General features: G+C 68.7%; 54 protein-coding genes and 1 tRNA gene (2 of these 55 running past the window's edge). 20 read left to right on the forward strand and 35 right to left on the reverse strand.

Annotation, left to right across the window (positions count from 1 at the left end; all coding sequences use genetic code 11):
* Window positions 1-281, reverse strand: the start of a protein-coding gene (locus tag CJ301_RS02785; protein ID WP_099273952.1) for a peptidoglycan glycosyltransferase FtsW. 886 nt of this gene lie to the left of the window's left edge; only the first 281 of its 1,167 coding nucleotides appear in the window; it begins with the start codon at window positions 279-281; its stop codon lies off the left edge, out of view.
* 152 nt (window positions 282-433) lie between these two features.
* Between CJ301_RS02785 and CJ301_RS02790 the strand changes: the two genes are divergently transcribed.
* On the forward strand, window positions 434-1,624 hold the full coding sequence (locus CJ301_RS02790; RefSeq protein WP_099274209.1) for an NAD(P)/FAD-dependent oxidoreductase: 1,191 nt from the start codon (window positions 434-436) through the stop codon (window positions 1,622-1,624).
* A 16-nt stretch (window positions 1,625-1,640) separates the two neighbouring features.
* Here CJ301_RS02790 and murD read toward each other — a convergent pair whose 3' ends face one another.
* From murD to CJ301_RS02835, 9 genes are all read right to left on the reverse strand, one after another.
* Complete coding sequence (gene murD, locus CJ301_RS02795) at window positions 1,641-3,038, reverse strand: UDP-N-acetylmuramoyl-L-alanine--D-glutamate ligase (RefSeq protein WP_099273954.1); 1,398 nt, start codon at window positions 3,036-3,038, stop codon at window positions 1,641-1,643.
* 18 nt (window positions 3,039-3,056) lie between these two features.
* Window positions 3,057-4,139, reverse strand: coding sequence for a phospho-N-acetylmuramoyl-pentapeptide-transferase (mraY, locus tag CJ301_RS02800; protein ID WP_099273956.1), 1,083 nt, complete (start codon window positions 4,137-4,139; stop codon window positions 3,057-3,059).
* 5 nt (window positions 4,140-4,144) lie between these two features.
* Entirely contained in the window at window positions 4,145-5,572 is a 1,428-nt protein-coding gene (locus tag CJ301_RS02805; RefSeq protein ID WP_099273958.1) for a UDP-N-acetylmuramoyl-tripeptide--D-alanyl-D-alanine ligase, read from the reverse strand.
* Complete coding sequence (locus CJ301_RS02810) at window positions 5,569-7,071, reverse strand: UDP-N-acetylmuramoyl-L-alanyl-D-glutamate--2,6-diaminopimelate ligase (protein WP_099273960.1); 1,503 nt, start codon at window positions 7,069-7,071, stop codon at window positions 5,569-5,571. Before CJ301_RS02810 ends, CJ301_RS02805 begins: the two co-directional genes overlap by 4 nt.
* Window positions 7,072-7,086: 15 nt before the next feature.
* Window positions 7,087-8,871 (reverse strand): peptidoglycan D,D-transpeptidase FtsI family protein, encoded by a 1,785-nt coding sequence (locus CJ301_RS02815; RefSeq protein ID WP_099273962.1) that lies wholly within the window; start codon window positions 8,869-8,871, stop codon window positions 7,087-7,089.
* Window positions 8,868-9,227, reverse strand: coding sequence for a cell division protein FtsL (ftsL, locus tag CJ301_RS02820; protein WP_099273964.1), 360 nt, complete (start codon window positions 9,225-9,227; stop codon window positions 8,868-8,870). The genes CJ301_RS02815 and ftsL overlap by 4 nt, the downstream gene beginning before the upstream one ends.
* Window positions 9,224-10,198, reverse strand: coding sequence for a 16S rRNA (cytosine(1402)-N(4))-methyltransferase RsmH (gene rsmH, locus CJ301_RS02825; protein WP_099273966.1), 975 nt, complete (start codon window positions 10,196-10,198; stop codon window positions 9,224-9,226). Before rsmH ends, ftsL begins: the two co-directional genes overlap by 4 nt.
* 3 nt (window positions 10,199-10,201) lie before the next feature.
* On the reverse strand, window positions 10,202-10,696 hold the full coding sequence (locus tag CJ301_RS02830) for a division/cell wall cluster transcriptional repressor MraZ (RefSeq protein WP_099273968.1): 495 nt from the start codon (window positions 10,694-10,696) through the stop codon (window positions 10,202-10,204).
* Between the two features lie 688 nt (window positions 10,697-11,384).
* Complete coding sequence (locus CJ301_RS02835; RefSeq protein ID WP_099273970.1) at window positions 11,385-12,491, reverse strand: Mrp/NBP35 family ATP-binding protein; 1,107 nt, start codon at window positions 12,489-12,491, stop codon at window positions 11,385-11,387.
* Between the two features lie 317 nt (window positions 12,492-12,808).
* Between CJ301_RS02835 and CJ301_RS02840 the strand changes: the two genes are divergently transcribed.
* Both CJ301_RS02840 and CJ301_RS02845 read left to right on the forward strand, forming a co-directional pair.
* A complete protein-coding gene (locus CJ301_RS02840) occupies window positions 12,809-13,018 on the forward strand; it encodes a DUF1127 domain-containing protein (protein ID WP_099273972.1) in 210 nt (69 codons plus the stop codon).
* 647 nt (window positions 13,019-13,665) lie between these two features.
* Window positions 13,666-14,271, forward strand: coding sequence for a LysE family translocator (locus CJ301_RS02845; RefSeq protein ID WP_099273974.1), 606 nt, complete (start codon window positions 13,666-13,668; stop codon window positions 14,269-14,271).
* 69 nt (window positions 14,272-14,340) lie between these two features.
* Here CJ301_RS02845 and CJ301_RS02850 read toward each other — a convergent pair whose 3' ends face one another.
* The 5 genes from CJ301_RS02850 to mgtE form a co-directional block, all read right to left on the reverse strand.
* Window positions 14,341-15,090, reverse strand: a complete 750-nt coding sequence (locus CJ301_RS02850) for a YebC/PmpR family DNA-binding transcriptional regulator (protein WP_099273976.1) — start codon at window positions 15,088-15,090, stop codon at window positions 14,341-14,343.
* A 73-nt stretch (window positions 15,091-15,163) separates the two neighbouring features.
* Entirely contained in the window at window positions 15,164-16,942 is a 1,779-nt protein-coding gene (locus tag CJ301_RS02855) for an SLC13 family permease (RefSeq protein ID WP_099273978.1), read from the reverse strand.
* Window positions 16,943-16,985: 43 nt separating this feature from the next.
* Window positions 16,986-17,801 (reverse strand): TIGR00282 family metallophosphoesterase, encoded by an 816-nt coding sequence (locus CJ301_RS02860; RefSeq protein WP_099273980.1) that lies wholly within the window; start codon window positions 17,799-17,801, stop codon window positions 16,986-16,988.
* 135 nt (window positions 17,802-17,936) lie between these two features.
* The gene (locus CJ301_RS02865; RefSeq protein WP_099273982.1) at window positions 17,937-18,503 is read right to left on the reverse strand and encodes a 5-formyltetrahydrofolate cyclo-ligase; all 567 of its coding nucleotides are present in this window, start codon (window positions 18,501-18,503) and stop codon (window positions 17,937-17,939) included.
* On the reverse strand, window positions 18,500-19,888 hold the full coding sequence (gene mgtE, locus CJ301_RS02870; RefSeq protein ID WP_099273984.1) for a magnesium transporter: 1,389 nt from the start codon (window positions 19,886-19,888) through the stop codon (window positions 18,500-18,502). The genes CJ301_RS02865 and mgtE overlap by 4 nt, the downstream gene beginning before the upstream one ends.
* Before the next feature lie 110 nt (window positions 19,889-19,998).
* Here mgtE and guaD point away from each other — a divergent pair, with 110 nt between their 5' ends.
* Window positions 19,999-21,288, forward strand: a complete 1,290-nt coding sequence (gene guaD, locus CJ301_RS02875) for a guanine deaminase (RefSeq protein ID WP_099273986.1) — start codon at window positions 19,999-20,001, stop codon at window positions 21,286-21,288.
* Here guaD and hisN read toward each other — a convergent pair.
* Together hisN and CJ301_RS02885 are read right to left on the reverse strand one after the other, a co-directional pair.
* Window positions 21,285-22,094 carry a histidinol-phosphatase gene (gene hisN / locus CJ301_RS02880; protein WP_099273988.1) on the reverse strand — a complete coding sequence of 270 codons (810 nt, stop codon included), beginning with the start codon at window positions 22,092-22,094 and terminating at the stop codon, window positions 21,285-21,287. The genes guaD and hisN overlap by 4 nt on opposite strands.
* 102 nt (window positions 22,095-22,196) lie before the next feature.
* Window positions 22,197-22,565: a helix-turn-helix domain-containing protein gene (locus CJ301_RS02885; RefSeq protein WP_099273990.1), complete on the reverse strand. Its 369-nt coding sequence runs from the start codon at window positions 22,563-22,565 to the stop codon at window positions 22,197-22,199.
* Between the two features lie 374 nt (window positions 22,566-22,939).
* On the opposite strand from CJ301_RS02885, the gene CJ301_RS02890 reads away from it, so the two are divergent.
* On the forward strand, window positions 22,940-23,716 hold the full coding sequence (locus CJ301_RS02890; protein WP_099273992.1) for a Bax inhibitor-1/YccA family protein: 777 nt from the start codon (window positions 22,940-22,942) through the stop codon (window positions 23,714-23,716).
* An 87-nt stretch (window positions 23,717-23,803) separates the two neighbouring features.
* Here the strand turns inward: CJ301_RS02890 and phaR are convergent, their stop codons facing one another.
* The 3 genes from phaR to phaC form a co-directional block, all read right to left on the reverse strand.
* Window positions 23,804-24,343, reverse strand: coding sequence for a polyhydroxyalkanoate synthesis repressor PhaR (phaR, locus tag CJ301_RS02895; protein WP_099273994.1), 540 nt, complete (start codon window positions 24,341-24,343; stop codon window positions 23,804-23,806).
* A gap of 124 nt (window positions 24,344-24,467) precedes the next feature.
* The gene (locus CJ301_RS02900; RefSeq protein WP_099273996.1) at window positions 24,468-24,923 is read right to left on the reverse strand and encodes a Phasin; all 456 of its coding nucleotides are present in this window, start codon (window positions 24,921-24,923) and stop codon (window positions 24,468-24,470) included.
* A gap of 144 nt (window positions 24,924-25,067) precedes the next feature.
* A complete protein-coding gene (gene phaC, locus CJ301_RS02905) occupies window positions 25,068-26,894 on the reverse strand; it encodes a class I poly(R)-hydroxyalkanoic acid synthase (protein WP_099273998.1) in 1,827 nt (608 codons plus the stop codon).
* 124 nt (window positions 26,895-27,018) lie between these two features.
* Here phaC and phaZ point away from each other — a divergent pair, with 124 nt between their 5' ends.
* Complete coding sequence (phaZ, locus tag CJ301_RS02910) at window positions 27,019-28,413, forward strand: polyhydroxyalkanoate depolymerase (RefSeq protein ID WP_099274000.1); 1,395 nt, start codon at window positions 27,019-27,021, stop codon at window positions 28,411-28,413.
* A 4-nt stretch (window positions 28,414-28,417) separates the two neighbouring features.
* On the opposite strand, the gene CJ301_RS02915 is transcribed toward phaZ, so the two are convergent.
* Both CJ301_RS02915 and CJ301_RS02920 read right to left on the reverse strand, forming a co-directional pair.
* Window positions 28,418-29,599: a pyridoxal-phosphate-dependent aminotransferase family protein gene (locus CJ301_RS02915; protein ID WP_099274002.1), complete on the reverse strand. Its 1,182-nt coding sequence runs from the start codon at window positions 29,597-29,599 to the stop codon at window positions 28,418-28,420.
* Window positions 29,600-29,672: 73 nt separating this feature from the next.
* Complete coding sequence (locus tag CJ301_RS02920) at window positions 29,673-30,287, reverse strand: hypothetical protein (protein ID WP_099274004.1); 615 nt, start codon at window positions 30,285-30,287, stop codon at window positions 29,673-29,675.
* A 180-nt stretch (window positions 30,288-30,467) separates the two neighbouring features.
* On the opposite strand from CJ301_RS02920, the gene CJ301_RS02925 reads away from it, so the two are divergent.
* The 3 genes from CJ301_RS02925 to ygfZ are packed head-to-tail and all read left to right on the forward strand — an operon-like array spanning window position 30,468 to window position 33,713.
* Window positions 30,468-31,142, forward strand: a complete 675-nt coding sequence (locus CJ301_RS02925; protein ID WP_254050042.1) for a phosphatase domain-containing protein — start codon at window positions 30,468-30,470, stop codon at window positions 31,140-31,142.
* Window positions 31,139-32,932, forward strand: a complete 1,794-nt coding sequence (locus tag CJ301_RS02930; protein ID WP_099274008.1) for an ABC transporter ATP-binding protein — start codon at window positions 31,139-31,141, stop codon at window positions 32,930-32,932. Before CJ301_RS02925 ends, CJ301_RS02930 begins: the two co-directional genes overlap by 4 nt.
* Before the next feature lie 31 nt (window positions 32,933-32,963).
* Entirely contained in the window at window positions 32,964-33,713 is a 750-nt protein-coding gene (ygfZ, locus tag CJ301_RS02935; protein WP_099274010.1) for a CAF17-like 4Fe-4S cluster assembly/insertion protein YgfZ, read from the forward strand.
* Here ygfZ and CJ301_RS02940 read toward each other — a convergent pair.
* Window positions 33,698-34,087, reverse strand: coding sequence for a hypothetical protein (locus tag CJ301_RS02940; protein ID WP_099274012.1), 390 nt, complete (start codon window positions 34,085-34,087; stop codon window positions 33,698-33,700). The genes ygfZ and CJ301_RS02940 overlap by 16 nt on opposite strands.
* Window positions 34,033-34,464, reverse strand: coding sequence for a hypothetical protein (locus CJ301_RS18570; protein WP_162620396.1), 432 nt, complete (start codon window positions 34,462-34,464; stop codon window positions 34,033-34,035). Before CJ301_RS18570 ends, CJ301_RS02940 begins: the two co-directional genes overlap by 55 nt.
* Before the next feature lie 31 nt (window positions 34,465-34,495).
* On the opposite strand from CJ301_RS18570, the gene CJ301_RS18575 reads away from it, so the two are divergent.
* Window positions 34,496-34,921 (forward strand): hypothetical protein, encoded by a 426-nt coding sequence (locus tag CJ301_RS18575; protein ID WP_162620397.1) that lies wholly within the window; start codon window positions 34,496-34,498, stop codon window positions 34,919-34,921.
* A gap of 218 nt (window positions 34,922-35,139) precedes the next feature.
* Here the strand turns inward: CJ301_RS18575 and efp are convergent, their stop codons facing one another.
* A complete protein-coding gene (efp, locus tag CJ301_RS02945; protein WP_099274014.1) occupies window positions 35,140-35,703 on the reverse strand; it encodes an elongation factor P in 564 nt (187 codons plus the stop codon).
* 242 nt (window positions 35,704-35,945) lie between these two features.
* On the opposite strand from efp, the gene CJ301_RS02950 reads away from it, so the two are divergent.
* Window positions 35,946-36,269 (forward strand): DUF6280 family protein, encoded by a 324-nt coding sequence (locus CJ301_RS02950; protein WP_026147324.1) that lies wholly within the window; start codon window positions 35,946-35,948, stop codon window positions 36,267-36,269.
* Window positions 36,270-36,328: 59 nt separating this feature from the next.
* Here the strand turns inward: CJ301_RS02950 and CJ301_RS02955 are convergent, their stop codons facing one another.
* Window positions 36,329-36,898, reverse strand: coding sequence for a cobalamin biosynthesis protein CobQ (locus CJ301_RS02955; protein WP_099274016.1), 570 nt, complete (start codon window positions 36,896-36,898; stop codon window positions 36,329-36,331).
* Between the two features lie 71 nt (window positions 36,899-36,969).
* Between CJ301_RS02955 and CJ301_RS02960 the strand changes: the two genes are divergently transcribed.
* Window positions 36,970-38,418 carry a cobyric acid synthase gene (locus tag CJ301_RS02960; RefSeq protein WP_099274211.1) on the forward strand — a complete coding sequence of 483 codons (1,449 nt, stop codon included), beginning with the start codon at window positions 36,970-36,972 and terminating at the stop codon, window positions 38,416-38,418.
* Between the two features lie 4 nt (window positions 38,419-38,422).
* On the opposite strand, the gene CJ301_RS02965 is transcribed toward CJ301_RS02960, so the two are convergent.
* The 3 genes from CJ301_RS02965 to CJ301_RS02975 all read right to left on the reverse strand — a co-directional run bounded on the left by CJ301_RS02965 (window position 38,423) and on the right by CJ301_RS02975 (window position 41,477).
* Entirely contained in the window at window positions 38,423-39,313 is an 891-nt protein-coding gene (locus CJ301_RS02965; protein WP_099274018.1) for a hypothetical protein, read from the reverse strand.
* Between the two features lie 72 nt (window positions 39,314-39,385).
* Window positions 39,386-40,768 carry a TolC family outer membrane protein gene (locus CJ301_RS02970; protein ID WP_254050043.1) on the reverse strand — a complete coding sequence of 461 codons (1,383 nt, stop codon included), beginning with the start codon at window positions 40,766-40,768 and terminating at the stop codon, window positions 39,386-39,388.
* Between the two features lie 55 nt (window positions 40,769-40,823).
* Window positions 40,824-41,477, reverse strand: coding sequence for a protein-L-isoaspartate O-methyltransferase family protein (locus CJ301_RS02975; protein WP_099274022.1), 654 nt, complete (start codon window positions 41,475-41,477; stop codon window positions 40,824-40,826).
* Between the two features lie 198 nt (window positions 41,478-41,675).
* On the opposite strand from CJ301_RS02975, the gene CJ301_RS02980 reads away from it, so the two are divergent.
* A tRNA-Cys gene (locus CJ301_RS02980) sits at window positions 41,676-41,749 on the forward strand.
* Window positions 41,750-41,766: 17 nt separating this feature from the next.
* On the opposite strand, the gene CJ301_RS02985 is transcribed toward CJ301_RS02980, so the two are convergent.
* The gene (locus CJ301_RS02985) at window positions 41,767-43,020 is read right to left on the reverse strand and encodes a cation:proton antiporter (protein ID WP_099274024.1); all 1,254 of its coding nucleotides are present in this window, start codon (window positions 43,018-43,020) and stop codon (window positions 41,767-41,769) included.
* Between the two features lie 198 nt (window positions 43,021-43,218).
* Between CJ301_RS02985 and CJ301_RS02990 the strand changes: the two genes are divergently transcribed.
* Window positions 43,219-44,454, forward strand: coding sequence for a lytic murein transglycosylase (locus CJ301_RS02990; protein ID WP_099274026.1), 1,236 nt, complete (start codon window positions 43,219-43,221; stop codon window positions 44,452-44,454).
* A 61-nt stretch (window positions 44,455-44,515) separates the two neighbouring features.
* Here CJ301_RS02990 and yghU read toward each other — a convergent pair whose 3' ends face one another.
* Entirely contained in the window at window positions 44,516-45,382 is an 867-nt protein-coding gene (gene yghU, locus CJ301_RS02995) for a glutathione-dependent disulfide-bond oxidoreductase (protein WP_099274028.1), read from the reverse strand.
* 226 nt (window positions 45,383-45,608) lie between these two features.
* Between yghU and nhaC the strand changes: the two genes are divergently transcribed.
* Both nhaC and CJ301_RS03005 read left to right on the forward strand, forming a co-directional pair.
* Window positions 45,609-47,144: a Na+/H+ antiporter NhaC gene (nhaC, locus tag CJ301_RS03000; RefSeq protein WP_099274030.1), complete on the forward strand. Its 1,536-nt coding sequence runs from the start codon at window positions 45,609-45,611 to the stop codon at window positions 47,142-47,144.
* Window positions 47,145-47,268: 124 nt separating this feature from the next.
* Window positions 47,269-47,538 (forward strand): DksA/TraR family C4-type zinc finger protein, encoded by a 270-nt coding sequence (locus tag CJ301_RS03005; protein WP_099274032.1) that lies wholly within the window; start codon window positions 47,269-47,271, stop codon window positions 47,536-47,538.
* Between the two features lie 58 nt (window positions 47,539-47,596).
* On the opposite strand, the gene modC is transcribed toward CJ301_RS03005, so the two are convergent.
* The 4 genes from modC to CJ301_RS03025 all read right to left on the reverse strand — a co-directional run bounded on the left by modC (window position 47,597) and on the right by CJ301_RS03025 (window position 51,320).
* Entirely contained in the window at window positions 47,597-48,661 is a 1,065-nt protein-coding gene (gene modC / locus CJ301_RS03010) for a molybdenum ABC transporter ATP-binding protein (RefSeq protein WP_099274213.1), read from the reverse strand.
* Window positions 48,658-49,350, reverse strand: coding sequence for a molybdate ABC transporter permease subunit (gene modB / locus CJ301_RS03015; protein ID WP_099274034.1), 693 nt, complete (start codon window positions 49,348-49,350; stop codon window positions 48,658-48,660). Before modB ends, modC begins: the two co-directional genes overlap by 4 nt.
* On the reverse strand, window positions 49,347-50,132 hold the full coding sequence (modA, locus tag CJ301_RS03020) for a molybdate ABC transporter substrate-binding protein (protein WP_099274215.1): 786 nt from the start codon (window positions 50,130-50,132) through the stop codon (window positions 49,347-49,349). The genes modB and modA overlap by 4 nt, the downstream gene beginning before the upstream one ends.
* Window positions 50,133-50,195: 63 nt before the next feature.
* Complete coding sequence (locus CJ301_RS03025) at window positions 50,196-51,320, reverse strand: acetoin utilization protein AcuC (RefSeq protein WP_099274036.1); 1,125 nt, start codon at window positions 51,318-51,320, stop codon at window positions 50,196-50,198.
* Between the two features lie 123 nt (window positions 51,321-51,443).
* On the opposite strand from CJ301_RS03025, the gene CJ301_RS03030 reads away from it, so the two are divergent.
* From CJ301_RS03030 to CJ301_RS03045, 4 genes are all read left to right on the forward strand, one after another.
* Complete coding sequence (locus CJ301_RS03030) at window positions 51,444-51,944, forward strand: NUDIX hydrolase (protein WP_254050044.1); 501 nt, start codon at window positions 51,444-51,446, stop codon at window positions 51,942-51,944.
* 70 nt (window positions 51,945-52,014) lie between these two features.
* A complete protein-coding gene (locus tag CJ301_RS03035) occupies window positions 52,015-52,437 on the forward strand; it encodes a DUF1178 family protein (RefSeq protein WP_099274038.1) in 423 nt (140 codons plus the stop codon).
* A 96-nt stretch (window positions 52,438-52,533) separates the two neighbouring features.
* Complete coding sequence (locus CJ301_RS03040) at window positions 52,534-53,772, forward strand: aspartate kinase (protein ID WP_099274040.1); 1,239 nt, start codon at window positions 52,534-52,536, stop codon at window positions 53,770-53,772.
* Between the two features lie 42 nt (window positions 53,773-53,814).
* Window positions 53,815-54,896 carry the 5' end (the start) of a phosphoenolpyruvate--protein phosphotransferase gene (locus CJ301_RS03045; protein WP_099274042.1) on the forward strand. 1,174 nt of this gene lie beyond the right edge of the window, so the window shows 1,082 of its 2,256 coding nt (coding positions 1-1,082); the start codon lies at window positions 53,815-53,817; the stop codon falls past the right edge of the window.

Genomic DNA, 54,896 nt, shown 5'->3' on the forward strand with positions numbered 1-54,896 from the left:
AGCACCGCGAGGCGGCGCACCAGCTGCGGCGTCATCATCGAGATGCCGAGCATCACCGCCAGCGAGACCACGCCGAAGAACGCCTGCCGGCTGACATAATAGAACGGGTCGAGCCCGTTGCGCGAGGCCAGCGGCGGCGAGGCCGCGAGACCCAGCAGGATGCCGATCGCAAAGAGCAGCAGGATGCAGGACATGGTCCAGACATCGATGGTGCGCCACCAGCGCGGGAGAATTGGATCGACGGTCCGAACCGGAACCGCCCCATGCACCATTTCGGTCATGAACCTGCTGCCTGATTGCCTCTGCCCTGCCCGCTTTGTGCGGGTCTGCAGGATATACTAGCGCGAAAACGCCGGATTGACCATGAAAATAACGTCCAGTCTCGGCGTCACCAAGGCTTGAGCCCGTGGCAGAAAAGCGGCAGGTCGCATCCATGAACAAGACCCGGCATATCAACACACTGGTTCTCGGCGCAGGCGCGGCGGGGCTTTTCGCGGCCATGCATGCGGGGGGCGATGCGCTGGTGATCGACCACGCGCGCAACCCCGGCGAGAAGATCCGCATCTCCGGCGGCGGGCGCTGCAACTTCACCAACACCCGCACCGGGCCCGAATGCTTCCTCGGCGCGAATCCCCATTTCCACAAATCGGCCCTGGCACGCTACACCCCGTGGGACTTCCTCGACCTCGTGCAAAAGCACGGCATCGCCTGGCATGAAAAGACGCTGGGCCAGCTCTTTTGCGACGGCAAGGCGACGCAGATCGTCGCCATGCTGATGGGGGAGGCGCAGGCCGCCGGGGCCGAGGTGTCGCTGCAGACAACGCTCGTGGAGATCGCCCGCGAGGAGAGCGGCTTTCGCGCCGTGATCGAGCGGCTGGGGAAGCGCGAGACGATCCACGCCGCCCGCCTCGTCGTCGCCACGGGCGGCAAGTCGATCCCCAAGATGGGGGCCACGGGGCTGGCCTACCGCATTGCCGAGCAGTTCGGCCTTTCCGTCACGGAAACGCGGCCCGGCCTCGTGCCGCTGACCTTCCCCGACCGCTTCTCGGGGCTGTCGGGCGTCGCCCTTCCCGTTCGGGCGCAGCCCGATGGCCCCGCCTTCGAGGAGGCGCTCCTGTTCACCCATCGCGGGCTGTCGGGGCCGGCGATCCTGCAAGCCTCGTCCTATTGGCGCGAAGGCGCGGAGATCCGCATCGACCTCGCCCCCGACGGGCGGCTGGCCGAGGCGCTGCGCGCGGCGCGGCGGACCGATGGAAGGAAGGCGCTGAAGACGGTGCTGGCGCAGCATTTGCCCGCGCGGCTGGTCGAGGCCTGGGCCGAGGATCATCCCATGCCGGGCAACATGGCCGACCAGTCCGACCGCGCCATCGACGCGCTCTGCGGGGCCTTGCGCGACTGGCGGCTGGTGCCCGCAGGGACCGAGGGCTACCGCACGGCGGAGGTGACGCTGGGCGGCGTCTCCACCGATGCGCTGTCGTCGAAGACGATGGAGGCCAAATCGGTGCCGGGGCTGCATTTCATCGGCGAATGCGTCGACGTGACGGGCTGGCTCGGCGGCTACAACTTCCAATGGGCCTGGGCCTCGGGCTTTGCCGCCGGGACGGCGATCGCGCAGGGCGGCTGACCGCCCTGCCCGCCCGTCAGAGCCGCTCGCGGAGCTGGGCCACGAAATCCTCGCCGCGCTTCTCGAAGCTGTCATATTGATCGAAGCTCGCCGCCGCGGGCGCCAGCAGCACCGTGTCGCCCGGCTCGGCCTCGGCCATCGCCCGCTCCACCGCGCGGGCCATGGTGCCGCAGACCTCGGCCTCGACGCCCGAGAGCTTCATGGCGAAAGCCTCGGCCTCGCGCCCGATGACATAGGCCTTGGCGACATGGCCCAGCCCCTCGCCCAGGCCCGCGAGCCCGCCTTCCTTTTCCAGCCCGCCGCAGATCCAGCGGATGCGCGGGAAGGCGGCGAGCGCCTTGGCGGCGGCGTCGACATTGGTGGCCTTGCTGTCGTTGACGAAGGCCACGCCGTCCTTCTCGGCCACGCGTTGCGAGCGGTGCGGCAGCCCGCCATAGGAGCGCAGCGCCGCCTCGATGCCGCGCGGGCCAAGGCCCAGGGCGCGCGCCACCGCCCATGCGGCGCAGGCGTTCTGGTGGTTGTGCGCGCCCGGCAGGCCGGGGATGTCGCGCAGATCGACCGAGGCGACCTGCCGCCCCTTGCGATATTCGCTCAGGAATCCCTTGCGCGCGAAGACGTTCCAGCCCGGCCCGGTGAGCTTGCGGCCCGAGGAGATCGCGATCACGCGGTCGTCGGCGGCGGCGGTGGCGAGCTGGTTGGCAAGATAGCGCCCCTCGTTCTCGTCGACGCCGATCACCGCGCGATCCGGCCCGCCCTCGGAAAAAAGCCGCCGCTTGGCCGCGAAATAGCCGCCCGGCCCGGCGTGGCGGTCGAGATGGTCGGGCGAGAGGTTGGTCAGAACCGCGATGTCGGGCGTGAGCCCGCGCGCCAGCTCGGTCTGGTAGCTCGACAGCTCAAGCACCACGACCTCGCCGTCATGCGGCGGCTCAAGATCGAGCACGCCGCGGCCGATATTGCCGGCGAGCTGCGCAGGCCGGCCATTCTCGGTCAGGATATGGTGGATCAGCGCCGAGGTGGTCGACTTGCCGTTCGAGCCGGTCACCGCGACGATGCGCGGCAGCGTGTCGAAGGCCTCGAAGCCCTCGGCGGCGAAGCTGCGGAAAAAGAGGCCGATATCGTTGTCGACCGGCACCCCCGCCTCCCATGCGGCGGCGATGGCGGCATGCGGCGCGGGGTAGAGATGCGGGATGCCCGGCGAGGTGACCAGCAGCGACACGCCCTCATAGCTGCTGGCGCGGGTCAGGTCGCGCAGCGCGATCCCCTCGGCCTCGGCCGCCTCGCGCCCCGAGGGGCCGTCATCCCATGCGACGACATCCGCGCCGCCCGCCTTGAGCGCCGCCGCCGTGGCCCGGCCCGATCGGCCAAGCCCCAGAACGGCAACGGTCTGGCCTTCATGTCCGCGAACGGGAATCATGGCGTCTCTCCGTGAAGCTCAGCGCAGCTTGAGCGTGGCCAGCCCGATCATCGCGAGGATCAGCGAGATGATCCAGAAGCGGATGACGATCTGCGGCTCGGACCAGCCCTTCTTCTCGTAATGATGGTGGATCGGCGCCATCAGGAAGACCCGGCGTCCGGTGCGCTTGAAGTAGAGCACCTGCACGATCACCGAGAGCGCCTCGACCACGAAAAGCCCGCCGACGACCGACAGCACGATCTCGTGCTTGGTGGCGACCGCGATGGCGCCCAGGCCACCGCCCAGCGCGAGGGAGCCGGTGTCGCCCATGAAGACGGCCGCCGGCGGGGCGTTGTACCACAGGAACCCGAGGCCGCCGCCGATCAGCCCCATGGTGAAGATCAGGATCTCGCCGGTATCGGGCACGTAATGCACGCCCAGATATTCGGTGAAGTCGGTCCGCCCCACCGCATAGGCGATCACGCCGAAGGCCCCTGCGGCGATCATCACCGGCATGATGGCGAGCCCGTCGAGACCGTCGGTCAGGTTCACCGCGTTGGCCGCGCCGACGATGACGATCATCGCGAAGGGCACGAAGAGGATGCCCAGATTGAGCAGCATCTCGTTATAGACCGGAAAGGCGAGCTGATGGGTGAGGTTCTCGGGGTGGTACATCGCCGCCCACCAGCCCGCGAGCGCCGCGATGGCGAAGCCGAGCAACAGACGCAGCTTGCCCGAGACGCCCTCGGTGTTCTGCTTGCGGACCTTGGCGTAATCATCGGCAAAGCCGATCAGCGCGAAGCCCAGCGTCACGAAGAGCACCATCAGCACGTAAGGATTGTCGAGCCGCGCCCAGAGCAGGGTCGAGGTCATCACCGCGCCGACGATCAGGAGCCCGCCCATGGTCGGCGTGCCCGCCTTGACGAAATGCCCCTCCGGCCCGTCGGTGCGGATGGGCTGGCCCTTGCCCTGGGTGCGGCGCAGCACGTTGATCAGCGGCGGGCCGAACAGGAAGCCGAACAGCAGCGAGGTGAGAAAGGCCCCGCCCGCGCGGAAGGTGATGTAGCGAAACAGGTTGAAGAAATCACCGCCATCCGAGAGCAGCGTCAGCAGGTAGAGCATGGGCCTCAGGCCTCCTTGTCGGCGGAGGGGATGCGTTGCCCCAGTTTGCGGATGGCGTCAACGAGGCGGCTGACCCGGCTGGCCTTTGAGCCCTTGATCAGCACGACATCGCCTATGCGGGCCAGCTGCGTCACCTCTTCGAGCAGATCCTCGACCCGCTCGGCCCACAGGCCGCGCCGCGCGACCGGCAGCGCCTCGTGCAGGGCGCGCATGCGCGGGCCGACGCAATGCACCGCGTCGAGCGCCGCCATCGCGGGATCATCGGCCATGGCCGCATGCATCTCGCGCTCGTTCGGGCCAAGCTCCAGCATGTCGCCCAGCACGGCGACGCGGCGACCGGGGGGCGGCCCTTCGCCGGGACGGGCCGCCGCGAGCACCGCCAGCGCCGCCGAAAGCGAGGTCGGGTTGGCGTTGAAGGCGTCGTCGATGAGTTCGAGCGTGCCGCCATCGGGGCTGACCGTCACCGTCTCGCGCGTGCCGCGCCCGGCGGGCGGGGCCCATGCGGCGAGACCGGCGATGCTGCGCACGCGGTCGGCCCCCATGGCCTGCGCCACGGCGATCACGCCCAAAGCGTTGCGCATGAAATGCCGCCCCTCGCTCGCGATCCCGAGCGTGACCTCTTCGCCGTCGAGCAGCGCCCGGCCCCGGGTGAAGCCATCCTCGATCCGCGTCTCGCGCAAGCGGCAGGCATTGCCCTCGGCATCGCCGAAATCGACGATTCGCGCCTTTGCCGCCCGTGCCGCGGCGCGCAGGATCGGGCTGATCGGCAGGTCGCCATGGATCACCGCGCAGCCATGGGGCTCCAGCCCCTCGAAGATCGCGGCCTTCTCATGCGCGATGCCCTCGACATTCTCGAAGGCTTCGAGATGCACGGCGGCGACGGTGGTGATCATCGCCACATGCGGCCGGGCCATGCGCGCCAGCGGCGCGATTTCGCCGGGATGGTTCATGCCGATCTCGATCACCGCGTAATCGGCATCGGCAGGCATCCGCGCCAATGTGAGCGGCACGCCCCAATGGTTGTTGTAGCTCGCCTCGGCGGCATGGACCCGGCCCTGCCCTTCGAGCGCCGCGCGCAGCATCTCCTTGGTCGAGGTCTTGCCGACCGAGCCGGTGATCGCGGCGACGCGCGCGCTCGTGCGCGCCCGCCCGGCCCGGCCCAGCCGTTCCAGCGCGGGCAGCACCTCGTCCACGATCAGGAGCGGCGCATCCGGGGCCACGCCTTCGGGGATGCGGCTCACCAGCGCCGCGGCGGCGCCCTTTTCCAGCGCCTGCGCCACGAAATCATGCCCGTCGCGCGCGGCTTGCAGTGCCACGAAGAGATCGCCCCGCCGAAGCGTGCGGGTGTCGATCGACACGCCGGTCGCGTGCCAGTCACGCGTCGCGCGCCCGCCGGTGGCGGCGGCGGCGTCATCTGCGGTCCAGAGCGTCATGCCTGCCCCTCCAGCGCCGAAACCGCGACCGAGGCCTGCTCGGCATCGTCGAAGGGCAGCACGTCATCGCCGACGATCTGCCCGGTCTCGTGGCCCTTGCCGCAAATGAGCAGCGCGTCGCCCGGCCCCAGCGCATCGACGCCGCGCAGGATCGCCTCGGCGCGGTCGCCGGTCTCGGTGACGGTCTCGGCGCCGCCGACCACGCCGCGCGCGCCCTCCATCACGGCGGCGCGGATTGCGGCGGGGTCCTCGCTGCGCGGGTTGTCGTCGGTGACGATCACCGCATCGGCGTGATGCGCCGCCGCCGCGCCCATCAGCGGGCGCTTGGTGCGGTCGCGGTCGCCGCCCGCGCCGATGATGGCGATGATGCGGCCCATCACATGCGGGCGCAGCGCCTTGAGCGCGGTCTCTATCGCGTCGGGCGTATGGGCGTAATCGACGAAGACCGTCGCGCCATTGCCGCGCTGCGCGGCAAGCTGCATCCGCCCGCGCACGGTGGTAAGCTCGGGCAGCGCGCGGAACACCTCCTCGGGGTCCTCGCCCGCGCCGATCACGAGTGCTGCGGCCAGTGCCACGTTCTCGGCCTGAAACCCGCCGACGAGGCCGAGCCGGCACATCCGCGCCGTGCCCTGCCAGGCGAATCGCAGCTCCTGCCCGGTCGCGTCGAAGCGCTGTGCGAGGAGCCGCAGACGCGCCCCCTCGGCCCGGCCGACGCCGATCACCTCCTGCCCGCGCGCGGCGCAGCGCCGCGCGATCTCCGCGCCCTTGGGATCGTCGAGATTGGCGGCGACCACGCCCTCCTCGGGCAGCACCCGGTCGAACAGCGCCAGCTTCGCCTCGAAATAGGCTTCGAAGCTCTCGTGGTAGTCGAGATGGTCCTGGCTGAAATTGGTGAAGCCCGCCGCCGCCGGGATCACCCCGTCGAGCCGGTGCTGGTCGAGCCCGTGGGAGGAAGCCTCCATCGCCACATGGGTCACGCCCTCGCGCGCGGCCTGCGCCAGAGCGCGGTGCAGGGTGACCGGATCGGGCGTGGTGTGCTTCAGGGGGTAGGTCCAGGCCCCCTCGACCCCGGTGGTGCCGAGATTGACGGCGCGGCGGCCCATCGCGGTCCAGATCATGCGCGCGAAGGTCGCCACCGAGGTCTTGCCATTGGTGCCGGTGACGGCGATCACCGTCTCGGGCGCAGGGCCGAACCACAGCGCCGCGGCGCGCGCCAGCGCCTGTCGCGGCTCTTCGGCGATGACCAGCGCGGCAAAAGAGCCGGCCAGAGCGGGGGCGGCGATGCGCGCGCCCTCCGCATCGGTGAGAATCGCCGCGGCCCCCCGCTCCAGCGCCGCCTCGACGAAGCCCGCGCCATGCGCGACGCTGCCTGGCAGCGCCGCGAAGAGATGACCCTCGCGCACCTCGCGGCTGTCGAGCGACAGCCCCGTCAGCCGCGCCTCGCGGCCGCCCTGCGCCGTCAGCCCCAGTTCGGCCAGCGTGGCCTGTTTGCCGTCCATGTCAGCCCCTCGCCGCTAGTTCGCGGCCAGCGATATACCCTCAATGGGCGCGCCTTCAACCTGCGGCCTGAGGCCGAGCAGCGGCGCGGTGCGCCGGATCATCTCGGCCGCGACCGGAACGGCGGTCCAGCCGGCGGTGCGGCGCGGGATCGAACCGGTGGTCTCGACCGGCTCGTCGAAGGTGACGACGAAGACATATTCGGGGTCCGTGGCCGGGAACATGCCCGCGAAGGTCGAGATCACCTTGTCCTTGTAATAGCCGCCGCCGTTTTCCTTGGGCTTGTCGGCGGTGCCGGTCTTGCCGCCGACCTCGTAGCCCTCGACCTCGCCCAGGCTGGCGGTGCCGCGGCTGACCACGGCGCGCAGCATGGCGCGGCTGGCCGCGGCGGTGCGCTCGCTCACCACCCGCTCGCCGGGGCCGCGGCGCGCGCCGTGCAGCAGCGTCGGCGTCACCTTGAGCCCGCCATTGGCCAGCGTCGCGTAGCCCGCCGCCAAGTGCAGCGGCGTGACCGAGAGGCCGTGGCCATAGGAGATCGTCATGGTCGAGATCTCGGACCATTGCGCGGGCAGGAGCGGCTTGCCGGTGGGCGCCTCGATCATCTCGACCTCGGTGGGCTCCAGCATGCCGAGCTGGCCGAGGAACTCGCGCTGCTTCTCGGCGCCATACATCAGCGCGATGCGCGAGGTGCCGATGTTGGAGCTCTCCACGATCACATCCGTCGCGGTGAGCTGCGGGCCGTAATCGTGGAAGTCGCGGATGCGGAAGCGGCCCCAGGTCATCGGGCCCTTGGTGTCGATCATGGTCGAGGGCTCGATCAGCCCCATCTCGAGGCCCTGCGCCACGGCGAAGATCTTGAACACCGAGCCCAGCTCGTAGACGCCCTGCACCATGCGGTTGAACAGCGGGCTGTCGGCGGCCGAGCCCTGGGTCAGCGGGCGGGGGCGGTTGTTGGGGTCGAAATCCGGCAGGCTCGCCATGGCGACGATCTCGCCGGTCTTGGCCTCCATCAGCACCGCCGCCGCGCCGCGCGCGTTGAGCAGGTTCATGCCGCCCGCCAGCACCTCCTCGACCGCCGATTGCACGGTGAGATCGAGCGAAAGCTGCAAGGGCGCGCCCTCATTGGCCGGGTCGCGCAGATAGGCATCGAAGCGCCGCTCGACACCCGCCACGCCGATCACCTCGGCCGAGGAGACGCCCTCGCGCCCGTAGCTCGCCCCGCCGAGGATATGCGCGGCGATCGGGCCATTGGGGTAGATCCGCATCTCGCGCGGACCGAACAGCAGCCCCGGATCGCCGATGTCATGCACCGCCTGGCGCTGCTCGGGGCTGATCTGCTTGCGGATCCACAGGAACTTGCGCGAGCCGGTGAAATCCTCGAGCAGCTCCTGCTCGTCGAGCTCGGGGAAGATCCGCACCAGCTCGGCCGCAGCGCGCGCGGGGTCGATCATCTCCGGCGGCTGGGCATAGAGCGCATAGGTGTCGAGATTGGTGGCGAGGATGCGGCCCTCGCGGTCGGTGATGTCGGCGCGCTGGGCGATGATCGGGTTGCCCGAGGCGGAGGCGCGCGGCTCCTCGGCCGGGGCGCCCGCCATGGAGCCCATCTTGAGCGCGATCGTCCCGAAGGCGAGGGCGAAGAAGCCGCCCATCACCAGCAGCCGCCCCTCGGCCCGGCTGCGGGCGCGGTCGCGGGTTTCCTCGTGACGCAGGCGCAGGTTCTCGCGCTCGATCGCGTCGGGGTTCTCGCCGCGCTCGCGCGCCTTGAGGATGCGCGCCAGAGGGCGCAGCGGGCGTCGGGTCACAACGGCTCCTCGTCGGTGTTCATGAAGGCGGAGGACACCTCGACCGGGTTCATGATCGGCGGCAGCATCTCGGGCGGAAAGCCGACCTGCTCGACCCGGCCGAAGGCCTCGGGGCGCAGCGGCAGAAGGCCGAGCCGGTCGAAGTTCAGATCGGCGAGGTCGCGCAGCCGGTCGGGGCGATTGAGATAGGCCCATTCGGCGTTGAGCATGCCCAGCCGCGCATGGGCGGCACCGATGCGCGCATAAAGCTGGCGCACGTCGCGCAGGGATTGCTGCGTGGCATAGTTTTCCTGATAGGCCCAGAAGCCCAGCCCCACGACGGCCAGCGCCGACAGCACGTAGATCACGCCCCTCATCGAGACTTCTCTCCCTTGTTCAGAACAGGCATTCCCAGCGCGGCCGGATCGGCCCGGCCCGCCGGGGCATCGGTGCGCCGCGCGATCCTGAGCCGCGCCGAGCGGGCGCGCGGATTGGCGGCGAGCTCTTCGTCGTCGGGCGCCACGGCCTTGCGCTTGACGAGCTCGAAGGCCGGCGGCGGCCCTTCGACCTCGGGCGCGAAGCGGTTGGCATTGCCGGTAGCGCCCGCGCGCAGCTGCATGAAGCGCTTGACCATGCGGTCCTCGACCGAGTGGAAGGTCACCACGCCCAAGAGCCCGCCGGGCTTCAGCGCCCGTTCGGCGGCGGCAAGCCCCTCGTAGAGCTCGTCATATTCCTCGTTCACCGCGATGCGCAGCGCCTGGAAGCTGCGGGTGGCGGGGTTCGACTGGCCGGGCTTGGGGCGCGGCAGGCAGCGCGAGACGATCTCCGCGAGCTGCAGCGTCGTGGTCACGGGCCGCGCGGCGACGATGGCGCGGGCGATGCGGCGGCTTTGGCGCTCCTCGCCATAAAGAAACAGGATCCGCGCGAGATGCGCCTCCTCGGCCTCGTTGACGATGTCGGCCGCCGAGGGGCCGGTAGTGCCCATGCGCATGTCGAGCGGGCCGTCCTTCTGGAAGGAAAAGCCGCGCTCGGCCTGGTCGATCTGCATCGAGGAGACGCCCAGATCGAGCACCACCCCGTCGAGCGGCTCGCCCGCGAGCGTGTCGAGCTGCGAAAACCGCCCCTCGCGCATCTGCAGCCGGTCGCCATATTGCCCGGCCCAGGCCTTGGCCATCTCATGGGTCGAGGGGTCGCGGTCCACCGCGAAGACCTTCTGCGCGCCGGCATCGAGCAGCGCCCGCGTGTAGCCTCCTGCCCCGAAGGTGCCATCGAGCCAGACGCCCTCGATCGGGGCCATCTGCGCGATCAGCGGGCGCAGCAGGACAGGAATGTGCGGCGTGTTAGTCATGGATCAGAGCCCTTCCACGAGGCTGAGCGGATCGAAGCCCTCGGGCTGCTCCTCGAGCCAGTCGGTGACCTCCTGGCCCACGGTGGTCTCGAAGGTGTCGGCCTTCCAGATCTCGAAATAATCGCCGACGCCCATGAACAGCACCTCGCCCTGCTCCAGCCCCAGCTTGCGACGCTGGCGGATCGGCATGACGATGCGGCCGTCGCGGTCGATCTCGAGCTTCATCGACTGGCCGAGATAGAGGCGGCTCACCATCTGCTTTTGCTTGGAGCCCGCCGGCATGGCGCGGATCTGGGCGGCGATGCGGTCGAATTCCTCGACCGAGTAGACCCGCAGATTGTCTTTAAGATGGTCGCCGAACTGCAGGTAAAGCCTCGGGTTTAGCCCTTCGGTCCAGTCCGGGTCACCGGCTTCGAGCACCCGGCGGAAATCGGCCGGGATGGACATGCGCCCTTTCCCGTCGATCTTTTGCGGATACTCTCCGGTGAACCCCAGCACGCCTGTCGAGACCCTTGCCCATGCCCACCCAGGTCGCCAGACCTCGTGATACGAAAACGGCGGACCGAGCTGCTGCCACTGCTCGATCCGCCGCATCGTCCCGTTCCCGGGATGTCCGATCGCGCGCGCCACCTGGGGGGATGTCTGCTCGCTCGCGCGCCGGATCTCTTGTTAGAAAACAGCGGGTTGCCTGTATGAACCTGCCAATTTTGCCGATGGGGTCTTTGGTGCCCCTAGTCCGTCTGTCCACCGTTTCCTTGGCCACAGGGATGCCATGGGAATTCATGGGAGGCAACAAATTTCAGGCATGAAACGCCTCATCCCGGAGGCCAATTTGGGACACCATCGAGCCTGAATAAGGAAAACTGTGCGTATTTACGCATCATGTTGAGGTTGGTTTTCTTTCAACCCCAACATATAGGGAGAATTGTCGATAAGCGGAAAAGCCCGGTTGTGCGGCATTGCTGCCACGTCACCCATTGCCGCGCCGCACGGCCACGCTCGCGGAACGCGCGATTCTTCAAAAAGCTCCACAAGTCATGGGGAATGCTGGGGATAAGTCACGAGAGCCGGTCGAATCGCCCAGCACGATTCGACCCTGAACCGGGGCGTTCCACGAATTCCCGGCGTCAGGTTCCAGAAGATCCCGGGCGGGCTTGAAGCGGCCCCGGCAAGGGCCGCTTCAAGCTCAGGCCATGCCGCCGGCGACAAGCCCGCGGGCGATCTTGAGATAGGCCTCGGCCATCGGCCCCTCGCCCGCGGCCACGGGCGTGCCGGCATCGCCGGCAAGCCGCGTTTCAAGGTCGATGGGAAGGCTGCCCAGAAGCGGCGCATCGAGGCGCGCGGCCTCGTCGCGCACGCCGCCATGGCCGAAGATATGCGCCTCGTGGCCGCATTCGGGGCATATGTATAGAGACATGTTCTCGATCAGCCCGAGCACCGGCGTCTTCAGCGTGTGGAACATGTCGATCGCCTTGCGCGCGTCGAGCAGCGCCACGTCCTGCGGGGTCGAGACCACGATGGCGCCGGTCAGATGCGTCCTCTGGCACAGGGTCAGCTGGATATCGCCCGTGCCCGGCGGCAGATCGACGATCAGCACGTCGAGCTCGCCCCAAGCGACCTGGCCGATCAGCTGCTGCAGCGCGCCCATCAGCATCGGCCCGCGCCAGACCACCGCCTTGTCGGGGTCCATCATCAGCCCGATCGACATCATGGTGACGCCATGCGCGCGCAAAGGCTCGATGGTCTTGCCGTCGGGCGAGCCGGGGCGCTTGGTCACGCCCATCATGCGCGGCTGGGAGGGGCCGTAGATATCGGCATCGAGCAGCCCGACCCGCCTCCCCTCGCGCGCCAGCGCCACGGCGAGGTTCGAGGCGACGGTGGATTTGCCGACGCCGCCCTTGCCCGAGCCCACGGCGAGGATCCGGTCGACCCCCGCGACCCGCTGCGGCCCGGTCTGCCCGGCCGGCTGCGGCGTCGGGTGACGGCCGATCTTCAGCGAGGGCGCCTCTGCCGGCTTTTGCCCGGCAGCGGGGCGCGCGGGCGCGGGGCCATGCGCCGTCAGGATCGCGCTGACCGCCTCCACCCCCGGCAGCGCCCCGACCGCCGCCTCGGCCGCCCGGCGCACCGGCTCCAGCGCGCCCGCCGTCTCCGCATCGGGGGCCTCGATCACGAATCTCACCCGGCCCGCATCGACCCCGAGCGCGCGCACCATGTCGCGCGAGACGAGGTCACCCCCGTCGGGAAGCCCGATCCGCCGCAGTTCACCGAGGATTTGGTCGCGCGTCAGGGTCATCTCTGGTCCGTTTCCATCTTTGTCGTCAGGCAGCTGCCCGATCATCGGGCAAGACTCGCGCTTTGCGGCCCAAAGCGCAAGCAGCCACGAAATTGCCACGTTTCCCTTGGGGAAGATTATGATTTCATGAAATTTTTACCATGCGTTTGCTGCATAGCAGCATTGCCCTTGCAAGGGATTGTGCATTCGCAGCACGAGCCTATTTTGATCCTCGAAGACGCAATACGGCGGCTTCGACGACCGGTCCCGCGATCTGGGATCGACCAGAGAGCAGAGACGGCCCAAGCACCGGGCCCCGAACCAAAGAGGTATGCGACATGGCATACACGACCGACACCCGCAGCGCCGGCCTCGGCCAGCGCATCGCCAATCTCCGCGTCACCTTGGCTGACCGGGTCGCGAAGAACAAGATCTATCGCTCGACCTATAACGAGCTGCAGGCGTTGACCGACCGCGACCTCGCCGATCTCGGCATCAGCCGCTCGATGATCAAGCGCATCGCGATCGAGGTCAGCCAGGCCCGATAAGTTTCCCAGTTCCCGACCGGTTTCTCCTCCTCCCTGAACCGGTCGCGAGCCGCGGTTCCGCCCCTCCTCCTCCCTGGGCGGCCCGCATCGAGGCGACGGCATCCTCCTCCTCCCTGATGCCGTCGCCTTGACAGTTTACCGAGATACGGGCCGCCCTCTCCTCCTCCCTGGGGCGCGCACGTAGATCAGACCGGCAGGATCCTCCTCCTCCCTGACCTTGCCGGTCGCACACCACGGGCGCTTCTCCTCCTCCCCTGGAGCGCACGCGGACCATAGAGCGGCGGGGCCTCCTCCTCCCTGCCCCGTCGCTCGCAGGAATTCGAATACGGGCCGTTCCCTCCTCCTCCCTGGAACGGCGCGCATCAGACCGGCGGGGCCTCCTCCTCCCTGCCCCGCCGGTCGCACAGGATACGGATGTCCCTCCTCCCAGACAGGCATCCGTTGCATAGACCGGTCGGGCCCTCCTCCTCCCTGGCCAGATCGGTCGACCGAGACGGTCACGGGTTCTCCTCCTCCTCCCTGAGGGCCCGCGCACCGCAAAAAGAACGGCGGCGCCCCTCCTCCTCCCTGGGCGTCGCCGTTTCTCGTTTTCGGGGCTGTCCATTTCCGCTCTTCCCATTTCCGCCCAAGGGTGCAGATTGGCGCGCATGACCGCGCTTTCGCTCCTCCCCGCCCTGATGGGCTTTGCCCTCGTCACCCTGTTCACGCCGGGGCCCAACAACCTGATGCTGATGGCGTCGGGTGCCAATTTCGGCCTGCGCCGCTCGGTGCCGCACATGGCGGGCGTGGCGCTGGGATTCGCCGGCATGGCCGGGCTGGTCGGGCTGGGGCTGGCACGGGTGTTCGAGATCTGGCCCGCGCTGACCGCGGTGCTGCGGGTGGTTTCGATCCTGTTTTTGCTTTGGCTGGCCTGGAAGATCGCCACCGCGGCGCCCAAGGCCGCCGATGCGCCGGACACCAAGGGCACGCCGCTGACCTTTTTGCAGGCGGCCGCGTTCCAATGGGTGAACCCCAAGGCCTGGGCCATGTCGGTGACGGCGACCAGCGCCTATGTCGGCGATGGCGGGCTGTGGGGCGTGGCGCTGGTGGTGTCGGTCTTCGCCGCCATGGGCACGGTCTCGGCCGGGCTGTGGACGGTGCTGGGCCAGAGCCTGCGGCGGCTCCTGGCCAAGCCGAAGCGGCTCAGGGCGTTCAACATCGCCATGGCGCTGCTGCTCGTCGCGACGCTCTGGCCGATTCTCGCGGCGCTGTGACGCGAAACGCCGGAAACCTGCGAGGGCTTCCGGCGTCGGATCTGCGTATCTGGAGAAAGATGAAGCGGATCAGCTCTCCGAATAGGCCTGCATCACCTCGTCGGAGGCCTCGAAATTGGTGGTGACGTTCTGCACGTCGTCGTCATCCTCGAGCGTCTCCACCAGCTTCATCAGCTTCTGCACGCCCTCGAGATCGAGCGGGGTGCGGGTCTGCGGCTTCCAGATCAGCTTGGTGGTCTCGCTCTCGCCAAGCTCGGCCTCCAGCGCCGTCGCCACCTCGTTGAGATCGGTGTCGGCGCAGGTGATCCAGTGGCCCTCCTCGTCGCTCTCGACATCCTCGGCGCCCGCCTCGATCGCGGCCATCATCACCGTGTCGGCATCGCCCACCGAAGCCGGGTAATAGATCTCGCCCTTGCGGTCGAACATGAAGGAGACCGAGCCTGTCTCGCCGAGATTGCCGCCGCTCTTGCCGAAGGTGGAGCGCACGTTCGACGCGGTGCGGTTGCGGTTGTCGGTCATCGCCTCGACGATGACGGCGACGCCGCCGGGGCCATAGCCCTCGTAGCGGATCTCGTCATAGCTCTCGGCGTCGCCGCCCTGGGATTTCTTGATGGCCCGGTCGATCACGTCCTTGGGGACGGAGACGGCCTTGGCCTCCTTGACGGCCATGCGCAGGCGCGGGTTCTTGTCGGGATCGGGATCGCCCATCTTGGCGGCGACGGTGATCTCCTTGGACAGCTTCGAGAACAGCTTGGAGCGCGCGGCGTCCTGCCGCCCCTTGCGATGCTGGATGTTGGCCCATTTGGAATGGCCTGCCATGGCGGGGCTCCTGTGGTGATGTGCGAAAGTCCGGGTCTCTATAAGCCAGCCACCGCAAAGGGGGCAAGCGGGCTCACAACGGGAAGAACAAGGGGATCACCACCGCCGCGGTCAGCGCGGTCAGCAGGTTGAGCGGCACGCCGATCCTCAGGAAGTCCGAGAATTTGTAGCCGCCCGGCCCGTAGACCAGCGTGTTGGTCTGGTAGCCGATCGGCGTGGCGAAAGCGGCCGAGGCGCCGAACATCACCGCCACGACCAAGGGCCGCGGATCGACGCCCAGCGCCTGTCCGAGCCCGATCGCCACCGGCGTCAGGATCACCGCGACGGCGTTGTTCGAGACGATCTCGGTCAGCACCGAGGCCAGAAGATAGACCACCAGCACCAGCGCCCAGTTCGGCAGATGCATGAGCGTGGGCGTGAGCCAGTCGACCAGCACCGATACCGCGCCCGAATGGTCGAGCCCCGCCCCGACCGCGAGCATGCCGAAGATCAGCGCCAGAAGCCGCCCGTCGATGAAGCCGAAAGCCTCGTCGGCATCGATGCAGCGCGTGAGCAGCACCACCGCCACGCCGAGAAAGCTCATCACCGCGATATTGGCCACGCCGATCGCCGAAAACCCGACGATGGCGAACAGCACCGCGATCACGATCGGCGCATGGCTGCGGCGATAGGCGCGCTCGGTCGGCTGGGCGACATTGACGAGGTTCATGTCGGTGGCGAGGCGCTGGATGTCGGCCGTCGCCCCTTCGAGCAGCAGCGTATCGCCGATCCGCACCACGAGATCGTCGATCTGGCGGCCGATGTTCTTGTCGCGGCGATGCACCGCGAGGGTATAGACGCCGTAGCGGCGGCGCAGGCGCAGATCGCCGAGCTTGCGGCCGACCATGCGGCAATCGGGCGAGATCAGCACCTCGACCGTGGTGGTCTCGACCGCCGAGACCTGATCGACGCGGCGCAGGCTCTTGTTGGCCTGCAACGACAGAAGCTCGGTCATCGCGGTCCTGAGCACCACCCGGTCGCCCACCTCGAGCGTGACGCCCGCGAGGTTGCGCCTGAGCGAGGCGTCGCCGCGCACCACGTCAATGAGCCGCACGCCCTCGCGCTTGAAGAGCTGCACATCCGTGACCTCGCGGCCGATCAGGTTGCTGTCGGGCGGGATCACGGCCTCGGTGAAAAAGCGCATCTTCGACTTGCCCGACAGCAGCCCGGCCATGGAATCGCGGTCGGGCAGCAGCTTGCGCCCGATCAGTCCCAGATAGGCGACCGCGACGCCCGCCAGCAGCAGCCCCGCGCCGCTGATCTCGAAGATGCCGAAGGGCTCCATCCCCGCCGCCTGCACCACGCCGTCGACCAGAAGGTTGGTCGAGGTGCCGATCAGCGTCAGCATGCCGCCGAAGATCGCGAAGTAGCTCAGCGGGATCAGCAGCTTCGAGGGCTGGTGTCCCATCTGCGCCGACAACCGCACGAAGATCGGGATCATCACGACGACAATGGGCGTGTTGTTGATGAAGGCCGACATCGTCAGCACCGTGAAGGTGAGCGTGATCAGCGTCGTCTTGGGCCGCCGCTCCACATGCCGCGCAGCCTGCGCCGAGATCCAGTCGAGCGCGCCGGTGCGCACCAGCGCCCCGACCACCACGAACAGCGCCGCGATGGTCCATGGCGCGGGGTTGGCAAAGATGCCGATGGCGGTGTCCTCGGGCAGGATGCCCAAGACCAGCATCGCCATCGCGCCGGTGATCGCCACCACCTCGACCGGGTAGGCCTCGCGCAGGAAGGCGAGGAACATCGCCAGCACGATCACCATGGCGGTGATCGCCTGGACATCGGGCGACAGGGTGATGCCGAACATCGTCAGATCTCTCCGGAACGGCCGGGGGGCCCGGCCCGCCTCCTCACGCGGGGCCGCATTGCGACAGCCGCCCGCCCTGGCGCACCATCTCGACCCGCGTGGCAAGACCGGTGCGGTCGTCGGTCTCGACATAGAGGCCCGAGAGCGTCACCTCCTCCATCGCCGGGGTGAAGCGCCCGCCCGGCATGCCGGTGATGAAGCGCCGGAGCGGCTCGTCCTTCTGCATGCCGATGACGCTGTCGTAATCGCCGCACATGCCCGCATCCGACTGGAACGCCGTGCCGCGCGGCAGGATGGTCGCGTCCGCCGTCGGCACATGGGTGTGGGTGCCCACCACGATCGAGGCCCGCCCGTCGCAGAAATGCCCGACGCCCATCTTCTCGCTCGTCGCCTCGCAGTGGATGTCGATCAGGCTCGCGGCGACCGTGCCGCCCGGCGGATGCGCCTTGAGCACCGGCTCCAGCGCCGAGAAGGGATCGTCATAGGGGCGGCTCATGAAGACCTGCCCCAGCACCTGCGCCACCAGGACCTTGCGGCCGCGGGTCGCCTCGAACACCCGCGCGCCGATGCCGGGGGCGGATTTGGAGTAGTTGAGCGGGCGGATGATGCGCGGCTCGGTCTCGCAAAAGCGCATCATGTCCTTCTGGTCGAAGGCATGATCGCCCAGCGTGATGACATCGGCGCCCGCCTCCAGGATGCCCTTTGCGTGCTCGGTCGAAAGCCCGCGCCCGCCGGTGGCGTTCTCGCCATTGACCACCACGAAATCGAGCCGCCAGTCGCGGCGCAGGCCGGGAAGCCGCTCCGCCACGGCCTGCCGGCCACCGCGACCCATCACGTCGCCAAGGAACAATATTCTCATTTCATCGGTGTTAGGACGGCGGTTTGCAAAGGGCAAGCGAAGCCTCGCATGGCGTTGCACTCACGTGACGGCGCGAGGCGGAATGCCCGGCCCGCCGGCGCGGCAGGCGCCGGGGCGCCCGTTTCGCCGGCCTTCTCAGGATGGCACCACGATCCCGGATTCGGTGATGATCAGGTCCAGCGGCTGGTCCGTCTCCTCGATGGGAATCTCCTCGGCCTCCTGCGCGGCAAAGGCGAATCCGACCGCCGCGACGGGGCCGGCCTTGCGCAAGAGCTCCAGCGTCCGGTCGTAGAAGCCGCCGCCATAGCCCAGACGGTGGCCATGCCGGTCGAAGGCGACCAGCGGCACGATGACGATGCGCGGCACGACCCAAACGCCCGCCACCGGGACATCGGCGCCGAAATGCCCCTTTTCGAGCGCGCAGCCCGGGGTCCATTCGCGAAAGCGCAAGGGCCGCCCCGCCGCTTCGATCACCGGCACGCCGACGCGCCCGGTCTTGGCGGCGGCGGCCATGGCGGGCAGCGGGTCGATCTCGCTGCGCATCGGCATGTAGCCCGCCACCGTCTCACCGGGGCGTTCCGACAACCAGCGGATCAGGTGTTCGGCCTGCGCCCCCGCCGAGCGATGCGCCAGCTCGCGGCGCAAGAACGCCGCCTCTCGCGCGGCCTTCTTGCGGGCGGCAAGTCCGGTATGCGCGCTCACAGCAGGATCACCGAGGCGAGGCCGAGAAAGGCGAAGAAGCCGACCACATCCGTCACCGTCGTCACGAAGGTGCCCGAGGCCAGCGCCGGGTCGACGCCGAAGCGGTCGAGCACCACCGGCACCACCACGCCCGACAGCCCGGCGACCACGAGGTTGATGACCATCGCCACCGCGATCACCACGCCCAGCATCGGCGAGCCGAACCAGACGAGGCCGACAAGGCCCATCACCACCGCGAAGGCGAGCCCGTTGATCAGACCCACCGCCACCTCGCGCCGGATCACCCGCCAGACGTTCGATGTCGTCAGGTCGCGCGTGGCGATGGCCCGCACCGCGACGGTGAGCGACTGGGTCCCCGCATTGCCGCCCATAGAGGCGACGATCGGCATCAGCACGGCCAGCGCCACCAGCCCGGCGATGGTCTCCTCGAAAAGCGAGATGACGAGCGAGGCGATGATCGCCGTGCCGAGATTGACGGCGAGCCATGGCAGGCGCTGCTTGGTCGTCTCGCGCACCGAATCCGACAGCTCGCTCTCCCCGCCGACACCGGCGAGGCGCAGAATGTCCTCCTCGTGCTCCTCGTCGAGCACGTTCATCGCGTCGTCGATAGTGATCACGCCGACCAGCCGGTCGTCGTCATCGACCACCGGGGCCGAGATCAGGTGATACTGGTTGAAGGCATAGGCCACGGCGCCTTCGTCGTCTTCCACGTGAAACGTGCGAAAGCTCTCCTCGGTGATGTCGCGCAGCAGCGTGGCGCGCGACTTGGACAAGAGCCGCCCGATCTGCACGTAGCCCACCGGCTTCATCCGCGGATCGACCAGCATCACGTGGTAGAACTGGTCGGGCAGCCGCTCGGCGCGGCGCAGGAAGTCGATCGCCTCGCCGACGCTCCAATGCTCGGGCGCGCGCACCACCTCGACCTGCATCAGGCGCCCGGCCGATTCCTCGGGGTAGGCCAGCGCCTTCTCGACCGCGATCCGGTCGGTCGCGGCGAGCGCGTCGAGCACGGCGGATTGCTGGTCCTCGTCGAGATATTCGACGAGATCGACCACGTCGTCGGATTCCAGCTCGCGCACCGCCGAGGCCAGCTCGGTCGGGGCGAGGCTTTGGATGATCTCCTCGCGCAGATTGTCGTCGAGCTCGGACAGGATCTCGCCATCCATGCCGCCCTTCCACAGCGCGAGCAGCGCGCGGCGGTCGCGCGCGTCGATCTGTTCGAGCAGGTCGGCGATGTCGGCGGGGTGCAGCGGCTCGAAGATCGCGTCGAGCCGGGCGGCGTCGCCGGCCTCGACCGCGTCGAGCACCTCGTCGAACAACCGCGCCGGCAGGCCGAAATCGCCCTCGTCCTCCTGCGGCTCCTGGCTGTCGATCTGGTCGGTCATGGCGGCTCCCGATGTTTGCGCGGACCATAGTGGTTGTTGGCGCAGCGGCAAGCTGGGCGCGGGACGATTGGCAGATTTACCTTGCCGCGCCCCGCTCCTATCGTCGGCCCATGACAAAGACATTGCATCTGGGCCAGACCCTGACCTTCACCGGCGATCCCTTCACCCAAGGCCCCGCCGCCGCCACCCATTCGAGCCGCGGCGCGGTGCTGGTCGAGGCGGGCCGCGTCGTCGCCGCGGGCGAGGCCGACGCCCTGCGCGCGCAGCACGGCGAGGCGGAGGTGATCGACCACGGCGCAGGGCTGATCCTGCCCGGCTTCGTCGATGCGCATATGCATTACCCGCAGACCGCAATGATCGCGAGCTGGGGCAAGCGGCTGATCGACTGGCTCAACAGCTACACCTTCCCCGAGGAAGGCAAGTTCGCCGATCGCGCCTATGCCGACGAGATCGCGAAGCGCACGCTCGACCTTGCCATTTCCAACGGCACCACGACGCTGACGAGCTTCTGCACGATCCACCCGGGCAGCGTCGACGCCTTCTTCGAGGCGGCGGAGGCGCGCGGCATGGCGGCTTTCGCGGGCAAGACCTGCATGGACCGCAACGCGCCCGATTATCTCAGCGACACGGCGCAGAGCGCGCATGACGACAGCAAGGCGCTGATCGAACGCTGGCACGGCAAGGGCCGCGCGACCTATGTCATCACGCCGCGCTTCTCGCCCACATCGACGCCGGAACAGCTCGAGGCGCTGGGCGCGCTCTGGGCCGCGAACCCCTCCTGCCTGATGCAGACGCATCTCTCCGAGCAGGTCGACGAGATCGAATGGGTCAGCGGGCTCTACCCTGAGGCGCGCGACTATCTCGACACCTACGAGCAGCACGGCCTTCTGGGCGCGCGCGGGCTTTATGGCCATGCGATCCATCTCGAACCGCGCGAAACCGACCGGCTGCGCGAGGTCGGCGCGGGGCTGGTACATTGCCCGACCTCGAACACCTTCATCGGCTCGGGGCTCTTCGACATGGCGGCGCGCATGGCCGAGGGGCAGCGGATCGGGCTGGCCTCGGATACGGGGGGCGGCTCGTCCTTCTCGATGCTGCGGGTGATGGGCGCGGCCTACGAGATCGGCCAGCTCAAGCGCAACCCGATCCACCCCGCGCAGCTTTTGTGGCTCGCCACCGAGGGCTCGGCCAAGGTGCTGCATGCCGAAGGCGAGATCGGACGGCTGGCACCGGGGTCCATGGCCGACATGATCGTGCTCGACCTCGCCTCGACGCCCGGCATCGCGCAGCGCTCGGCGCTGGCCTCGGATATCTGGGAGGCGCTGTTCCCGACCATCATGATGGGCGACGACCGCGCCATTGCGAAAACCTATGTCGCGGGCCGGCAGGTGAAGGGCTAGCGCCCCTTGAGCAGCGCCAGCGCCTCGGCGTGGATCCGGGGGTTGGCCGCGGCGAGCACGCGGCCGCCCTCATGCGCGGGGCGGCCCTCCCAATCGGTGACGATGCCGCCCGCCGCCTCGATCACCGCGATGGGGCCGCAGACGTCGTAGCTGTTGAGCCCCGCCTCGACCACCAGATCGACCTGGCCCATCGCCACCAGCGCATAGGCATAGCAATCCATGCCGTAGCGGGTGAGCCGCGCGGCTCGGCTTACCGCTTCGAAGCCCGCGCGCTCGGCGGGCGTGCCGACCTCGGGAAAGGTCGTCATCACCGTCGCCTCGGCCAGAGGGCGCGCGGCGCGGCCGCGCAGCGGCATCTCGCCACGCGGCCCCATGAGGCGCGCGGTGCCGAAGCCGCCCTCGAACCGCTCACCGATATAGGGCTGGTCGATCAGGCCGAAGAGAGGCCCCGTCGCGTCGCAGACCGAGACGAGCACGCCCCATGTCGGCATGCCGGAGATATAGGCGCGCGTGCCGTCGATCGGGTCGAGCACCCAGGTCAGCCCGCTGCTGCCCGGCGTCGCGCCGTATTCCTCGCCCAGGATCGCGTCGTCGGGGCGGCGCGCGGCCAGCACCTCGCGCATCGCGCGCTCGGAGGCGCGGTCGGCCTCGGTCACGGGGTCGAAGCCCGCCCCTGCCCCGGTCTTGTCGTCCGTGGCGATGGTCTGGCGGAAATGCCGCAGCGTCTCGGGGCGCGCGGCATCGGCCAGCGCATGGGCGGTGGCGGCGAGGTCGCGCATGAGATCGTCTGAAAGAGTGCCGGTCATGTGGAGCCCATCCTGATCGGACGGACAGCCCCGCCCCGGCGGGGGCGGTAGCGCGCGAAGGGCGCTCCGGTCAAGCCCGGCGGCCCTTCGCGGCGCAAAGCCTCAGGCGGCGTCGCTCAGAACGCGGGCAAGGTCGAACAGGCGCCGCCGCTGCTGCTCGGGAATCGCGTAGTAGGAGCGCAAGAGTTCGAGCGCCTCGCGGTCGGCCATCACGTCGCCGGGCAGGTCGCCGGGGCGCGGCTCGGGCTTGGCGGCTTCCATGCCTTCGAAGAAGAAGGAGACCGGAACGCCCAGCGCATGCGCGATGTCCCAAAGACGCGAGGCCGAAACCCGGTTCATCCCGGTTTCGTATTTCTGGATCTGCTGGAACTTGATGCCGACCTTTTCGGCCAGCTGCTGCTGGGTCGTTCCGTTCATCCACCGCCGATGGCGGATGCGCTTTCCGACATGAACGTCAACGGGGTGCTTCATGTCCTGTCCTCTCAATGTTGCGCATCGGATCTGAGGTCGAAACAATCGCCTGGATGCGCCTTAAAATATGTCTGGAGCGCGATGGCCCCTCTATATACTCATATAGACACGCTTTGGTTGCATGGGTCATCATGACTTTAAGATCATGATCCGGCGCATTGGATCACACGAACCTGTCCCGATGGACAGGCTGCGGCCCGCCGGTCGCGCCGCTTGCAGGTAACATCGCGCGCGACACGTGCAAGGCGGGGCCGGCATCGAGGCGGACCGTCGCCTTTTGCGCACCCGGTGTCGCAGGCTGTCGCAGGCTTCTTGAATCTCTGCCGCCGATCGCCAATATCGGGACCAAGACGTATATTCCAACGGAGGTCTCTATGGCTGAATTCAACACGATCCGCGCGACGGCCGGGGCCAGTTCCGCGCGGATCGACGAAGGGCTTCGCGCCCACATGAACAAGGTCTACGGCACGATGTCCGTAGGCATGATCATCACCGCCGCCGCCGCCTGGGCGATCTCGGGGCTGGCCGTCACCACCGATCCGGCCCTCGCCATGGCGCAGATCGGCCCCGACAAGTATCTCAACAGCTTCGGCGCGGCGATCTACACCTCGCCGCTGAAGTGGCTGATCATGTTCGCCCCGCTCATCTTCGTGTTCGGCTTCTCGGCCGGCATGAACCGCATGTCCGCTGCCACGGCGCAGATTGTGTTCTACGCCTTCGCCGCGGTGATGGGCCTGTCGCTCAGCTCGATCTTCCTCGTCTTCACCGGCGTCTCGATCGTGCAGGTCTTCCTGATCACCGCCATCGCCTTCGCGGGTCTGTCGCTTTACGGCTACACCACCAAGAAGGACCTGTCGGGCTTCGGCACCTTCCTGATCATGGGCGTGATCGGCCTGATCGTCGCCTCGATCGTGAACATCTTCCTCGCCTCCTCGGCGGTGGCCTTCGCGATCTCGGTGCTGGGCGTGCTGATCTTCGCGGGTCTGACGGCCTACGACACGCAGAACATCAAGAACGTGTATCTCAGCCATGCCAGCCATGGTGACAGCGAGTGGCTGGGCAAGGCCGCCATCATGGGCGCGCTGCAGCTCTATCTCGACTTCATCAACATGTTCATGTTCCTGCTCCAGCTGTTCGGCAACCGCGAATAAGCGCAAGCGGAACGGAGACCCTCCTTTCGGGGGCCGGCGGAAACGCCGGCCCCTTTTTCGCATCCGGCGACAGGACGGCGCGCCGGTTTACTTGCTCATCCGCGCCAGCTTGGATTGCAGCTCCGCGAGCTGCTTCTTGATGTCGTCGAGATTGTCGTCGCCGGTCTTGGCCTCCGGCCCGGACGCGCCCATCATGCCGCCGGTCATCGCCTTGAAGAAGGCCTCCTGCTGCGCGCGCATCGCGTCGAAGCCCGGCATCTGCGCCATGGGCGAGACCTTGGTCATGTTCTCCATCATCTTCGACTGACCGTCGCGCAGCATCTCGAAGGAGGCGGCGAGAAACTGCGGCACGACCGAACCGGCCTGGCTGGTATAGCTGCGCACGAGATCGGTCAGCACATCCACCGGCAGCACGCTTTCGCCGCGGCTTTCATGTTCGGCGATGATCTGGAGAAGATACTGCCGCGTCAGGTCGTCACCCGATTTCAGATCGACGATCTGCACCTCGCGGCCCGCGCGGATGAAGCCCGCGATATCCTCGAGCGTGACGTAGTCGCTGGTTTCGGTGTTGTAGAGCCTGCGGCTGGCATAACGCTTGATCAGAAGCGGTTTCGCGGTCTCGGCCATCTTCGGTCCCCCAAGGCATGATGCGCTGCAGCAAAAGCCTAGGCCCGTGTTTCGCAAAAAGAAAGGGCGGGCTGCCCGGAGGCAGCCCGCCCGGTCGCGGCGGGGAGGATCGCCGCTGTCTCGCTTACTTCGCGCCAGCGGTCGCGGTGGCCTTGCGGGTCGCGGCCTGCGCGTCGGTGCCGGCCTTCTTGGCGGCGGCGGTCATGTCGTCGCTCATGTCCTTGCCGGCCGAGAGCATCAGCTCGAGCGTCTCGGTCTGCAGCTTCTTGGCGATCTCGGCAAAGGCGGCCATGTGCCCGGAGGCGGCTTCGGCCGAAGCGGCGGCGAAATCGCTCATCGACTTGGCGTAATCGGCGGGCTCGGGCTTGGCGCGGGTCACTTCGCCGAACTTGGCAAGCGTGTCCTGGGCCCACTTGGCCGACAGCTCGGTCGATTTCTGCGCGGCCTCGAGATTGGCGGCCGACAGTTTCTCGGCGAGAGCGGTCTGGTTGCGGAAGGTCTCTTCCATGTTCTTGGTGTCGACGGGGAAGGAGCCCATCATGTCCTTGAAGATCGCGGTGAAGTCTTGCTGATTGGCCATCGGAGGTCCCTTTTCTGGTCGCTGGTGCGGCAGCTCTGAGGCCCCGCTTCGTCTCTGATGACCGGAATATGCGTGCTGCACCGCAGCAATTCAAGATGTTTTTCTGCGGTGCAGCAAAAAACTTTCCCCCACGGCAGATGCCCCCTATTCCGCCGCGAGCCGACCGCCGGTGACATAGCGCCCCGGCGCCGGTCCGAGCGCGGGATGCGCCTTGGAGCCCGGCTCCCGCGCGGGCACCATCTCGCCCGCCCGGGGCTTCAGCCATGCCATCCAGGCCGGCCACCAGGAGCCTTCGTGCTTCTGCGCGCCCGCGCGCCACTCCTCGGGGCTGTCGGCGGCGGCATCATTTGACCAGTAGCCGTATTTCTTCTTGGCGGGCGGGTTGACGATGCCCGCGATATGGCCCGAGCCCGACAGCACGAAGGTCTTGTCCTTCGATCCCATCTTTCGCACGCCGCGCCAGCTCGAATCCCACGCCGCGATGTGATCGCTCTCGCAGCCCACGGCAAAGACCGGCACCGTCACCTCGGCGATCTTCGCCTCGTGGCCTGCCACGGTGAAGCCGGTGGTGGCGAAGCGGTCCTCTTGGCACAATCCGCGCAGGTATTCGATCGCCATGCGCGCGGGCAGGTTGGTGCCGTCGCCGTTCCAGTAGAGCAGGTCGAAGGCGGGCGGCGCCTCGCCCATCATGTAGCTGCGGATCGCGGGCTGGTAGATCAGGTCGCGCGCGCGCAGGAAGGAGAAGGTGCGCGACATGTAGAACTTGTCGAGCACCCCCGCCGCCCGCGCCTCGGCCTCGATCCCGTCGACGAAATCATCGTCGAGGAACACGCCGACCTCGCCCTGATCCGAGAAATCGGTAAGCGTGGTGAAGAAGGTCGCGGATTTGACCGACTTGTCCTTGCGCGCCTTGAGCACCGACAGCGTCAGCGCCAGCGTCGTGCCGGCGATGCAGTAGCCCACGGCGTTGACCTGCCTGACCTTGCAGATCTCCTTCACCGTCTCGATCGCCTGGATGTAGCCGTCCTCGACATAATCGGTCATGCCGATCTCGGCATAGCTCGGATCGGGGTTGATCCAGCTGACCACGAAAAGCGTGTGGCCCTGTTCGACGACATGGCGGATCAGGCTGTTCTGCGGCTTGAGATCGAGGATGTAGAACTTGTTGATCCAGGGCGGAAACAGCACCACGGGCGTCTCGTGCACGTCCTCGGTGGCGGGCGCGTACTGGATCAGCTCGAACAGGTGGTTGCGGAACACCACCTCGCCCGGCGTGGTGGCGAGGTTCTCGCCCACGCGGAAGGCATCGGCATCGGCCAGCGTCACCACGAGGTCGCCCTCATTGGCCTCCAGATCGCGCACGAGGTTCTCCATCCCGTCGATCAGGCTCTGGCCCTCGGTCTCCAGCGCCTTTTGCAGCGCATCGGGGTTGGTGGCGAAAAAATTCGTGGGGCTGAACATGTCGACGATCTGGCCCGCGAAATAATCGAGCCGCTTCTTCTCGCGCGGCTCCAGCCCCTCGATCGAGGAGACCGCCCTGCGCACCGCCTCGGCATTGGTGAGGTATTGCTGCTTGATATAGGCAAACCACGGATGCGTGTCCCACATCGGGTTGGCAAAGCGGCGGTCTTTCGGCCCATCCGAGGCCGGGGCCTGCGCGCCTTGCATCATCTTCTGCTGGGTCTCGACGTAATGCTTGAGCGTCTCGCCCCAATAGCCGAGCTGGTGCTCCATCAGCTTGGCCGGGTCGCGCATCATCTCCGACCAGTAGCTGCCCGCCGCCTTGAGGTAGAGGTCATGGCTCGGCCCCTGCAGCGCCGACGGCACCTGGCGCCCCTGCCCCATCGCCGAGACGAGCCGCTGCGTCAGCTCCTCGATCCGGGCGAGATTGGCCTCGAGCCGCGCCTTGGCCGCCATGGCCTCGCCGCCCGCCTCCGCTTCCGCGTTCCTGTCCTGATCGTCAGTTGTCATACGCCCTCCCACGCCCTAGTTTGCAGGTGCAGCATGCGGCCTGCCGGGACGGGTTTGCGCCCCGTCTGCCGTCAAGGCGGGGAAAGGCCCGGCGGACCCCCGACCCCCTGCCTGGAGCAGTCAGATGAAGTATATGCCGACCTACGACCTGATGGAAAGCGTACGCAATACCAACCAGTGGTTGGGTGCGACCGCGCGTGCCATGGGCGACTATCCGGCGATGGCGATGACCGCCAACCCGGCGATGCAGATGCTCCGGGCCTGGGGCGAGGTGACCGAGCGCAGCTTCGAGCGCATGGTGGCCAAGCCCGACTGGGGCATCCCCTCGATCACCGGCCCCGACGGCAAGGACCATGTCGTCCGGGTGGAGACGCTGCTGGAAAAGCCCTTCGGCGACCTGATCCGCTTTACCACGCCGGGGCGCAAATCGCCGAAGCGGCGGGTGCTGCTGGTGGCGCCGATGTCGGGCCACTACGCCACGCTGCTGCGCAAGACGGTGATCAGCCTGCTGCCCGATTGCGACGTGCACATCACCGACTGGCACAACGCCCGCGACATCCCCGTCAGCGCCGGCAAGTTCGACGTCGAGGATTACACCAGATACGTGGCCGAGTTCATGCGCCATCTCGGGCCCGACCTGCACGTGATCGCGGTGTGCCAGCCGGTGCCGCTGACGCTGGCGGCGACCGCGATGCTGGCCGAGGACGACGCGGCGGCGCAGCCGCGCTCGCTGACGCTCATCGGCGGGCCGGTGGACCCCGATGCCGCCGCCACCGACGTGACCGATTTCGGCAGCCGGGTGACGATGGGCCAGCTCGAACATTCGATGATCCAGCGCGTCGGCTTCAAGTACAAGGGTGTGGGCCGCGAGGTCTATCCCGGCCTGCTGCAGCTGGCCTCCTTCATCACGATGAACGCCTCGACCCATGCGCAGGCCTTCACCGACCAGATCTTCCGCGCCGCCCATGGCAAGGCGTCCGAGCACGACAAGCACAACCAGTTCTACGACGAATACCTTGCCGTGATGGACATGACGGCCGAGTTCTACCTCTCGACCGTCGAGCGGGTGTTCAAGAGCCGCGACATCGCGCGCAACGTCTTCACCGTCGATGGCCGGCAGCTCGATCTTGGCAAGATCAGCTCCGTCGCGGTGAAGATCGTCGAGGGCGAGAAGGACGACATCTCCGCGCCGGGCCAATGCCTCGCCGCGCTCGACCTGCTGACCGGCCTGCCCGAGGACAAGAAGGCCGCGCATCTGGAGCCCGGCGCCGGGCATTACGGCATCTTTGCGGGCTCCAGCTGGCGCAACAACATCCGGCCGCTGGTGCTGGAGTTCATCGACGCCAATTCGGACGCGCCGGGCGCGCCCGCGGCCAAGCCCGGCGGCGGATCGGCCACCGCGCCTGCCCAAAAGGCCGCGGCACCGGCGGCGAAGCCCGGCCCGGCACCTAGCCCCGCGAAAGCGAAGGACAACAAGTCGAAGCCGGCGGCCAAGGCCGCGGCCCAGCCCGGAAGCTGAGCGATCAGGCGGCGGCCAGCGCCCTGGCCGCCGCCGCCACGCCGCCCCCGCCATGCGGGATCGACAGCGCCGAAAGCCCGGCCTCGATCGCACCCAGCGCCCCCAGCACCATATGCGCGTTGACATGGCCCATATGGCCGATGCGGAACCAGCCCTCGGGCGGCGTCCGCCCGAGGCCGATGCCCAGCGTCACGCCCATCTCCGTCTCGCACCACGCGCGCAGCCGGTCGGCATCGGGCGCGCCGAGGCCGACCGAGGTCACCGCGTGGCTGCGGTCCTGCGCCGCGCGCACCCCGAGCCGCATCTCCCCTTCGCGCCCCCAGGCCTCCACCGCCGCCCAGATCGCGGCGGCGAGGCGCGCGTGGCGGGTCCAGATGGCCTCCATCCCCTCCTCGCCGACGAGACCGAGCGCGGCGCGCAGCGCATAGAGAAGATGCGTGGGCGCGGTGCCCGCGAAATACTGGTAGTAAAGCTCCGGCGCCGCGCGCGGGCGCCAGTCCCAATAGGGCGTCACCATGTCGGCCCGGCCCCGCGCCTCCGCCGCACGGTCGTTGAAGAACGCAAAGCCCAGCCCCGGCGGCGTCATCAGCCCCTTCTGGCTCGCGGTGATCGCGACATCGACGCCTAACGCGTCCATCTCGAAGCGGTCGCAGCCCATCGAGGCGATGCAGTCGGCCATCAGGAGCCCTGGATGCCCCGCCGCGTCGAGCGCGGCGCGGTAGGCGGCCATGTCGGCGCGCACCCCGGTGGCGGTATCGACATGGCAGGCGATCACGGCGCGGATCTCGTGGCCCCTGTCGGCCCTGAGCCGCGCCTCCAGCCGCTCGGGCGCGACCGGGCTCGCGCCGTCGCTCTCGATCACCTCGACCTTGGCGCCCAAGGCACGCGCCGTGGCGACCCAGCCCTGCCCGAAATGCCCCGAGACCAGCGCCAGCACCCGGTCGCCGCGCGCCAGCACGTTGAGGAGCGCCGCCTCCCACATGCCGTGGCCATTGGCGATGTAGATCGCGGCGTGATGCGCGGTGCCCGCCACCCGCTTGAGATCGGGAATGAGCGTCGCGGTCATCTCGTGCAGCGCGCCGGTATAGATGTTGGGCGCGGGCCGCTGCATCGCCGCGAGCACCCGGTCGGGCATGACCGAGGGGCCGGGAATGGCGAGATAGGGGCGACCATGGGAGAGCGTCATGCGAAGGGCCTCGCGCGAGGGGGGATGTCAGGGCCGCAGCCTCGCCCCGCCCGCGCGCCGCGTCAACGCCCCATCACTGCCCGAGCGCCCGTGCCAGCGCCGCCTCGACCGCCGCCACCTCGGCCTCGCCCTCCTCGGGCATCGCGCCGCGCAGGTTGTTGAGATCGCTGACATAGCCGCGGATCTGCTCGCGCAGCGAAGCGCGGCTGTAATCGGGGATGATGCCCGCGGCGCGCAGCTCATCCTCGGTGGTCGGGGCCTTTTCGGGATACTTCGTCAGATCCGCGAGCCGCAGACCGGCGGTGATGCCGCGCCCGCGCGAGAAGAAACTGCGATAATCGCGGATCGCCACCAGCCCCTTCGGCTCCGGCCCGATCCCCGCGGCGTGCAGCCGGCTGAACATCACCCAGTTCTCGGCCACGCGCCGCAGCACCGGCGTGGTGAAGGCGCGCGCCCAGTCCTGCGCGCCCTCGCGCCGGTCGAACCCGCCCAGCACCTCCTCGCGCCTGGGCGCCTTGTGGTAGATGCAATGCTGCCGTCCGGCCACGGCATGCATGATCTTGAGCTGCGGCCCGGGCAGATAGACCGCCCATGCGCCCCACTTCACCCGGCAGATCCGCCCGGCCAGCGCCGCGTGGCTCGGCCAGAGCCGCATCCTGTCGATCACTTCGATGCGTTCCACGTCCATCCGCGCCTCCCCGTCATCGCCCTGCCCTAGGCCGCGATCCCGCCCCCGTCAAACCCCGCCTGCTTGCGAGGGGGCACGGGGAGGCTTATGCACGGCTCGGATGACGCGATGGCCAGATGACGCATGGCCAGATGACGCATGGCCAGATGACGCATGGCCAGATGACGCATGGGATGGGCGATGAAACTTCTCGACGGGCTGAGAGCGTGGGAACGGCGCGCGCGCATGCGCCATCACGACATCGCCGATGCCGGGTCGCGGCGGCGGGCGCTGGCCAGCTACCTGATCCTCGATCATGCGATCCTGCGCTACTGGTGGACCAATTTCCACCTCGTCAGCCCGGGCGTGTTCCGCTCCAACCAGCCTACCCATGGGCGGTTCGGAAAGATGGCCAAGATCGGCATCCGCACCGTCATCAACCTGCGCGGCGAAGGCCCGCATCCGCGCTATCTCTTCGAGGCGGAAAGCTGCCGCGCGCTGGGCCTGCGGCTGGTCTCGACCCAGCTTTCCGCCCGCCGCGCCGCTCCGCCCGAGCAGATCCTGCGGCTCTTCGCGCTGTTGCGCGAGGCCGAGCGCCCGGTGGTGATGCATTGCAAGTCGGGCGCGGATCGCGCGGGCTTCGCCTCGGCCCTGCATTTGCTGGCCGAGGGGCATCCGATCGAGGAGGCCCGCCGCCAGCTGCACCCCCGCTTCCTGCATTTCCGCCGCTCGCGCACCGGCGTGCTCGATCACATCCTCGATCTCTATGAGGCGCGGCAGGCGCAGGGTCCGATCGGCATCGAGGAGTGGATCGCCACGGAATACGACGCCGAGGCTGCGCAGCAGGGCTTCGAGGCCGGGCGGACCAAGGCATGACCGCCGCATTGCGCCCGCCCGCCGACGCCAATCCCGCGCCGGTGCAGACCGACGGGCGGGGCCTGTTCCTGTGGCTGTGGCGGGGCTATCTCTCGAAGCACTGGCGCTGGCTCATCGTCGCCATGGTGCTGATGGCGATCGAGGGCGGCTCGCTGGGCCTCTTCGCCTCGATGATGAAGCCGATGTTCGACGAGGTCTTCGTCGCGGGCCGCACCGATGCGCTGTGGATCGTCGGCGTGGTGGTGCTGGGCATCTTCATCATGCGCGCCATCACCTCGATGAGCCAGCGGGTGATCATGACGATGATCCGCGAACGCAGCGCCGCGGCGCTGCGCTCGGACCTGCTGTCGCATCTGATGCGGCTCGATGGCGGCTGGCACCAGTCCCACCCGCCGGGCTATCTCATCGAGAGGGTGCAGGGCGACGTCACGGCGATCAACCAGGTCTGGGCCACGCTCGTCACCGGCGCGGGGCGCGATCTCATCTCGGTGGTGTCGCTGTTCGCGGTGGCGCTTTCGGTCGACTGGCGCTGGACGCTGGTGGCGCTGGTCGGCGTTCCGGTGCTGGTGCTGCCCTCGCTGATCGCGCAGAAATACGTCCGCCGCCGCTCGCGCAGCTCGCGCGAGATCGCGGCGCACATGTCGACCCGGCTCGACGAGGTGTTCCACGGCATCGCCCCGATCAAGCTCAACGCGCTCGAATCCTACCAGTCCGAGCGCTATGGCCGGCTGATCGACGCGCGGGTGCGCGCCGAGATCCGCGCCGCCTCGGGGCAGGCCGCCATCCCGGCGATGATCGACATCATGACCGGGCTGGGATTTCTCGGCGTGCTGTTCTACGGCGGCGCCGAGATCATCGCGGGCGACAAGTCGGTGGGCCAGTTCATGGCTTTCTTCACCGCCATGAGCCTCGCCTTCGAACCGCTGCGCCGGCTGGGTAACATCTCGGGGCAATGGCAGACGGCGGCGGCCAGCCTCGAGCGGCTGCGCGCGATCTTCGAAGCCAGGCCTTCGCTCACCTCGCCCGCCCGCCCGCAAAGCGCGCCCGAGGGCGCGCCGGAAATCCGGCTCGACGGGGTGCATCTGTCCTATGGCGAGCTGCCGGTGCTGCGCGGCGCGAGCTTCACCGCCGCCGCCGGGCGGACGACGGCGCTGGTCGGGGCCTCGGGCGCGGGCAAGAGCACCGTGTTCAACCTGCTCGCCCGGCTGGTCGATCCGCAATCGGGCGAGATCACCATCGGCGGCGTGCCGACGCGCGCGCTCAGGCTCGAAGAGCTGCGCGGGCTGATCTCGGTCGTCTCGCAGGACGCGCTCCTTTTCGACGAGACGGTACGCGACAACATCCTTCTGGGCCGCACCGATGTCAGCGAGGCGCGGCTCCGCGAGGTGCTCGACGCCGCCCATGTCTCGGACTTCCTGCCGCGCCTGCCCAACGGGCTCGACAGCCCCGCCGGCCCGCGCGGCTCGGCGCTTTCGGGCGGGCAGCGCCAGCGCGTGGCGATCGCCCGCGCGCTTTTGCGCGACACGCCGGTGCTGCTTCTGGACGAGGCGACGAGCGCGCTCGACACGAAATCCGAAGCCGTGGTGCAGCAGGCGCTGGAGCGGCTCTCGAAGGGGCGCACGACGCTGGTGATCGCGCACAGGCTCTCGACCGTGCAGGGCGCCGACAGCATCGTGGTGATGGATCAGGGCGAGGTGGTGGATCAGGGCAGCCATGCCGAGCTTCTGGCGCGCGGCGGCATCTATGCCGATCTGCACGCGCTGCAGTTCCGCGACGCCGAGACGGGCTGACGCGGACGGCTGCCACGCCTATGTAGGGGGCATGACACAAGATCGCAGCATCATCGCCGTCACCGGCGCCGACCGAGACGAGTTCCTCCAAGGGCTCGTCACCAACGACATCGCGCGGGCGAAGGACGGCCTCGCCTATGCCGCGCTGCTGACGCCGCAGGGCAAGCTGATCGCGGATTTCTTCCTCAAGGGAGAGGCGGAGCGCATCCTGATCGACGTGGCCGCCGATGTCGCGCCGCAGCTGTTCCAGCGGCTGTCGATGTACAAGCTGCGCGCCGATGTGGCGCTGGCCGAGGCCGATGTGAAGGTGTCGCGCGGCACCGGCCCCGCCCCCGAGGGCGCCCTGCCCGATCCGCGCCATCCCGATCTCGGCTGGCGGCTCTATGGCGAGGCTTCGGGCGATGATGGCTCGGACTGGACCGCGATCCGGGTCGAGCATCTGATCCCCGAATGGGGCAGCGAGCTGGGCCCCGACACCTATATCCTCGAAGCGGGTTTCGAGCGGATGGGCGGCGTCGACTTCAGGAAGGGCTGCTATGTCGGTCAAGAGGTCACCGCGCGGATGAAGCACAAGACCGAGCTGCGCAAGGGCTTCGGGCGCGTCGCCATCGAGGGCGACGCCGCGCCGGGCACGCCGATCACCGCCGGAGAGAAATCCGTGGGCACGCTGCACAGCCGCGCGGGCGACCGCGCCATCGCATGGCTGCGCTTCGACCGGGCGCAGGGCGAGATGCGGGCCGGGGATGCCGCCTTGCGGCTGTGCGATCACAGCAGCAGATAGGGCTCCACCTCGCCGAAATAGCCTTCGAGAAACACGTCGTTGTCGGCGTCGAGCGCGATGCCCGTGCCGTTCTCATCGGTGAAGACGTTCTGATCATCCATCGAGGCGGCGACGCGGATGTCGATCCGGTCGCCCTCATCGGGATCGAAATCGCCGATCTTGTCATGGCCGAACTTGCGGCTGAGAAAGATGAAGGTGTCGGCCCCGCTGTCGCCGCGCGCCCAATCATCGCCCACCTTCATGAAGATGCGGTCATCGCCGTCATCGCCGTCATCGCCGTCGAAGTAATTGTCGCGCATCACGTCGTCGCCCTTGGACCCTAATACCCCCTTGATGGATTTGAACCGGTCCGTGGTGCCGAAGCCGTCGCGCATCGTGCCGCGGGCGAGGTTGGCGATGATGCCGTCGCCGCCGTCATCGGCCTCCTCGCGCTGGTAGCTCGCGATGTCGAACCCGCCCCGGTCGACCAGCCGGGCATCCCCCGTAACCCGTGAAAGATGTTGTCCTGCCCGTCGCCGCGGAACACGTCGTCGAGGAGCGTGCCGCGCAGCTGCTCGATCGAGATCAGGCGGTCGGTCTCGCCATCCGGCCCATCGACGCGGCCGCGCTTGAGATTGGCGTCGATCCCGCTCGACGGAATGCGCGGCCCCTGCCCCCAGAAGTTGTAGCTCACGGTGTCATGGGCATCGGCATTGCCGCGATAGGTATCGGCGCCGCCCCGGTCCTTGATGTAGGAGCCGCCCCGCGCCACGCGGACCAGATCCTCGCCCGGACCGGTCGTGATGTCCGAGCCCTCCTCGGCATCCGACCTGCTGACGAAAAGCGTCCTGCGCGGTCAACAGGGCATAGGTCTGGTAGGGGCTGTATCTCAGGCTGTGCAGGAACACCCCGGGATCGAGATCGATCCTGTCGAGCACCATCTGGCGGGCGCCGTCCTCGTTCTTTCAGACGATCTTGTCGATACGGTCACCGCGCAGCAGGTCCTGCCCAGCATCGAAGCCCTGCGACGGCGTGTGGAGCTGGGCGTTGGACAGGGTTCTCACCGCCTTTGCCGGGCTTTCCTAGGGATTGCAGTCCTCGCCGGTATAGTCGAGCACGATCTTCCTCCTGCCGATCGAAGCGATCTCGGCCCTGTCGAAATCGGCATAGCGATAGATCCAGGATCCGGGGGAAAAGAACTTCATGCGGGCCATAACGGTGCCTCCTGACCAGTAATGCATCAGCAGACGGGCCATCTGTGGCAGCGATGACGCGACGTCACCCCGACAGGGAGGCACTGTCGGGTGCAACAACCCTGCCCTGATCCGGCAGGGCGCGGATCGGGCCGCCTTGAACGAAACGAGGCGGCCCCGCCGGAGCCGCCTCGCCTGATCTGATTGCGCATTCCGGCACAGCGCGCATCCGCGCCCGGACCGCTTGCGCCGGGTCAGGCGCGCTCGGCGTATTCCATGGTCTCGGTGTTGACGACGATGTCCTCGTCCTGGCCGATGAAGGGCGGCACCATCACCCGCACGCCGTTGTCGAGCAGCGCCGGCTTGAAGCTGTTGGCCGCCGTCTGGCCCTTCACCACCGGCTCGGTCTCGACGATCTTGCAGGTGACCTTCTGCGGCAGCGAGACGTTGAGCGCCTCATCGCCGTAATACTCGATATGCACCGTCATGCCGTCCTGCAGGAACGGGCGGCGATCGCCCAGAAGCTCGGCGGGCAGCGCGATCTGGTCGTAGGTCTCGCTGTCCATGAAGGTCAGCATGCCGTCGGTCTCGAACAGGAACTGCTGGTCGCGCTGCTCGAGGCGCACGCGCTCGACCTTGTCGGCGGAGCGGAAACGCTCGTTGAGCTTCGAGCCGTTGCGCAGGTTCTTCATCTCGACCTGCGCGAAGGCGCCGCCCTTGCCGGGTTTGACATGATCGACCTTCACGGCGGCCCACAGGCCACCATTGTGCTCGAGGATGTTGCCGGGGCGAATTTCGTTACCGTTGATCTTGGGCATGTCGGTCCATGTGGCGGAAAAGGGGCAATGGGTTGATCGGAATTGGCCCCCGCCTATATCTCGCGGGTCGATCATAAGCAAGTTGAGCCAAGCCCGCCACCGCTCCACCACGTTGCCTGACCCGAAGCCATGCGCATAGCGCATAACTGCCATTCCAACTGCGACGCATCGAATCACGCGCAAATTCGGTAAGTCACCGGGACGCATTGGCGACAAGAGCAAAAAGAACGTAAGGAAGCATGATGAAGGATTTCGTTGACGGCACCGCCTACAACAACGAGCAGGGCAACCGCGCCCGCAAGCTCTTCGCGGCCGTCGTCCTTGCCGCTCTGGATGACGCCATCGCCGACGACAAGAAATACGGCAACGGGCCCGAGCAGATCGCCCGCTGGGCGCGGTCGCGCGATGGGCGCGAGGTGCTGTCCTGCGCCGGGATCGACCCCAATGAGCGGGTCGTCGCGGGTCTGATGGAATTCGTGGGCAAGGGCGTGCGCACCTCGGTCGCGCTGTCGCGCGAGGAGAGCGAGCGTCGTCACGCCGCAGAGCTCGAGTCCCGCGCCGCCTGATCGCGGCCCGAGGACTTGTGAAAAACGCGCGGCTCCCCCCGGGGGCCGCGTTTTTCGTTTCAGAAGACGAAGCGCCAGATCCCCGAAGAGCCGAGCTCGGCGACGAGCAGCAGCGCAAGCGCCGCGCGCATGGCGAGGCTCCTGAACCGCCACAGCATCCAGCCGGTGAGCGCGATCGACAGCCCCGCCTCCAGCGGGCCGACGATCCCGGCATGGTGATGGCGATCCCAGTAGCTGAACGGAGATTCGAAGCGCCAATCGCTCAGTGGCCAGAGCATGGGCCGCGCATCGGCCCCGTGCAGCGGCAGATCGAGCGCGAGATGCAACAATCCCGCCCCGGCAAAGGCCAGCAGCACCGGCCAACGCCGCCACAGCGCAAACGCCAGAAGCGCGGTCCAGATCGGGATCGAGTTGTCGATGGCGAAGACCGCCATCCAGGCGTCGGAAAAGTAATACTCCGAGAAGATGACCCGCGCGGGCACCTCCGACACGAAGCGCGCCCAGGCCACCATCAGGTAGAGCGACAGGTCCGGCGCCAGCCCGCCCAAAAGCGCCGCCGCCGTCACACGGGGCCGCCCCGGCTGGCCGAAGGCCGCCGCGCCGAAGATCAGATGCGCCGGCGTGTTCATCGCTTTTCCCTTGCTGGCCCCGCCCCCGGACAGCTACCGCAGGGCGACGGCGAGCGGCAACGGGGATGCGCATGGCACGGGCGATCATGATCCAGGGCGCGGGCTCGAATGTCGGCAAGTCGATGATCGTGGCGGGGCTGGCGCGCGCGCTGCGCAGGCGCGGCCTTTCGGTGGCGCCCTTCAAGCCGCAGAACATGTCGAACAACGCCGCCGTGACGATGGATGGCGGCGAGATCGGCCGCGCGCAGGCGCTGCAGGCCCGCGCCGCCGGAATCGCGCCGCAGACCGACATGAATCCGGTGCTTCTGAAGCCCGAAAGCGAAACCGGCGCGCAGGTCGTGGTGCAGGGCCGAAGGCTCACCACCGCGCGGGCGCGCGATTACGCGGCGCTGAAGCCGACCCTGCTGCCGCGCGTGCTCGACAGCTTTCACCGCCTCGCCGCGGCGCATGATCTGGTCATCGTCGAGGGGGCGGGCAGCCCGGCGGAGGTGAACCTGCGGGCGGGCGACATCGCCAATATGGGCTTTGCGCAGGCCGCAGGGGTGCCGGTCGTTCTGCTGGGCGACATAGACCGGGGCGGCGTCATCGCGCAGCTCGTGGGCAGCCACGCGGTGCTCGATGCGGCGGATGCCGCGCTGATCCGCGGCTTCGCGGTCAACAAGTTTCGCGGCGATGCCGGCCTTTTCACCGATGGCATGGCCTTCATCGCCCAACGCACCGGCTGGGCGCCCTTGGGCATCGTGCCGCATTTCGCCCAAGCCTGGCGGCTGCCGGCGGAAGACAGCGCCGAGATCGTCTCGCGCCCCGGCGGGCCGGTGAAGATCGCCGTGCCGCGGCTGAACCGGATCGCCAATTTCGACGATCTCGATCCGCTCTCGGCCGAGCCGGATGTGAGCGTGGTCATGATCGAACCGGGCCGCCCCCTGCCCGGCGATGCCGATCTGGTGCTCATTCCCGGTTCGAAATCGACCATCGCCGATCTCGCCGCCTTTCGCGCCGAGGGCTGGGACATCGACCTTGCCGCGCATCTGCGGCGCGGCGGGCAAGTGATGGGGATCTGCGGCGGCTATCAGATGCTGGGGCGCAGCATTGCCGACCCCGAGGGCATCGAAGGCGCGCCCGGCACCGTCGAGGGCCTGGGCCTTCTCGATGTGCACACCGTGATGCATCCCGAAAAGCGTCTCGGGCTGGTCGAGGGGCGGCTGCGAAGCGGCGGTGCGATCAGCGGCTACGAGATCCATATCGGCCGCACCGAGGGCCCCGATCACGCGGCGCGCCACTGGATCGAGATCGAGGGCCGGCCCGAAGGCGCGGCCAGCCCCGATGGCCGGGTGCGCGGCTGCTACCTGCACGGGCTGTTCTCGGATGATGGCTTTCGGGCGCAGGTGCTGGCGGAGCTGGGCGGTGCCTCGCGCGGCAGCTACGAGGCGGAGGTGGAGACGACGCTCGACGCGCTGGCCGCGCATCTGGAGCGGCATCTCGACATCGACCGCCTGCTCGACCTCGCCGCCCCGGTCTGAGCGATCAGTCGACCTCGCCGCTGGCCAGCGCGCGGAAGATTTCGCGGCGCACCAGCTTGCGCAGGTTGCTTGTGATCCGGTCGCCGAGCGGGCCGCGCAGCTCTTCGCGCAGGACCTCGGTGACGATCCGGCGCAGCATTTCCTCGTCGACGATCGGCGCCTGCTCCGCCTCGGGACGGGCGCTTGGCGCGGCGCTTTCGGTAACGGGGGCCTTGACGCGCGCGGCCGGGATCGGCGCCTCTGTCGCCGCGGCCCGTGCCTCGGGGGCGGGATCGGCCTGCGGAGCCGTTTCCTCTGCCAGTCCGTCGTGGAACCGGGCCTCCGGCGCGGGGGCCTCGGTCGGCGCGGCCTGCACGCGCTGCGCGGCGCTCTCCTGCGCATGGGCGTGACGGCGGCTCAGGAAGGGCGCGTCCTCGGCCCGGGCGCTGGCCCAGTCCATCACCGGCGCCGGTTCGCTGCCATCGGGCTCCCATTCCTCGACCTGATGGGTGATCGCCGATTCGAGCTCGGCGATCGTCGCTTCGAGCCGCGATCTGAGCCCCGGCTCCTGCGAGGGCGCGGCCTGGGGCAGATCGGGCGCTTCGAAATCATCATCGGGCGCCTCCGCCGCGCCGCGCCCTGTGGCGGGCGGAAACGGCGCGGGCGACGGGGCAGATGACGGGGCTTCGGCGGCGGGCGGTTCGGCCCGGCCGGCAACCCGCAGCGCCGGGGTCAGCACCAGCGGCGCATCGGCACGGCGCTCGGGGCGCGCGCGGGCCGGAGCGGCCGCCGCCTGCTCCGACCGGTCGACGGGGCGCGGCCCCGGCGCCGGGGCCTGCTGCTCGCCATCGGCAAGCAACCTGCGGATGGAGGACAGGACATCCTCGATTTCGACGCTCTTGACCGGATCGGACATGTTCCACCCTGCTTGCCTCGGATGAAGTCTAGCGAAGGCCGCAGGTTCGGGCAAGAATCCTGCCAGCCGCGGTTAACGACCGATGGCCTCGAGCACCCGGTCGAGCGCGCGGCCCTGCTCCGAGCTTCCCGAGGGCGCGTTGCGCACGAGGTTGTAATAGGCGGTCGGGTCGTAGACCTGCACCGGAAGGCCCAGCTGCTCCGCCGTCAGCCGGCCGATCGCCGACAGCACGACATAGGTCGCCAGCGTCTCGTCGATCTGCGCCGAGACGAGCGTGGCGCGCGCATCGAGCAGGTCCTGCTCGGCATTGAGCACGTCGAGCGTGGTCCGCGCGCCGAGCTGCGCCTCTTCGCGCAGCCCGTCGAAGGCGACCTGTGCCGCGCGCACCTCGCGGCCCGAGGCCTCGATGCTGGCGCGGGCGACCTGCAACAGCGCATAGGCATTGGCGACATTGCGGTCGATGGTGCGGCTGGAGTTCAGAAGCGCGGCGCGCGCGGCGTCGCGGCGGGCCTTGGCCTCGCGCACCCGGCTCTCGACCCGACCGCCGGAATAGAGCGTCTGGTCGAGCGACAGGCCGATCGATTCGGAGTCCTCGAATTCATTGTCGATCGAGATGCTGCTGCCGAGCGACAGGGTCGGGCGTTTCGCGGCCTCGGCGGCGGCGATGTTGAGCTCCGCCACGCTGATCGAATGCTGGGCCTGGAGAATGGCCGGATGTTCGCGCCGCGCGATGGCCTGCGCCTCTTCGAGGCTGCCGGGAATCCGCGCATCGGGAACCGTGGCGAGCGAGCCGGGCGCGCGGCCCACCGCGGCGCGGAACTCGGCCTGCGCCTGGACGAGATCGCCCTCATTGGCGGCAAGCGCACTGCGCGCCGAAGCAAGCTGCGCCTCGGCGAGCGAGACGTCCGTCCGCGTGATCTCGCCCACTTCGAAGCGGTCGCGCGCGGCCTGAAGCTCCTGCGTGATGAGCCGCAGGTTGTTGCGGCGCAGCTCGACGAAGGCCGCGGCCCGCTGCACGCCGAGATAGGCATCGACGATCCGTTGCAGCACCTGCAGCTCGACCTGGCGCAGCTGCTCGCGGGTCGACAGCACCAGCGCCTTTTGCGAATCCAGACTGTAGCGGGTCTGGCCACCATCATAGAGCAGCAGCGAGGCCGAAAGCGTGGCCTGCGCGCTCAGGTTGATGTTGTCGAACTCGATATCGTTTGCGCGGCGCTCCGCGGCATTGAGCCCGCGGATGCTGGAGCTCGATGCGGCGCTCGTGTTCGCCGACCAGCTGATGATCGGCCGCAGCGTGGCCAGCAGCTGCGCCGAGCCCTCGTCGGCAGCGCGCAGCAGCGCCCGGTTCTGTTCCAGCAGGCCGCTGTTCTCATAGCCATAGGCCAGGGCATCCGCGAGCGTCTCGGCCCGCGTCGCCCCGGCCAGCGCGGCGGCAAGACCGGCGCCCAAAATCAAGCTTCCCCAAAATCGCCGCATAGCGCCCCACTCTGTTTTCTTGTCGTTGTTCGACTTACAGCACGAAGTCCCGTGTCGCTTCGAAGCCCTTCAAAAGCGGGGCCCCGGCATTGAAGGCAAAGCGCCAGGAGATGCGGCCGTCGATCTTGTAGCCGATTCGGACGACGCCGAGCGCGCCTTCGGCAAAGATCGCGGCGACCCGTCCGCCTTCGCGCAGCTGCTCGGCCAGCGCATCGGGGAAACGCTCGATGGCGCCTTGCAGGATGATCACGTCGTAGGGCGCGCTCTTGGGCGCGCCTTCGTTGAGCGGCCCGCAGATCACGGCGGCGTTGTCGACGCCGTTCTCGGAGAGCAGCGATTGCGCCTCGGCGGCGCGCGCCTCGTCATCCTCGACCGCGGCGACGAAGCCCGCCATCCGCGCCAGAAGCGCGGTGGAATAGCCCAGCCCGCAGCCCAGATCGAGCACCGCGTCCTGCGGATCGATCTCGAGCCCGTCGAGCATCTTGGCCAGCGTGCGCGGCTCCAGCACCACCCGGTCGTCGCTCAGCACGAGGTTCTCGCCCACATAGGCGGCCTCGCGCATCGCGGCGGGGACATAGGCTTCGCGGGGAACATCGAGCATCGCGTCGATGATCGGGAATTTCGTCACGTCGGAGGGCCGCACCTGGGTGTCGACCATGAAGACGCGGCGGGTCGCATAATCAACCACGGACCGGACTCTTTCGTTCAGTTTCGCCATGGCCCTGATGCCACAATGCCGGCGAAGCGGCAACTGCGCAGCGCCCCCTGCCCGCCCCGCGCCGCGGCACGGGGCCTGCGGGTCACACTCGGCCGCCCCTTCGCGGCGGACCCCGCGCGATAACCGCTTGACGCCCCCTTCGGCAGACCCTAGTGACACCGGCACCGAGGCGGGTTGGCGGAGTGGTTACGCAGCGGATTGCAAATCCGTGCACACCGGTTCGATTCCGGTACCCGCCTCCATTTCCCCCTGTTCTGGATCAGCCGCGCGGCGTTTCGCTCGACCGCTCCATCGCCCAGCCGACGCTGAAGCCATGCAGCAAGGTCGAGGCGAGGATCACCAGCGCCACCAGCGACCACAGGGCATCCTCGTTCAGGAACTCCATGTGGCTGCCCGCGTAGCACAGGTAGTAGATCGAACCGATGCCGCGCACGCCGTAGACCGCGACGATGCCGCGATCGCGCGGGTCCATGCCCATGCCTGCCATCGCGACCCACCCCGCCACCGGCCGGATCACCAGCAGGAACACCAGTGCGAGTGCGACCTGCATCCATGTCAGATCGGCGATGAGCAGCGGCAGCATCGTGCCCAGCGCCACCAAGAGCGCCGCCGTCAGGGCGTTTTCTATCGATTCGGAGAAATCATGCAGGCGGCGGTGGAACTGGTGGTCCTTCTCGATCCGGCGCAGCGTCAGCCCCAGCACCGCCACGGCCATGAAGCCATAGCCCTCGATCAGCTCGGTCGAGCCGTAGCACAGCAGGATGCCTGCCAGCGCGACGACGCCCGAGCCGGTCTGCGCCAGCGCCGCGTCGGGCGGCAGGCGGAACAGCACGTAGCCCAGCGCCTTGGCCCCGAGCCAGCCCACAACCGTGCCGACCGCGATCCGGTAGAGCACGTCGCGCCACAGCCAGTCGAAGGCCCATGCGCCGGGGTTGAGCCCTTCGGCCGCGACGATCAGCCCAAGATAGACGAAGGGAAAGGCCAGCCCGTCATTGAGCGCGGCCTCCGTGGTCAAGGTGAAGCGCACCGGGTGCTCCTTGCCCTCCTGCGGCGGGCCGACCTGCACGTCGGCGGCCAGCACCGGGTCGGTCGGGGCCAGCACCGCGCCCAGAAGGATCGCGCCCGCGACGGTCATCCCTTCGAGCCCCACCCCAAGCAAGGCGACCGCGAAGATCGTCAGCGGCATGGCGATGCCCAGCATCCGGAAGGTCGCCCCCCAGCGCTTCCAGGGGCGCAGCTCGTCGAGCCGCATGCCGGAGCCGAACAGCGCGACGATGACGGTCAGCTCGCTCACCAGCTCCCATGGCAGCGGCGTCTCGCGCGGATCGGGCAGCGTCAGGATATCGGGGAGCAAAAGCGCCACGCCCGCGCCGAACAGGATCATCAAGGGCGCCGCCGCCGGCTCGCGCTTGGAGATCAGCCGCGGCAGCCAGCGCGCGAGGATGACGACGATGCCCAGCACCGCCAGCGCCACGTGGTAGGGGTTCAGCCCGAAAAACGGCTCGCCTTGCATCTTGTCCCGGCTCCCTGCGCCCATGCTCGCGTCACCGGCTAAACTGCGGCGCGGCGGGGGCACGGCAAGTGCGGGCGTCGCGGCAATGGCGGGGCCGCCCGGCGGCGGGATCGCGCCGCCCGAGGGCCGCGTGGCGTGACAGGTCCCTCCGCGCTCCCTAGTCTCGCGCGCGCACCCCCCAGCCGAACGGAGCCCGACATGCTGCGCCTATTGCTGCTTCTCGCCACGCTCGCCCTGCCCGGCCCGCTCGCCGCGCAGGATCGCCCCGCGGTCGAGCGGCAGTTCCGGGGCTGGCTCGAACAGCGGATCTGGCCGCGCGCCCGCGAAGACGGCGTCTCGCGCGGCGTGTTCGAAGCGGCCTTCTCGGGCGTCACCCTCGACTGGGACCTGCCCGACCTCGTGCCGCCCGGCACGAGCGGCACCGCGCCGCGCCGACAGCGGCAGGCCGAGTTTGCCAGCCCCGGCGCCTATTTCCGGCGCGGCGCGGTCGAGGGCGCGGCTTCGGTCGGCCGGCAGATGGCCGCGCGCCACGCGGGCGCCCTGTCGCGCGTGGAACGGGCGACAGGCGTGCCCGGTCACATCATCCTCGCGATCTGGGGCCGCGAAAGCGCCTATGGCCGCGCCGCGATCCCGCATGACGCCTTTCGCGTGCTGGGCACCAAGGGCTTCATGGACCGCCGGGCCGACTACTTCACCGCCGAGCTTCTGGCCGCCCTGCGCATCGCACAGGCCGGGCATGTCGCGCCCCGGGCGATGAAATCGAGCTGGGCGGGCGCGCTGGGCCAGCCGCAATTCATGCCGTCAAGCTTCCTGACCCATGCCGCCGACGGCGATGGCGACGGGCGGGCCGACATCTGGCGCTCCGAGGCCGATACCATCGCCTCGATCGGCACCTATCTCGCGCGGCATGGCTGGGTCGCGGGGCGCGACTGGGGCTTCGAGGTGCGCGTGCCTGCCTCGGTCTCCTGCGCGCTCGAGGGCCCCGATCAGGGCCGCGCGATCCGCGACTGGGCCGCGATGGGGATCACCCGCGTCTCCGGCCGCCCCTTCCCCGATCACGAGGCCCGCGCCGAAGGCTTCCTGCTGATGCCCGCCGGGCGGCATGGCCCGGCCTTCATCGTCACGCCGAACTTCTACGTGCTCAAGGACTACAACATGAGCGATCTCTACGCGCTCTTCGTCGGCCATGTCGGCGACCGGATCGCCTATGGCTCGGGCGATTTCGCGGGGCGCTGGGGCGCGGTCGGCGGGCTGATGCGCTCGGACGTGGCGGCGATGCAGCGCGCGCTGGAGGCGATGGGCCACGATGTCGGCGGCGCGGACGGGCTCGCAGGCTACAAGACCCGCCGCTCCATCGGGCGCTGGCAGCAGGCCACGGGACAGGCCCCGACCTGCTTTCCCGACGGCGCGATGAAAGCCGCGCTTCTTCGCTGAGAGCCCATGAAAAGGGCCGGTGCCCCGAGGCACCGGCCCGGCGTTGGGCAAGAGGGCGGCCTCAGCCGCCGATCTTGTCTTGCGTCCTGGTCTCGAAATCCTCGGCCGAATGACGCTCGTGCAACTGCAGCGCCGGATCGCCGAAGGCGCGGTTGACCATCCGGCCCCGCTGCACCGCCGGGCGCGCGTCGATCGCCTTGGCCCAGCGCATCACATGGCTGTAGCTCTCGACATCGAGAAACTCCGCCGCGTCGTAGAGACGCCCCAGCACCAGCTGGCCGTACCAGGCCCAGATCGCCATGTCGGCGATGGAATATTCATCCGCCATGAACTCATGCTCGGCCAAATGCCGGTCCAGCACGTCGAGCTGGCGCTTGGTCTCCATCGTGAAACGATTAATCGGGTATTCGAACTTCTCGGGCGCATAGGCATAGAAATGCCCGAAGCCGCCACCGAGATAGGGCGCGCTGCCCATCTGCCAGAACAACCAGCTCAGCGCCTCGGTGCGCCGTCCCGCCTCCTTGGGCAAAAAGGCCCCGAACTTCTCGGCCAGGTGCAGCAGGATCGCCCCCGATTCGAACACGCGCTGCGGCGCCTCGCCCGAGCGGTCGAGCAGCGCCGGGATCTTGGAGTTCGGGTTCAACTCGACGAAGCCCGAGCCGAACTGGTCGCCATCGCCGATCCTGATCAGCCAGGCGTCGTATTCCGCGCCCGTGTGCCCCGCTTCGAGCAGCTCCTCGAACAGCACCGTGACCTTCACCCCGTTGGGCGTGGCCATCGAATAAAGCTGGAACGGATGCTCCCCCTCGGGCAGCGCCTTGTCATGCGTGGCCCCGGCAACGGGGCGGTTGGTCTTGGCGAACTGGCCGCCATTCTCGGCATCCCAGCTCCACACCTTGGGCGGGGTATAGTCGGCATTGTCCTTCATCGCGGCGGTCCTGTGATTGTGACGTGCTGCCCCGATAGATGTCCCCAAGGGGGCGCGCTGTCGAGGGACCGGCCGCGCACATCTCCATGCAGCTTCGCGCACCACCGCCATTTCGCCCGCGATCAGAGGCTTTCGCGGTTCCATAAGCCTTTCATCTGAGGGGTTTTCAGCCGAAAATCCTCTACCCCGGTGGCAATTCTCCGCTATCTCCCCCATAAGTCGCGCGATGAAACAGTCAGGAGAATGCTCCCACGTGACCGATAGAAACCTGCCTTCCCTCGGACTGGCCCTGTTGCCGGTCGTGCTGACACTGGGCCTGCTGGCCTTGCAGCTCTTCTATTTCGGCGACTTCACGCCGCATATCCCGCTGGTGATCGGCCTCGCAATCACCGGCCTTCTGGGCGTGCTGCGCGGCCAGAAATGGACCGATATCCGCGAAGGCGTGTTCCACGTCATCCACGTCTCGCTGCCCTCGCTGTCCGTGCTGATCGTGGTCGGCATGATCATCGGCGTCTGGATCGCCTCGGGCACCGTGCCGACGCTGATCTATTACGGGCTGACGCTGCTCAACCCCTCGATCTTCCTTGCCGCGGCGATGATCCTCTGTGCGGTCGTCTCGCTGTCGCTGGGCACCTCCTGGGGCACCGTCGGCACCATCGGCGTGGCGCTGATGGGCATCGGCGCGGGCTTCGGCATCCCGATGTACTGGACCGCGGGCGCGATCGTCTCGGGCGCCTTCTTCGGCGACAAGATCTCGCCGTTGTCGGACACCACCAACCTCGCCCCCGCCGTGACCGGCGTGAACATCTTCGACCACATCCAGAACATGCTGCCGACCACCGTGCCCGCGATGCTGATCGCGCTGGGCATCTACATCGTCGCGGGCTACGGGCTGATCGAACCGGCCGATACCTCGCTGCAGGCGATCACCCAGATCACCGAGCGCCTGAGCCAGGATTTCAACCTCGGCCTGATTCCGCTCTTGCCGGCGCTGCTCGTGATCGCCCTTGCGCTGTTTCGCCAGCCGCCGCTGCCCTCGCTCTTCGCGGGCGTGCTGCTGGGCGGCGTGATCGCGATCTTCCAGCAAGGTGTGGGCCTGCATGACGTCTTCACCTTCGCGCAGTCGGGCTACGCGATCGACACCGGCATCGCCGATATCGACACGCTGCTGAACAAGGGCGGCATCCAGTCGATGATGTGGACGATCTCGCTCATGCTGATCGCTCTGGGCTTTGGTGGCGCGCTCGAGCGCACCGGCTGCCTCGAGTCGATCATCCTGTCGATCGTCAACAAGGTGAAGAGCTTCACCGCGGTGCAATCCTCGGCCATCTTCACCGCCTTCGCGACCAATGTGGTGGCGGGCGATCCCTACATCTCGATCGCCCTGCCGGGCCGGATGTACGCCCCGCTCTATCGCGGCATGGGCTACTCGACGCTCAACCTCAGCCGCGCCGTCGAGGAAGGCGGCACGCTGATGAGCCCGCTGATCCCGTGGAACGCCGGCGGCGCCTTCGTCATCACCGCGCTGGGCCTCGGCATCATGGACGGCAATCTCGAGAACCTGCTCTACATCCCGCTGGCCTTCGCCTGCTGGACCGCCCCCGTGATCGGCGTGTTCTACGCCATCACCGGGCTGTTCTCGCCCAAGGCCTCCGAACAGGACCGCACCAACTGGGCCAACGACAACGAGGACATCATGGACCTCACGGATCACGATCACCTCGGCGATCCCGGCCCCTCCAAGGAAGCCATGCCGATCTGATCGGATGCGCTTTGCGCCAGACGACGCCCCGCCCTCACCGGCGGGGCGTTTTGCGTTTGGCGGGGTTGGTTGGCGCGGGCGCGTCCCTATCTCGAAAGGGAAAGCCGAACGGAAAGGACATCACATGGCCGGAGGTTGGGCGCGCGACGGCGCGGTGGAAGAACAGATCGAAGCCTCGATCAATGACGAGCTGAAACGCATGCAGGCCCGGCGCGGACCCGTGGGAGAAAGCGCCACCCATTGCGCGGAATGCGACGAGGAGATCCCCGAGAAGCGCCGCGCGGCGATCCCGGGGGTGAAGCTCTGCGTCGAGTGCCAGCAAGGACGCGACGCCCGGCCGCAGATGCGCGGCGGCTTCAACCGGAGGGGCTCCAAGGACAGCCAGCTGCGCTGAAGGCCGGCGTCGGGATTGCGTATTTGAGGAAAGATGAACCGGGAGGCGCGCGCCGCCTTCAGACGGCGCCGCCCACATCGTCGGGCGCGACCGCGCTGGCCTTGACGATCGCCCAGAGCCGCAGGCCGGGCGCGAGCCTGAGCGCGCGCGCCGAACGGCGGGTGACGCGGGCGAGCAGCCGGTCCGCGCCGCAGGCCAGACCCACGGCCACGCCCTCCGGGCCTTCGTCGAGCGCCGTCACCTCGGCCGGCAGGATGTTGAGCGCGCTGAGCCCCTCCGGCTTTTCGCGCGCGAGGATCACGTCCTGCGCCGAGATGCGCAGCCGCAGATGCGTGCCGATGCCGCCCAACCGCCCGGGCAGCACGATCCGCCCGCCCGACAGCGCAAGCTCGGTCAGCCCGTCGATCCGGTCGAGCCCGGCGATGCGCGCGCGCACCACCGCCCCCGCCTCCTGCGCGCCGATCATGCCGACCGCCGCCGGGTCCGACAGCACCTCGGCCACCGCGCCCGCGCGCATCACGCGCCCCGCCTCCATCACCACCACCGTCGTGGCGAGGCGCGCGACCTCCGAGGCGGCGTGGCTGACATAGAGGATCGGCAGACCCGCCTCGTCGCGCAGCCGCTCCAGCCATGGCAGGATCTCGGCCTTGCGCGCCGCGTCGAGCGCCGAGAGCGGCTCGTCCATCAGCAAGAGCCGCGGATGGCTCATCAGCGCCCGCCCGATCGCCACGCGCTGCTTCTCCCCGCCAGACAGCGCGGCGGGGCGGCGGTCGAGCAGATCGCCCAGCCCCAGCATCGCGATCACCCGGTCGCGGTCATGGCTGCCGCCATAGGCGAGGTTCTTGTCCACGCTCATATGCGGAAACAGCCGCGCATCCTGAAACACGTAGCCGATCCGGCGGCGATGCACCGGAACGTCGATGCGCCGCGCCCGGTCGTAAAGCAGCGTCCCGTCGATCTCGATCCGGCCCGCTTCGGGGCGCATGAGCCCCGCCACCGCGTTGATCACGCTGGTCTTGCCCGAGCCCGACCTGCCGAACAGCGCGGTGACGCCGGGCGGTGCGGCGAAATCGGCGTCGAGATCGAAGCCGCCGAGCCGCTTTTTCACCTGCACCTCGATCATGCCGCCACCCGCCGCGCGATCCGGCGCGACAGCCATTCCGAAACCAGCAGCGCCCCCATCGCCAGCGCCACCGAAACCGCCACGAGCCGCAGCGCCGCCTCCTCGCCGCCCGGCATCTGCAGGAAAGCGTAGATCGCGGTCGGGACGGTGCGGGTTTCGCCGGGGATGTTGGAGACGAAGGTGATCGTCGCGCCGAACTCGCCCATCGCCTTGGCAAAGGCGAGGATCGCCCCCGCCACCACGCCGGGCAGCGCCAGCGGCAGCGTCACCGTGACAAAGACCCGCAGCCGCGAGGCCCCGAGCGTCGCCGCCGCCTGCTCCAGCGCGGGCGGCACCGCCTCGAAGGCCAGCCGCATGGGCCGCACCATCAGCGGAAAGGCCATGATCGCCGCCGCCAGCGCCGCGCCGGTCCAGCGAAAGGCGAAGCTGATGCCCAGAGGTTCGAGCAGCGCGCCGAGCGGCCCCTGCCGGGAAAAGGCCACGAGCAGCAGGTAGCCCGTCACGACGGGCGGCAGGATCAGCGGCAGATGCACCAGCCCGTTGAGAAGCTGCCGCCCCGGAAACCGCCCCTTGGCCAGCGCCAGCGCGCATAAAAGCCCCAGCGGCAGGCTCGCGGCGACGGCAGTGGCCGAAACCTTGAGCGACAGCCGCACCGCCTGCCATTCTGCGGGGCCGAGCCAGTCGGTCATTCGCAGGGCTCCGCTTCGGAAAGCCCGGCTTCGGGCAAGGTGAACCCCGCGGCCTCGAAGATCGCCCCCGCCTCCGGGCCGGTCAGGAAATCGAGGAAATCCGCTGCCTTTGGGTCCGCCCCGGTCAGAAGCGCCGCCGGGTAGCGGATCGGCGGGTGACTGTCGGCGGGAAAGCTGCCCATGACCGTCACCCGCGGCTCCTCGGCCGCATCGGTGGCATAGACAATGCCGTAAGGCGCCGCGCCGCTCGCCACCAGCGCCAGCGCCGCGCGCACGTTCTCGGCCTGCGCGACGCGCGACGCGACGCCCTCCCACAGCCCGAGGCCCTCCAGCGCCGCGCGGCCATATTGCCCGGCGGGCACCGCATCAATGAGCGCCATGGCGAGCCGCCCCGAGCCCAGCCGCGCCGCGAGATCGAAGCCCGGCCCGATCTCGACGGCGGACGCCTCCGCATCGGCGGCGATCAGCACGAGGGCATTGCCGAGGATGTCGCGGCGGCTATCGGTCTCGATCAGCCCGGCCCGTGCGACCTCCTCGATCCAGTCTTCGTTGGCCGAGATGAAGAGATCGGCCGGCGCGCCCGCCATGATCTGCCGCGCCAGCGCCGAGCTGCCCGCATAGGAGACGGTCACCTCCGCGCCGCCCCGCGCCTCCCAGACCTCCACCACGCGGTCGAGCGGGCCGCCGAGGCTCGCCGCCGCGAAGGTCAGGATCTCGGCCCACACCGGGCCGGTCGGCGCGAGCGCCAGCATCAGCGCCGCGGATAAGGATTTCACCAGCATCATCCACCTCGTGTCATGCCCGCGTCTGTTGCATCCCGTGGCCCCGCACCGCAAGAGCGCGCCTCAGACCCAGGCGACCAGCCGTGCTTCGAGCGCCGCGACGCGCGCGCGCAACATGTCGGGAATCGCGCCCGGGCGGGGCGGATCGACGAGAGAGGTCAGCCAGGCCTCCGGCGGCATCTTCACCCGCTTCTGCCCGCGCCATTCCAGCCCGCGCAGCACCGCCTGCGCGGGGCCGGGCAGCCGCTCGGGGATCTCGCGCCCCGAAAGCACGCCCCATGCCGCGGTCCAAAGCCGCCCCACGCCCCACGGGTTGTAGCCGCCGCCGCCCATCAGCACGAAGCGCGGGGCCAGCGGCAACAGCGCGCGCAGCACGTCCAGATGTGCATGGCCCGACATGGCCAGCCGCGATTGCGGGTCTTCGAGCAGCGCGTCCGCGCCGCATTGCAGCACGATGGCGTCGGGGCGAAACGCCGCGACGGCGGGAAGGATCACCCGGTCGCGCGCCAGCGCCATCGCGTCGTCGCCCGCGCCGGAAGGGATCGGCAGGTTGAACACCTGCCCCGCGCCTTCCTCCTCCACCGCGCCGGTGCGCGGCCAGCGGTTCTCCTCGTGGGTCGAAACCAGCAGCGTCTCGGGATCGCGGGCAAAGCCCGCCTCGACCCCATCGCAATGATGCGCGTCGATATCGACATAGGCGACGCGCCGCGCGCCATGCGCCTTGAGCGACAGGATCGCGAAGACCGGGTCGTTGAGATAGCAAAACCCGTTGGCCCGGTCCGGCAGCCCGTGATGCGTGCCGCCGCCGGGCAGGTGCAGCCGTCCGCCTTGGCGCAGAAGCTCGCCCGCGAGCAGCGCGCCCCCCACCCCGGTCGCCGGGCGGCGATACATCTCGGCGAAGACCGGGTTGGCGGGCGTGCCGAGGTGATGGCGTTCGCGGATCCGCGGGCTGACGGTTTGCGCCTCCTCGGCGGCCAGCAGGGCCGAGACATACTCCGGCGTGTGAAAGGCATGCAGCGCGGCGGGCCGCGCGCGCGGGCTGCGGATATAGCTCTCCGCCGGCAGCCAGCCCAGCGCGCGGGCAAGGTCCATCACCGTCGAGACGCGCGGCACACGCAAGGGGTGCCAGTCGCCATAGCTCGACCCGCGGTAGATCTCCGATCCGATGAAGCGCGCCGATACGGTCATGCCTCTTTCATTCCCGACGCCCCTTTCACAAGCGCGACCTCCTTGCCACCATGGCGCAGATAGCGCGCGCCGCGCCCTTGCCAGCCCCGGCGCGGTTGTGCGATTTCGCTCTGGACGCGAACGATGAACGCGAACCATCCCAAGGCCCGCATGATCCAGCTTCCGCTCCGCATCTCCAAGAGGCACCAGCGTCTCGCGCGCACGCAGTTCGCGGCGCTGCCATGGCGCATGGCCGGGGATGGCTTGGAGATCTGCCTCGTCACCAGCCGCGGGCGGGGCCGCTGGATCCTGCCCAAGGGCTGGCCGATGGATGGCGTCACGCCCGCGCAGGCCGCAACGATCGAGGCGCGCGAGGAGGCGGGGCTTCTGGGCCAGCCCGAGGATCGCTGCCTCGGCCTGTGGTCCTATGTGAAATCCGGCGCGCCGCATGTCGCGATGGTCTTTCCGCTGCGGGTCGATCGGGTGCTCGACGATTGGCCCGAGCGCGGCCAGAGGCGGCGCAAGTGGTTCTCGCCCGCACGCGCGGCGGCCAAGCTCGACGCGCCGGACCTGCACCGGATGCTGCTCGGCTTCGAGCCCATGCCGCAGATGCCCGAGCCTGCGGCGCATCCCGCGGCCTCGTGAAGCGCAGGGGCTTTGCACCGGCCCGCCCGAGCGCCTATCTCGATTACATGTGCCACCGGGACCCGCGCCGATGATCCGCTACGACCTTACCTGCAAGAACGGCCATGCCTTCGACAGCTGGTTCGCCTCCGCCGGCGCCTATGACGCGCTGGAGCGCGCGGGCCAGCTCTCCTGCGCGGTCTGCGGCGCGGCGGAGGTGCGCAAGGCGCTGATGTCGCCCTCGGTGAGCGAAAACGCCACGCCCCCGGCGCGCAGGCTCTCCGAGCCCGGCACCCCGCTGGAAAAGGCGATGGCCGAGCTCAGGCGCAAGGTCGAGGCGAATTCGGACTATGTGGGCGACGCTTTCGCCAAGGAGGCGCGCGCCATGCATGAGGGCAAGGCGCCCGAGCGCGCGATCCATGGCGAGGCCCGCCCCGAGGAGGCGCGCCGCCTGATCGAGGATGGCGTCCCGGTGACCCCCCTGCCCTTCGGGCCCAAACGCCGCGCCAACTGAGCCGATAGAGGCAGCTTTGCCACGGATGCGCGGTCGCGCATTGCCCTCGCGTCGCCCCGCCGCTATGGAGACGCCGAAATCTGCGCGGGGAGAGACATGTCGGTCCTGGTGATGAAATTCGGCGGCACCTCGGTCGCCACGCTCGACCGGATCCACCGGGCCGCGAAACGCGTGGCCGTCGAGGTGGCCAAGGGTCACGAGGTGATCGTGATCGTGTCGGCCATGGCCGGCAAGACCAACGAGCTGGTGGGCTGGGTGGGCGAGACCTCGCCCATGTACGACGCGCGCGAATACGACGCCGTCACTTCCTCGGGCGAGAACGTGACCGCGGGGCTGATGGCGCTGCGGCTGCAGGAGATGGACGTGCCCGCCCGCAGCTGGCAGGGCTGGCAGGTGCCGGTGCAGACCACCTCCGCCCATGGCGCCGCCCGCATCCTCGACATCCCGCCCGAGAACATCCGCGCGAAATTCGCCGAAGGCATGAAGGTCGCGGTGATCGCGGGCTTTCAGGGCGTCAGCCCCGAGGGGCGGATCACCACGCTGGGGCGCGGCGGATCGGACACCACGGCCGTGGCCTTCGCCGCGGCCTTCGAGGCCGAGCGCTGCGACATCTACACCGACGTGGACGGGATCTACACCACCGATCCGCGGATCTGCGAGAAGGCGCGCAAGCTCGACCGCATCGCCTTCGAGGAGATGCTGGAGCTGGCCTCGCTCGGGGCCAAGGTGCTGCAGACCCGCTCGGTCGAGCTGGCGATGCGTTACAAGGTGAAGCTGCGCGTGCTGTCGAGCTTCGAGGAACAGTCCGACGAGGCCGGAACGCTCGTCTGCGACGAGGAGGAAATCATGGAAAGCAACGTGGTCGCCGGTGTCGCCTATTCGCGCGACGAGGCCAAGATGACGCTCATCTCCGTGGCCGACCGGCCCGGCATCGCCTCGGCGATCTTCGGCGCGCTGGCCGATGCGGGGGTGAACGTGGACATGATCGTCCAGAACATCTCCGAGGAAGGTCGCACCGACATGACCTTCTCCTGCCCCAATGATCAGGTGATGCGGGCCGAAAAGGCGGTCGAGGCGGCGCGTGAGCGCGGCGACATCCGCTTCAACGATCTCGTCACCGACACCGGTGTCGCCAAGGTGTCGGTCGTGGGCATCGGCATGCGCAGCCATACCGGCGTCGCCGCCGACATGTTCAAGGCGCTCTCGGCCGAGGGCATCAACATCAAGGTCATCACCACCTCCGAGATCAAGATTTCGGTGCTGATCGACCGGAAATACATGGAACTCGCGGTGCAGGCCCTCCATGATGCCTTCGGGCTGGACAAGGCCGCCTGACCGGGAGCACACCCCCCGGGGCCCGGCGGTGAAAGGGCGGCGATGGCCGATCGATTGGTAGAAACGGAAAGCCGCAAGCTCCTGGGCCGGCTCTCGGCGGTCATGGCCGAGGGCGGCGCCGGGCAGGCCCGGCTCGACAGCATCGTCAGCCTCATCGCCAGCTCGATGAAGACCGAGGTCTGCTCGATCTACCTGTTCCGAGACGCCGAGACGCTGGAGCTTTGCGCCACCGAGGGGCTGATGCCCGAGGCCGTGCACCAGACGCGGATGCGGCTCGGCGAGGGTCTCGTGGGGCGCACCGCGCGCACCCGGCAGGTGGTGAACACCGCCGACGCGCCCTCGGAGGCCGGTTTCCGCTACATGCCCGAAACCGGCGAGGAGCGCTATTCGAGCTTCTGCGGCGTGCCGATCCAGCGGCTGGGCGAGCCCCTGGGTGTGCTGGTCGTGCAATCGCGCGACGCGCGGCAGTTCACCCCCGACGAGATCTATGCCCTCGAGGTGGTGGCGATGGTACTGGCCGAGATGACCGAGCTCGGCGCTTTCGTCGATACCGGTGCCGCGCTTTCGGCGCGCCACCAGCAGGCGGTGATGTTCCGCGGAGCCTCGGGCCAGGAGGGCGCGGCGGAGGGCCGGGTCTGGCTGCACGAGCCGCGGGTCGTCGTCACCAACCCGATCGCCGACGACCCGGTGGCCGAACGCGCCCGGCTGCGCGCCGCGGTGGACGAGCTGCGCATCACCGTCGACGAGATGCTCTCGGGCGCGACCAGCGTCAATGCCGATCAGGTTCAGGTGCTGGAGACCTACCGCATGTTCGCCAATTCGCGCAGCTGGATGCGGCGCATGGAGGAGGACATCGAAAGCGGGCTCTCGGCCGAGGCCGCCGTCGAAAAGGAGCAGTCGCTGGCGCGCAGCCGGATGAACCGTTCGGGCGATCACTACATGCGCGAACGGCTGTCGGATCTCGACGACCTGTCGAACCGGCTGCTGCGCATCCTCACCGGCCAGGGCCGCGACACCGGCGCCGACATGCCCGACGACCCGGTGCTCGTGGCGCGCAACATCGGCCCCGGCGAGCTTCTGGAATACGGCAAGAAGCTGCGCGGCATCGTGCTCGAGGAAGGCTC

Origin of the sequence: Limimaricola cinnabarinus (assembly GCF_002723615.1) — a bacterium.
Taxonomy (GTDB): Bacteria; Pseudomonadota; Alphaproteobacteria; order Rhodobacterales; family Rhodobacteraceae; genus Limimaricola; species Limimaricola cinnabarinus_B.

Bases quoted from the DNA above. Each gene is read 5' to 3' on its own strand.
- CJ301_RS03035 (WP_099274038.1), top strand. From the start codon at position 52,015: ATGATCCGCTACGACCTTACCTGCAAGAACGGCCATGCCTTCGACAGC.
- CJ301_RS02920 (WP_099274004.1), bottom strand. From the start codon at position 30,287: ATGGACGTGGAACGCATCGAAGTGATCGACAGGATGCGGCTCTGGCCG.
- CJ301_RS02940 (WP_099274012.1), bottom strand. From the start codon at position 34,087: ATGCGCGACGGCTTCGGCACCACGGACCGGTTCAAATCCATCAAGGGG.
- CJ301_RS02960 (WP_099274211.1), top strand. From the start codon at position 36,970: ATGGCACGGGCGATCATGATCCAGGGCGCGGGCTCGAATGTCGGCAAG.
- modB (WP_099274034.1), bottom strand. From the start codon at position 49,350: ATGACCGACTGGCTCGGCCCCGCAGAATGGCAGGCGGTGCGGCTGTCG.
- CJ301_RS02930 (WP_099274008.1), top strand. From the start codon at position 31,139: ATGACCGCCGCATTGCGCCCGCCCGCCGACGCCAATCCCGCGCCGGTG.
- CJ301_RS02955 (WP_099274016.1), bottom strand. From the start codon at position 36,898: ATGAACACGCCGGCGCATCTGATCTTCGGCGCGGCGGCCTTCGGCCAG.
- CJ301_RS02985 (WP_099274024.1), bottom strand. From the start codon at position 43,020: ATGCAAGGCGAGCCGTTTTTCGGGCTGAACCCCTACCACGTGGCGCTG.
- CJ301_RS02860 (WP_099273980.1), bottom strand. From the start codon at position 17,801: ATGAGAATATTGTTCCTTGGCGACGTGATGGGTCGCGGTGGCCGGCAG.
- CJ301_RS02840 (WP_099273972.1), top strand. From the start codon at position 12,809: ATGGCATACACGACCGACACCCGCAGCGCCGGCCTCGGCCAGCGCATC.
- CJ301_RS02950 (WP_026147324.1), top strand. From the start codon at position 35,946: ATGAAGGATTTCGTTGACGGCACCGCCTACAACAACGAGCAGGGCAAC.
- nhaC (WP_099274030.1), top strand. From the start codon at position 45,609: ATGAAACAGTCAGGAGAATGCTCCCACGTGACCGATAGAAACCTGCCT.
- phaZ (WP_099274000.1), top strand. From the start codon at position 27,019: ATGAAGTATATGCCGACCTACGACCTGATGGAAAGCGTACGCAATACC.
- yghU (WP_099274028.1), bottom strand. From the start codon at position 45,382: ATGAAGGACAATGCCGACTATACCCCGCCCAAGGTGTGGAGCTGGGAT.
- CJ301_RS02965 (WP_099274018.1), bottom strand. From the start codon at position 39,313: ATGTCCGATCCGGTCAAGAGCGTCGAAATCGAGGATGTCCTGTCCTCC.
- hisN (WP_099273988.1), bottom strand. From the start codon at position 22,094: ATGACCGGCACTCTTTCAGACGATCTCATGCGCGACCTCGCCGCCACC.
- phaR (WP_099273994.1), bottom strand. From the start codon at position 24,343: ATGGCCGAGACCGCGAAACCGCTTCTGATCAAGCGTTATGCCAGCCGC.
- CJ301_RS02890 (WP_099273992.1), top strand. From the start codon at position 22,940: ATGGCTGAATTCAACACGATCCGCGCGACGGCCGGGGCCAGTTCCGCG.
- CJ301_RS03030 (WP_254050044.1), top strand. From the start codon at position 51,444: ATGAACGCGAACCATCCCAAGGCCCGCATGATCCAGCTTCCGCTCCGC.
- modC (WP_099274213.1), bottom strand. From the start codon at position 48,661: ATGATCGAGGTGCAGGTGAAAAAGCGGCTCGGCGGCTTCGATCTCGAC.
- CJ301_RS02810 (WP_099273960.1), bottom strand. From the start codon at position 7,071: ATGGACGGCAAACAGGCCACGCTGGCCGAACTGGGGCTGACGGCGCAG.
- guaD (WP_099273986.1), top strand. From the start codon at position 19,999: ATGACAAAGACATTGCATCTGGGCCAGACCCTGACCTTCACCGGCGAT.
- CJ301_RS02850 (WP_099273976.1), bottom strand. From the start codon at position 15,090: ATGGCAGGCCATTCCAAATGGGCCAACATCCAGCATCGCAAGGGGCGG.
- efp (WP_099274014.1), bottom strand. From the start codon at position 35,703: ATGCCCAAGATCAACGGTAACGAAATTCGCCCCGGCAACATCCTCGAG.
- ygfZ (WP_099274010.1), top strand. From the start codon at position 32,964: ATGACACAAGATCGCAGCATCATCGCCGTCACCGGCGCCGACCGAGAC.
- CJ301_RS02900 (WP_099273996.1), bottom strand. From the start codon at position 24,923: ATGGCCAATCAGCAAGACTTCACCGCGATCTTCAAGGACATGATGGGC.
- CJ301_RS02855 (WP_099273978.1), bottom strand. From the start codon at position 16,942: ATGTTCGGCATCACCCTGTCGCCCGATGTCCAGGCGATCACCGCCATG.
- CJ301_RS03025 (WP_099274036.1), bottom strand. From the start codon at position 51,320: ATGACCGTATCGGCGCGCTTCATCGGATCGGAGATCTACCGCGGGTCG.
- CJ301_RS02990 (WP_099274026.1), top strand. From the start codon at position 43,219: ATGCTGCGCCTATTGCTGCTTCTCGCCACGCTCGCCCTGCCCGGCCCG.
- CJ301_RS02835 (WP_099273970.1), bottom strand. From the start codon at position 12,491: ATGACCCTGACGCGCGACCAAATCCTCGGTGAACTGCGGCGGATCGGG.
- ftsL (WP_099273964.1), bottom strand. From the start codon at position 9,227: ATGAGGGGCGTGATCTACGTGCTGTCGGCGCTGGCCGTCGTGGGGCTG.
- CJ301_RS03005 (WP_099274032.1), top strand. From the start codon at position 47,269: ATGGCCGGAGGTTGGGCGCGCGACGGCGCGGTGGAAGAACAGATCGAA.
- mraY (WP_099273956.1), bottom strand. From the start codon at position 4,139: ATGCTCTACCTGCTGACGCTGCTCTCGGATGGCGGTGATTTCTTCAAC.
- CJ301_RS02790 (WP_099274209.1), top strand. From the start codon at position 434: ATGAACAAGACCCGGCATATCAACACACTGGTTCTCGGCGCAGGCGCG.
- CJ301_RS18575 (WP_162620397.1), top strand. From the start codon at position 34,496: ATGTCCGAGCCCTCCTCGGCATCCGACCTGCTGACGAAAAGCGTCCTG.
- CJ301_RS02845 (WP_099273974.1), top strand. From the start codon at position 13,666: ATGACCGCGCTTTCGCTCCTCCCCGCCCTGATGGGCTTTGCCCTCGTC.
- CJ301_RS02915 (WP_099274002.1), bottom strand. From the start codon at position 29,599: ATGACGCTCTCCCATGGTCGCCCCTATCTCGCCATTCCCGGCCCCTCG.
- CJ301_RS02925 (WP_254050042.1), top strand. From the start codon at position 30,468: ATGAAACTTCTCGACGGGCTGAGAGCGTGGGAACGGCGCGCGCGCATG.
- mgtE (WP_099273984.1), bottom strand. From the start codon at position 19,888: ATGACCGACCAGATCGACAGCCAGGAGCCGCAGGAGGACGAGGGCGAT.
- modA (WP_099274215.1), bottom strand. From the start codon at position 50,132: ATGCTGGTGAAATCCTTATCCGCGGCGCTGATGCTGGCGCTCGCGCCG.
- CJ301_RS02885 (WP_099273990.1), bottom strand. From the start codon at position 22,565: ATGAAGCACCCCGTTGACGTTCATGTCGGAAAGCGCATCCGCCATCGG.
- murD (WP_099273954.1), bottom strand. From the start codon at position 3,038: ATGATTCCCGTTCGCGGACATGAAGGCCAGACCGTTGCCGTTCTGGGG.
- CJ301_RS02805 (WP_099273958.1), bottom strand. From the start codon at position 5,572: ATGACGCTCTGGACCGCAGATGACGCCGCCGCCGCCACCGGCGGGCGC.
- CJ301_RS03040 (WP_099274040.1), top strand. From the start codon at position 52,534: ATGTCGGTCCTGGTGATGAAATTCGGCGGCACCTCGGTCGCCACGCTC.
- phaC (WP_099273998.1), bottom strand. From the start codon at position 26,894: ATGACAACTGACGATCAGGACAGGAACGCGGAAGCGGAGGCGGGCGGC.
- rsmH (WP_099273966.1), bottom strand. From the start codon at position 10,198: ATGACTAACACGCCGCACATTCCTGTCCTGCTGCGCCCGCTGATCGCG.